Origin of the sequence: Shimia sp., assembly GCF_022448905.1 — a bacterium.
In the GTDB taxonomy this organism is placed as follows: Bacteria; Pseudomonadota; Alphaproteobacteria; order Rhodobacterales; family Rhodobacteraceae; genus Shimia.
In genome coordinates, this window is record NZ_JAKVCW010000008.1 from 173,015 (window position 1) to 226,683 (window position 53,669).

The following is a 53,669-nucleotide window of genomic DNA, read 5'->3' on the forward strand; positions in this document are numbered from 1 at the left end:
AGTGGCGTAGCAATCCTCACGCAAAGCTCCAACATCGCCATCAATCTCACCAACCAACAGCGCGGCGTGCCCATTGCCTATGTCGCCACCTGCGGAAACATGGCGCAACTCAACCAGGCAGACATCGCCTCTGCCGTCTTGGATGATCCACGCGTCACGGCGCTTGGCCTGCACATAGAGGGCTTCACCAACCTGCGCGCCTGGGAAGCTCTGGCTGCCAAAGCCCACGCCAAAGGCATCCCGGTTGTGGTTTTGAAAGTTGGCGCCAGCGCCGAGGCCCAAGCCGCCACCGTCAGCCACACCGCTTCCCTTGCCGGTAGCGATGCCGGTGCAGCCGCCCTGATCACACGTCTGGGCTTTGCCCGCGTGCACGACCTGCCGGTGTTTTTGGAAACCCTGAAGCTGCTGCACCTGTCTGGCCCGTTGTCCGCGCCCACCATCGCTTCAATCAGCTGCTCTGGCGGCGAGGCCAGCCTGATGGCCGACACGGCGCTTAACTCCGGCCTCACCTTCCCGCCCCTGAGAGACGAGCAGCGCACACAATTGGCCGACGCCCTCGGCCCCATGGTCGCCCTGGCCAACCCGCTGGACTACCACACCTACATTTGGCGGGATGCCGAGGCGATGGCCAAAGCTTGGTCTGCGATGATGACCAAGGATATCGGCCTCACCTTATCGGTGGTCGATTATCCCCCAGAAAACCGCGCCGATTGGGATTGCGCCACCGACGCCGCGATCAAAGCCCACAAGACCACAGGCCGCCCGATTACCGTGGTGGCTTCTTTGCCGGAACTGCTACCGCCCGATGTGACGCAAACCCTGATCGATGGCGGCGTGGTCCCAATGCACGGATTGCGCGAGGCCATCATTGCTGCTGCCGCAACCACGGAGATCACAAGCCCCGAGACCACGCCCTTGGCGCTGGCGCCTGCGGAACCGTCCAAAAGGCCTCAATTGTTGACAGAGCACGAAGCCAAAACCGCGCTCGCCGCCCACGGCCTAGACACCCCGCGCAGCGTTTCAGTGACCGACACGGGTACTCTCACCGAAGCCGCCAAAAGCCTCACGCCCCCTTTGGTGCTCAAAGGCCAAGGCATTGCCCACAAAACCGAAGCCGGCGCAGTTAAGCTCCATCTCTCAGCCGCTGACTTGCCAGCCGCTGCTGCCGACATGCCCACCGACCGATTCTTGATCGAGGAAATGATCAACGATGGCCTCGCCGAACTTCTCGTTGGAATAACCCGTGATCCAGCCCACGGCTTTGTGCTCACCATCGCCGCCGGCGGCACCCTGACCGAAGTGCTCTCAGACAGCGTCTCACTCCTGATCCCGGCCAGCCACGAGACAATCCGAGATGCCTTGTCATCACTCAAAATCGCCCCGCTGCTCACCGGCTATCGCGGCGCACCGCCCGCCAACATCACCGCCATCCTACAAGCCATCGACGCGCTGCAGGCCTACGTGCTTGCCAACCTCGACAGCTTGCAAGAGGCTGAAATCAACCCGCTGATCTGCACGCCCACCCGCGCGGTGGCCGCAGACGCGCTGATACGAAAGGACATGTCATGACTGACGGCCCGGTCAAAACCCGCTGCGACGGCGCAATTCTTGAGGTCACGCTGGACCGCCCTAAAGCCAACGCCATTGATCTTGTGACAAGCCGCGTCATGGGCGAGGTCTTTCGCGATTTTCGCGATGATCCAGACCTCCGCGTCGCCATCCTCACCGGTGGTGGCGAGAAATTCTTCTGCCCCGGTTGGGACCTGAAAGCGGCCGCAGATGGGGATGAAGTCGATGGCGATTACGGTGTTGGTGGCTTTGGCGGCCTGCAAGAACTGCGCGACATGAACAAACCGGTGATTGCGGCTGTGAACGGCATCGCCTGCGGCGGTGGCTTGGAGCTGGCACTGTCCGCCGACATGATCCTCGCCGCCGACCACGCCTCCTTTGCCCTGCCCGAAATCCGCTCCGGCACGGTGGCCGATGCAGCCTCGGTGAAACTGCCTAAACGCATTCCCTATCACATCGCCATGGAGCTCCTGCTCACCGGGCGCTGGTTTGACGCTGAAGAAGCGCTGCGCTGGGGGCTGGTGAATGAAATCCTGCCTGCTGACAAACTGATGGACCGCGCCTGGGAACAAGCCCGCTTGCTCGCCTCCGGCCCGCCTTTGGTCTACGCCGCCATCAAAGAAATTGTGCGCGACGCCGAGGATGCCAAATTCCAGGACGCCATGAACCGCATCACCAAACGCCAGCTGCGCAGCGTGGATGTGCTTTATGCCAGCGAGGATCAACTCGAAGGCGCCCGCGCCTTTGCTGAAAAGCGTGATCCGGTCTGGAAAGGCAAATAACTCCGTTTGCCTATTTCTACGGCAACCACACCGTTGTGAGCCAAATTTATAGCAGCCCCTCTTGTCCCCAAGCGCCTCGGGGGGCAAGGTGCGCCCATGACCAAGACCCTGCTTTCGCTAGGCCACGGCTACACCGCCCAGGCCCTCGCCACCCGTCTTCTTCCGCAAGGCTGGACCATACTCGGCACTTACCGCGATCCGGCACAAGAGGCCGACCTACGCGAACAAGGCATCACGCCGCTGCAGTGGCCGATCGACTTTGACACCGCCCTCAAAGACGTCAACCATGTGCTGAGTTCCATCCGTCCGGACAAAGAAGGCGACCCGGTGCTGCGACTGGGTAAAGACGCGCTCCTAAGAGCTGCGCCTAACCTCGATTGGGTCGGTTACCTTTCCACCACTGGGGTCTACGGCGACATGGACGGCGGATGGGTCGACGAAGACACCCCACTTGATCCCGACGGTCATCGCGGCAAGATGCGCGTACTGGCTGAGGCGGAATGGCAAGCATTGCCAGACTTGCCACTGCACATCTTCCGCCTCGCTGGAATCTACGGCCCTGGCCGCGGCCCCTTTGCCAAACTGCGCAAAGGCACCGCCCGCCGCATTATCAAGAAAAACCAGGTGTTCTCCCGCGCCCATGTGGATGACATCGCGCAGGTTCTGGAGGCATCCATGAAGACTCCCAATGTGGGCCAAATCTACAACGTCTGTGATGACAGCCCGGCCCCGCCGCAAGACATCCTCGCCTATGCCGCCGAATTGCTCGGCATGGACCCACCGCCGGAAATCCCCTTTGAAGAGGCGGAGATGACCCCGATGGCGCGCAGCTTCTATTCTGACAGCAAACGCGTGCGCAACACCCGCATAAAAGAGGAACTGGGGGTGGTCTTGAAATACCCCAACTACCGCGACGCTTTAAAAGCCATGCTGGACGAAGAGACCGCCACCTAGGCGCTTTCTCATTCCCCAAGTATCTCGGGGGTGCGGGGGGCTGGCCCCCGCTCCAGTCCTGTCTTAGGCAAGCGTGTTGTCTGGCGTTGTGATGCCGAGCGCGTCCAGCACCTTCGCCTCAATGTGCTCCGCATTCATTGCCGCCACATCGTACATCGCCTTCGGGCTGGCCTGATCAATGAAGGTATCCGGCAGCACCATTGAGCGGTATTTCAGCCCGCCATCAAACACGCCTTCGTCTGCCAATAACTGCGCCACATGGCTGCCAAAGCCGCCCACTGCGCCCTCTTCAATGGTGATCAGCGCTTCATGATTAGCTGCCAAATCTAGGATCATCCCCCGGTCCAAAGGCTTGGCAAACCGCGCATCCGCAATCGTCGGGGTGATGTCCTGCGCCGCCAGCCTCTCGGCCGCCTTCTTGGTTTCTTCCAACCGCGTGCCAAAGGACAGCAACGCAACCCGCTTGCCCGCCTGCACCACACGCCCCTTGCCGATCTCCAGCACCTCGCCCCGCTCCGGCAACTCCACGCCCACCGCTTCGCCACGAGGGTAGCGGAATGCGATAGGGCCATCATCATAGGCCGCCGCTGTGGCCACCATATGCTTCAACTCAGCTTCATCCGCCGCCGCCATCACCACCATGCCCGGCAGGTTCGCCAAATAGGCGATGTCAAAACTGCCCGCATGGGTGGCGCCATCCGCGCCAACCAGCCCTGCGCGGTCAATTGCAAACCGCACCGGCAGACGTTGAATGGCAACATCATGCACCACCTGATCATAGGCGCGCTGCAAAAACGTCGAATAGATCGCACAGAAGGGTTTCATCCCGCCCGCAGCCAAAGCGGCGGAGAAAGTCACTCCGTGCTGCTCGGCAATCGCCACATCAAAACACCGGCTTGGGTAGCGCTCAGCAAACAATTTCAGCCCTGTGCCATCCGGCATTGCCGCTGTTACCGCGCAAATCCGGTCATCCTCTGCGGCAGCCTCCAGGAGCGCTTGGGAAAACACAGACGTGTAGCTTGGGGCGTTGGATTTCGCCTTCTGCTGCTTGCCGGTGGAGACATCAAACTTGGCGGTGGCATGCCCCTTGTCATACGCCGCTTCTGCCGGGGCATAACCTTTGCCCTTTTTGGTGTTCACATGCAGCAATACCGGCCCAGTGGCCCGCTCTCGCAAACTGCGCAACAGCGGCAAGAGCTGGTCCATATCGTGCCCGTCAATCGGCCCGACATATGAGAACCCAAGCTGCTCAAACAGCGTGCCACCCATCGTCAGGCCTTTAAGCGCGTCGCGGGTCCGTTTGGCTCCGGTCCGCAATGGCTGAGGCAACAGGCTGGTCGCGGCTTTGGCAGCGGACTTCAGCTCCTGAAACGGCGCCCCTGCATAAAGCCGGGACAGATACACACTCAACGCCCCAACAGGCGGCGCAATCGACATGTCGTTGTCATTGAGGATCACAAACATACGCTTGCCCAGGTGACCGGCGTTGTTCATCGCCTCATAGGCCATGCCCGCCGTGATCGCCCCATCGCCAATCACCGCAATCACATCACCAAGACCACCGTCACACTCCCCGCCAAGATCGCGCGCCACCGCAAATCCCAACGCAGCGGAAATCGACGTCGAACTATGCGCTGCGCCAAAGGGATCAAACACGCTCTCACTGCGTTTGGTGAACCCGGACAGCCCGCCTTCCTGACGCAGGGTGCGAATCCGATCACGCCGGCCGGTCAAAATCTTATGAGGGTAACATTGGTGGCCCACGTCCCAGATCAGCTTGTCACGCGGCATGTCAAACACCGCATGCAGCGCGACCGTCAGCTCCACAACACCCAGGCCCGCGCCAAGATGCCCTCCGGTTTCACTCACCGTGGATATGGTCTCCGCCCGCAACTCATCGGCAATCTGTGACAGCTCGCTGTCTGAAAACCGTTTCAGGTCTTCAGGCAGGTTCACCTGATCCAGCAAAGGGGTGTGGGGTCTGGCAGCCATTGATGCGCCTTCCGTCAGTTATCTCGCGAGATAACGAACCGCGCCGCCTCCCGCAAGCAATCCGCCGCGTCGCCATAGACGTCCAATGCGTCACAAGCATCCGAGACCAGAGACTGCGCCCGCTGTTTGGCGCCATCCAAGCCCAGCAACGACACAAAGGTGGCTTTGCCAGCGTCGGCATCCTTACCCACCGCCTTGCCAACTTTCTCAGCATCGCCTTCCACATCCAGAATGTCGTCCGCAATCTGAAACGCCAACCCAAGGTCCAGCGAATAGCGCATCAACGGCTCGATATCGGCCTTGCCCATCACAGCGCCCGCAGTCGCAGACCAGGCAATCAACGCGCCGGTCTTACCAGCCTGAAGTCGCGTGATTTCTTCCAGCGTCAAAGGCACCGGCGCGGTTTCCGCCGCGATGTCCAACGCTTGCCCCAGTACCATGCCCTGCGCGCCAGCAGCCCGTGCCAATGACACCGTCAACTCGGCCCGCACAGCGGAATCCTCGTGACACTCATCGCGCGACACACATTCAAACGCCAAGGTCTGCAATGCATCTCCCGCCAGCACAGCGGTGCATTCGTCCCACTTGATGTGCGTGGTCGGCAGCCCGCGCCGTATGTTATCATCATCCATGCAAGGCAGGTCATCATGCACCAGCGAATAGGCGTGCATCGCCTCAATCGCCGTCGCCGGCCAAATCGCCTGTTTTGGGTCAACCCCATGCAACCGCGCGCTTTCCAACACCAGAAACGCCCGCAGCCGTTTACCGCCTGCACTGGCATAGCGCATAGCGTCCACCACTGGCAAATCGCCAAACGGTGCCATCACTTCAAGCAAATGGGCCTCCACTTGCGTGGCGGCCTCTTTCAAACGTGTTTCAAACATCGCGGCCCCGCGGCTGAACAGTTGGCTTACATACCCTCAACCGGTGTCAAACCGGCCGGATTGCCATTGCCATCCAAAGTGATCGCTGCGACCTTTTCTTCGGCCTCTTTGAGCTTTGCTTCACAGCGGGCCTTCAACGCCGCGCCACGCTCATAAAGCGCAATGGATTTCTCCAGTTCAACGTCGCCGCGCTCCAACTGGCCCACAACCTGCTCCAGCTCGCGCATTGCCGCTTCAAAGCTCATCTCTTCCACAGGTGTGTCGCTCATCCGGCTCTCTCCATCAAAACCTCAACATGCGCCGCTACGGACGCTGCCAAAGCGTTCAGATCATATCCACCTTCCAAAGTCGAGACCACGCGCCCGTGACAGTGTTTCTCGGCCACATCACACAAGCGCTCCGTCAGCCAGACAAAGTCTTCCTCATTCCATTCCAACTGCGCCAAGGGATCATCCTTATGCGCATCAAAGCCTGCTGACAGGATCAGCAATTCCGGTTCAAACGCCTCCAAGGCCGGAAACACCTCCGCCTCATAGGTCGCCCGCATCAGCCGCCCGTCACTGTGTGGCGGCAATGGCAGGTTCATCACATTACCCTGCGCGCCAGTTTCCTCCGGCATACCGGTGCCTGGCCACAGCGGGTTCTGATGACTGCCAATGAACAGGCTGCGCGGTTCGTCCCACAAGAGCGCCTGCGTGCCATTGCCATGGTGCACATCAAAATCCACCACCGCCACCCGGCTCAGCCCATGACGTTCCAGCGCATGTTTCGCCGCAATCGCGGCCGTACCAAACAAACAAAACCCCATGGGTTTGCTCTGCTCCGCATGATGCCCCGGCGGACGGCAGGCCACAAAGGCATTGCCCACCTCCCCCGCCAGCACCGCATCCACCGCCGCCAGACAGCCGCCAACCCCGTGCCGCGCCGCCAGTGTCGAGCCTGGCGACATATAGGTGTCTTCGTCCAACGCTATAATGCCGCTTGCCGGCTCCGCTGCTGTGATGGCCTCCAGATGGCTCCGGGGATGGCACAGCAGAATATCGGCGTCCGAACACTCCGGCGCCTCGCGCCGATCCAACCCGTCGAACTGGGCCGCCTTCAACGCCGCCTGAATATGCTCGATCCGCGCAACCTGCTCCGCATGGCCCGCAGGCGTCTGGTGCTGCAACGAACTCTGGTGACTGAACAACGCTGTGGCCATGCCACTCCCCCCCAAATTCTATGTGTTGTGCGTGCTACGCGGCCAGATCAGTCCGGCGCCAGCATGTACCCCGCCCCGCGCACGGTTTGCAGGTAACGTGGCTGTTTCGGGTCTTCCTCAATCTTGCGGCGCAAACGGGTGATCTGCACATCCACCGCCCGCTCCTGCGCCTGACCTTTGTCCCGGCCCAACTCCTCCACCAGTTTGCCGCGGCTGACGGCCTCGCCCGGTGTTTTCGAGAAGATTTTCATCAGCTGGCTCTCAGTGGCGGTCAGACGCACAGGCTCTTCGCCTTGCCACATCTCGCCCCGATCAATGTCATAGCGAATGCCACCCAGATGTAGCACCTTGGGCACCGTGGCGGCCTCATCCACCTCCGGCATCCGCCGCAGAATGGCATTGATCCGCAACAACAGCTCTTTTGGCTCAAACGGCTTTGCCAGATAGTCATCCGCCCCGGCCTCAAGTCCCGTAATCCGATCTTCGGTCTCACCCTTGGCGGTCAACAACATAATTGGCGTCTGCGAGGTCTCGCGAATGCCACGGGTCAGGCTCATGCCATCCTCACCCGGCATCATCACGTCGAGCACAATCAGGTCAAAATCCAGCCCTGACAGAATCCGCCGCGCATGCGCCGCATCGCGGGCGGCGGACACCAGAAACCCGTTGCGCATCAGAAACTTCCGCAGAAGTTCGCGAATACGCTCGTCATCATCCACAATCAGCAGGTGGGGATCGATGTCTTTCATTTGCCTGACTCACGCAAGGACAGATATTGCCGTTTCATTTCACCTTCCATCATCGCCTCAAGCACCCGCCGGAACCCGGCCACATCCTCCGGTCCCGCCTCCCGAAACGCCGTGCGCATTCGCACCCGCTGCGCGTCCGACAAACGATGCTCCAACGCCGTACCTTCTTCAGTCAGAAACAGGTTCCGCTCCCGCCGATCAGACGTGCCCACGCGACTTTCCACAAGCCCATCTTCGATCAAAGTGCGCAACACACGATTGAGTGACTGTTTGGTCACCCCCAGTATGTCGAGCAGATTGGTCACCGTGGTGCCCGGCGCGCGGTTGATGAAGTGAATCGCGCGATGATGCGCCCGCCCATAGGCCATGCTCTCAAGGATTCGGTCCGGATCCGCGGTGAAGCCGCGATAGGCAAAATACATCGCCTCAATCCCCTGCCGCAGCTGCTCATCGGTGAGATAAAGCAGGTTCTCACTCCGAATTGGATCGCTCATTTGGCCCTCCAGCATCACAATTGACAGGTTTGCCCGTCACAATACGTCAGCTTTGTTGACACTCCAAGCGCTAACTGGTAGCGAATCGCAGGATTTGCGCAATTTTATGACCGTTTCGGCCATATGGCGCGCAACAAATGAAAAACTGAAAGCCCTTTGGTAAGCGAAAGGAACGACCATGGCTGGTGCATATGACGATCGTGACGGCGTCATCTGGATGGATGGCGAGTTTGTTGACTGGCGCGAGGCCAAGGTCCACGTCCTGAGCCACGCGCTGCATTACGCAAGCTCCGTCTTTGAAGGCGAACGTGCCTACAACGGCAAGATTTTCAAGAGCCGCGAGCACAACGAACGCCTGTTCAAATCTGCCGAAGCTCTCGACATGCCGATGCCGATCTCTCTGGAAGAGTTGGAAGCGGCCAAGCAGGAAACCCTGAAGAAGTCCGGCCTTGAAGATGCCTATGTGCGTGTTGTTGTGTGGCGCGGCTCCGGGGAAGACATGGGTGTCGCGTCTGCGGCCAACCCTGTCCGCGTTGCCATCGCGATCTGGCCTTGGGGTGCCTACTATGGCGACGCCAAAATGCAGGGCGCCAAGCTCGACATCGCGGAATGGAAACGCCCAAGCCCGGAAACCATCCCGGTGCACGCCAAGGCGGCGGGTCTCTACATGATCTGCACCATCTCCAAGCACAAGGCAGAGGCCAAAGGCTGCTCGGACGCCCTGTTCATGGACTACCGTGGCTATGTGGCCGAGGCGACCGGCGCCAACATCTTCTTCGTGAAAGACGGCGAAGTGCACACGCCAACCCCGGATTGCTTCCTGAACGGCATCACCCGTCAGACCGTGATTGGCATGCTGAAAGACAAAGGCATCAACGTGATCGAGCGCCACATCATGCCAGAGGAACTTGCCGACTTTGAGCAGTGCTGGCTGACCGGCACCGCCGCCGAGGTGACCCCGGTAGGTCAGATTGGCGACTACACCTTTGAAGTGGGCGACATCACCCGCGACATCGCCGAGTCCTACGAGAAGCTTGTGCGCGCGTAAGCTGCACAAAAGATCAAATCGAAGCGGGGGCCAATCGGCCCCCGTTTTGCTTTAGGAGAAAAGCCCCGCGTAGCTTTCACGCAGCGCCTTCTTCTGCACCTTGCCCATTGTGTTGCGCGGCAGTTCCGGCAGGAAAATCACCTGTTTGGGCTGCTTGAATTTCGCCAGGCTCTCCGACAACGGACCACTCACCTGCGCCTCCGTCAGCGTGGGATCAGAGCGCACCACGACAGCCACCACCGCCTCGCCAAAATCCGAATGTGGCACGCCGATGACCGCGCTTTCCAACACGCCATCCAGATCATCGATCAGCGACTCGATTTCCTTGGGGTAGACATTGAACCCGCCGGTGATCACCAGATCCTTGGAGCGCCCCACGATGGTCACATAGCCGTCCGCGTCCACCTTGGCCAAATCGCCCGTGATGAACCAGCCGTCCGGCAACAGCTCTTCCGCTGTCTTCTCCGGCATTTGCCAATAGCCTTTGAAGACATTGCGCCCGCGCACTTCCAACACGCCAATCTCACCCTGCGCCACCTCTGCGCCATCTGCGCGAATCCGCGCCTCGACACCCGGCAACGGGAAGCCCACGGTGCCCGCCCGTCGCTCGCGGTCGTAGGGATTGGAGGTGCTCATATTGGTTTCGGTCATGCCGTAGCGCTCCAGAATCCGGTGCCCGGTGCGCGCCTCCCATTGTTCATGCGTATCCACCAACAAAGGCGCAGAGCCGGAAATGAACAGCCGCATATTGGCCGCCAGTTCTTTGGTCAGCCGCGCGTCTTTCAACAGCCTTGTGTAGAAGGTTGGCACACCCATCAGGCTGGTTGCCTTGGGCATGGCGTCCCAAATCGCATCCGCATCAAACTTCGCCAGAAACACCACTGACGCCCCAGACAGCAGCGCCACATTGGTCGCCACAAACAGCCCGTGCGTGTGGAAGATTGGCAAGGCGTGGATCAGCACATCCTTTTTGGTGAACCGCCAGTAACCCCGCAATGTCTCTGAGTTGGACAGCAGGTTGTCATGGCTCAACATGGCCCCTTTGGAGCGCCCCGTGGTGCCCGAAGTATACAGGATGGCCGCCAGATCATCCGCGCCGCGCGCCACAGGCGCAAACCCCGTTTGACCATCCGCCAGATCGGTCAGGCTGCCCTGCCCAGCGCCATCCAGAGTGAGCACCGCTGCGCCCTTGGCAATTGGTGCAATCTCTTCCGCTTTGGCAGGATCGCAGACCACCACACGCGGGGTGGCATCTCCCAGGAAATAGGCCACCTCAGAGGTCGTGTAGGCCGTATTGAGCGGCAGAAACACGCCCCCCGCCATGACCGTGCCGAGATAGAGCTGGATCGCCTCGATGGTCTTCTCGACCTGCACCGCCACGCGGTCTCCGGGTTGCACCCCCTGCGTGACCAAAGCCGCCGCCATGCGCTCCGCCCCGGCAAACAGCCCGCCAAAAGTCACTTGGTCCTGCCCCGGCACCTCGGCAAACACCTCGCGCCCGCGCCCCTCGGCGGATGCGCTTAGCGCGGCAATCAAATAGTTGTCCTGATACATGGCGGCCCCTCCGTAGTTGGCACGGACCTTTCCCGCTCCCCCGCCAAAGATCAAGCCCGCCTTGTCATTCCAACGCCCCTGCGCCACAGTCCGGCCAACCCCAAGCACCGGACATCCTCATGCAGCCGCTCAAAGGCATTGCCTTCAAGATCACCGCCATTGCGCTCTTTTCCATCATGGCGGCCTTGATCAAAGCCACCGCCGACGAGGTGCCCGCCGGCCAAGCCGTTTTCTTTCGATCTTTCTTTGCGCTGTTTGTGATCTTCATCTGGCTCCTGCAGCGCGGGGAGATGCCGCAAGGCCTGCGTGTCACCAACGCCATGGGTCACGTCTGGCGCGGGGTGATTGGCACCACTTCGATGGCAATGAATTTTGCCGCGCTAGGGCTCCTGCCGCTGCCCGAAGTCACTGCCATTGGCTTTGCCGCGCCCCTGATGACCGTGATCTTTGCTGCCATGTTCCTGGGCGAAGAGGTCCGCGCCTTCCGCCTGACGGCTGTTGGCATTGGTCTTATTGGTGTTACGGTGGTGCTCTGGCCGCGCCTGACCATATTTGACGCGGATCAGGCCTCCGCCATGGCCACCGTTGGCGTCATGCTGGTGCTGGGTTCTGCCCTCTTCCGCGCGCTGGCGCAGATCCACATCCGCAAGCTGGTGCAAACCGATCAAACCTCAGCCATTGTGTTCTACTTCTCGCTCACGGCCTCGTGCTTGTCGCTGCTCACCCTGCCGTTTGGCTGGGTCATCCCGACATGGGAACAGGCAGCACTGCTTGTCACCGCAGGCCTCATCGGCGGCGTCGCCCAGATCATGTTGACCTCGTGCTACCGCTTTGCACCAGCTTCTGTGGTAGCCCCATTTGACTATGTCGCGATGCTGTTTGCCATCCTGATCGGCTACGTCTGGTTTTCCGAAATCCCGACACCTCAAATGCTGATCGGCGCGTCCATCGTGATCGCCGCGGGCATCCTGATCATCTGGCGAGAACGGCAATTGGGATTGAAGCGCGGCAAAGCCCGCCCCGGTGTAACCCCGCAGGGTTAAGCCAGCTACGCCCAGCTTTCCGGCAATGTGCGCCCCAACTCGCTTGCCAAAACCTGTGCAAAGGCCCGCATTTCGGCCACCCGCTCCTCAGCCGTCAGCTTGCCTGCCACGGTCTGCAAGTCCTCCGGCAACCGGAACAGCTTCACTGGCCAATGATCCAGCGCCCAAGCGCTGTCATCAAGCGCGCGGTGCTCGGCAAAGGGGTCATTCTCGTCATACAACGCCCGGCCCAAAGCCCCGCCGACCGCAAAGGTGCGTGCAATGCCAATCGCGCCCAGCGCGTCCAACCGGTCCGCATCCCGCAGAATCCGTGCCTCCAACGACTTTGGCTTCAAGCCAGCAGAGAAACTATGGGTTGCAATCGCATGCTGCGCCGCTGCCACCTCGTGATTGCTAAAGCCATGGCTGCGCAAAATTGGCGCCGCTGCGCTTGCTGCCATGGTACTGGCCCGCGCCCGATGGGGTGAATCTTTGGGCAAGTTCACAAGATCATGCAGATAGCTCGCCCCCAGCAGCACACGCAAATCGGCCCCGCCTTCCGCCTCGGATAATGCCTGCGCTGTCGTCCAAACCCGATCCAGATGCGCCAAATCATGCGCGCTGTCCTGCGCCATGCGCTCTGCCGCTTCCGCGCGCAGAGCCTCTCTCAGGTCGCTCAGATCAACGCTGTCCAGCATCAGCCAATCTTGCCCTGATTCTCCCCCACCTGACCGCGATGCAGCAGCAAATGGTCCAGGATCACACAGGCCATCATCGCCTCGCCCACCGGCACCGCGCGAATGCCCACACAGGGGTCATGCCGACCTTTGGTGATCACCTCTGTTGGGCTGCCATCAATCCGGATCGACTGGCGTGGCGTGAGGATCGAGCTGGTTGGTTTCACTGCAAAACGCACCACCACATCCTGACCCGTCGAAATACCGCCCAAAATGCCGCCCGCATGGTTGGAGGAGAACACCGGCTGGCCGTCATTGCCCATGAAAATCTCATCCGCGTTCTCGGAACCCTTGAGCCCCGCCGCCGCCATGCCTTCGCCAATCTCCACGCCTTTCACGGCGTTGATCGACATCATCGCCGCCGCCAGATCGGTATCAAGCTTGCCATAGATCGGCGCGCCAATCCCGGCAGGCACATTGCGCGCCACAACCTCGATTACGCCGCCCACACTGTCATGCTCTTTGCGCAGCGCCTGAAGATAGTCTTCCCACTCCTGCGCCACGTCGGCGGCCTGCGGAATCCAGAAATCATTGCGATCAATCGCGTCCCAATGAAAGTTCTCGCGATCAATCTCCATCGCGCCCATCTTGGTCATATAGCCTTTGATCTCAAGATTGGGCGCAATCGCTTTGATTGCCTCGCGCGCAATGCCACCCGCCGCAACCCGCGCAGCTGTCTCACGCGCCGAGCTGCGCCCGCCGCCACGATAGTCGCGGTTGCCATATTTCATGTGATAGGTGATATCCGCATGTCCCGGACGGAAGGTCTGGCTGATCTCACCATAATCGCGACTGCGTTGATCGGTGTTTTCGATCATCAACTGGATCGACGTGCCGGTGGTTTTACCCTCAAACACGCCGGACAGGATCTTCACCGCATCCGGCTCATTGCGCTGTGTGGTGTTCTTGTTCTGACCGGGGCGTCGCTTGTCCAGCCAATGCTGCAGCATCGCCTCCTCCACCGACACCCCCGGAGGGCACCCATCCACCGTCGCGCCCAGCGCTGGCCCGTGGCTCTCACCCCAAGTGGTGACGCGAAAAAGATGTCCAAAGCTATTCATCGACATGCGGCAACTCCCGTTTCACCGCACCTGTAGCGCCTTTGCCGCCAAGGGGGAAGTCAGCAGCGCGCGAATGCGGCGCGACGCCTCGCCAAAGCCACACTCGCTTAACAAGGGAAGCGCTTTTGGCCGCGCATGCTTACTGCGGTGCCTCATCCAAAAAGCACTGCACCTCAATCTGGTAGCCATTCGGGTCTTCGCAAAAGAAACTGTAGATCCCGAACCGCTCCAAAACCTCCGGCGCGCCACGCACAGTTGCCCCAGCCGCCGTCACCCGCGCATACCAGTCATCCACCGCCGCGCGATCCGCGACCAAGAGCGTGATCATGCTGCCTTTCGGTTCCACAACCCGCCCGTCAAAGGCCTCACACAGCCCCAACCGCGCTCCGGGCGCCGTCTCAAAAATCAGCGCAGTGCCCGCATCACGCACCAGTGGCAAGCGCAACACATCGCGATAAAAGCTCGCCGCCGTCGCCAGCTTTTCCGTGTAAACCCAAGTGATCTGCCCTGTGACGTCCGTCATTTCAATCGCCCCACAATGCGGCCTATGAAGATCGCCACAAACATCGTACCGACAATGGCCTGCATGCCAGTCAATATCCGCGTCAGGCTCGCCGCAGGGGTGATCTCGCCATAGCCCACCGTGGTCATGGTAATCATCGAGAAATACACAAACCCGGCTTTCTGCCCCGCGATATCTTCGGGCATATTGAATGACCCAGGATAGGCCGCCTCAATGCGCCAATAGGCCAGCCCCCAAAGCATCGCGATCAACAGGTAGCCAAACACCCCGCTCGACAGCCGCTCATATTCCGAATGCACCGGAGCAAACAGCTGGCGAAAGCTGATGATCATTGAGCCAAACAGCATGAGTGCCGCCAGGGCATACAACCCGCCATTTACGGTCATGCCGAAAAACTCCGCCATGATCAGCAGCACAAACCAGGCCATCACCGGCACGGCCATGGTGATGCGCAAAAACGTGTTGCGCTCGGTGGCTCCAACAACCCCAAGAAACAAGAAGCTCAGCCCCCACAACCCGGCCGTGCTGGCCCAGCCGTAGCGGTCATCCAACCCATCCAGCAGCATCAGCAACACCAGCAAGCCCAACAAAATCGCCCAGCGATGTTTCTGGAAAAACCCTTCGGGCGCTAAAATTTCACTGTTGCCATTCACTTTTTTATTCCTCAAATCACCTCTGGCCGTGCAAAGATGCCGCCATAACAACCGCATAAGCCACAATTTCAGGCCAGCCTACGCGGAATTTGAACAATTTGGGAAGTACTCGATATGGATGAAAGACGTTTGATTGATCTGGGCATTCGCCTTCTGTTCCTCGGTGTGTTTGCCTTCGCTGCCTTCACCATTATCCTGCCACTTTCTGGCATTGTGGTCTGGGCCATCATTCTGGCGGTCGCGGTCTACCCCCTGTTTGACTGGCTCTCGAGCAAACTTGGCGGCCGTCGCGGCCTCGCCTCCACCCTGATCACCCTGCTGGGTCTGGCACTCACCATTGGTCCACTCTGGGCCTCAGTGAACAGCTTTTCGCCCACTTCAACGAACTCAGCGACAAACTGAAAACCGGCAAGCTTGACCTACCTCCCGCCCCCGAAGGACTAAGCGAGATCGCCCTGGTCGGCCCCAAAGCCACCGAAATCTGGAACCTGTTCAACAACAACCTCGCCGTCGCTTTGGATCGTTACGGCGATGTGGTGCTGGGCTTTGCTACCACCATCGGCGGCGCGGTAGCGGGTCTGAGCTTCCAGTTGCTGGCCATGGCGCTGTCGGTGATTGTCATGGGCATGATGCTCTCCCCCGGGCCAAAACTCGGCGAGATGGTGCAGAAATTTGGCAACCGTGTCTTTGCCCCCAAAGGCGGTGAGTTTGTCGAAATGGCCGCCGCCACCGTGCGCAACGTGTCTCGCGGCGTACTCGGGATGGCCGCGCTGCAGGCTGGCCTCATGGGCATTGTCATGATGCTCTTTGGCATCGATGCCGCTGGTCCCCTAGCAGTTGTCGTGCTGATCCTCGGCATTATCCAGGTTGGCCCCACCATCGTTGTGATCCCGCTGGTGATCTGGGCTTGGGGCTCCATGGGCACCGGCGCCGCGCTCTTGTTCACCGCCATCATGATTCCGCTCATGTTGATGGACAACTTCCTGCGCCCGATCTTCATCGCCAAAGGTCTCAACACCCCGATTCTGGTGATCCTCGTAGGCGTCATCGGCGGCGTGCTCTCCGGCGGCCTGATCGGCATCTTTGTTGGCCCCGTGATCCTGTCGGTCTTCTATGAACTTGTGGTTGCTTGGATGGAGGCCGACGTGGCTGAAGAGATCGAGGCTGACGCCGAAGCGCTGGAGGAAGCTCGGAAATGAAACGCACCTTCTGGAGCATCCTAGGCCTGCTGTTCATTGTTGTGGCCTGGTACCTCGCCGCAGACCGCATCACGCCCTTCACCTCCAACGCACGTGTGAAAGCGATCATCACCCCGGTCACCCCGCAGGTGTCTGGCACGGTCATCGAGATCAATGCCGAAAACGGCGAGATTGTCGAAGCGGGCACCGTAATCGCCCGCATCGACCCGCGCCAGTTTGAAATCCAGAAACAAAGCGCCGAAGCGGAACTGGAACGCGCCACACAAGACGTGGGCGCCGACAGCGCCGACGTCAGCAGCGCCCAAACCCGCGTGACCCGTGCACAGACCGACCTGGAAACCGAACGCCTGCAATCCGCCCGTGTGTTTGAACTGGAGGAAAAAGGCCTCATTGCTGTGGCCAAAGCCGACGAAGCCCGCCGCCGTCTGGCGGACGCGGAATCTGAGCTGGAACAGGCACAGGCCGATCTGGAAAGCGAACAGAAAGCGCTCGGCAGCACCGGGCAAGACAACCCGCGCATTCAGGCCGCCTTGGCCAAACTCGCAGATGCCGAGCTGAAACTCAGCTGGACCGAACTCGAGGCCCCCGCCCGGGGTGTGCTCTCCGATCTGGACATCGCCGAGGGCAACTACGCCAAATCCGGCCAAAGCCTGATGACCTTCATCGACGCCAGCAACGTCTGGGTCGAGGCTTATATGACCGAAAACAATCTCGGCAACATCAAGAAGGGCGACCCGGTGAATGTGGTGCTCGACATGCATCCCGGCAAAATCTTCAAAGGGGAGGTGGTCAGCCTCAGCGCCGCCAGCTCCGATGGCACCAAGAGCAAGCCGGGTGAACCCACGGACATCCCCCGCGCCAACGGCTGGCTCCGCGCCCCGCAACGCTTTGCCCTGCGCATCATTCTGCCAGGCTACACCGAAGGCGACGAAACCGACGACGTGCGGTTTAACGTGAATGGACAGGCGGATGTGATTGTCTACACCAACGACAATGCCTTTTTGAATTTCATTGGCGGCGTCTACATCAAACTGGTGTCCTGGCTGTCGTATGCCTATTGAGGTCGACCCAGCCCTCGAACGGCGTGGCCTGCGCTTGGCAACCGGCGTGTCCGGCAGCTTTGCGCTCGCCATCCTGATCGGCTGGCCCCTGGCAACCATTTTCACCGTCTTCGCCGTGCTGTTCTTGCAGGCGCCCGGCCCGATGCCGCCCATCGCCATCCGCACGTTGTTCCGGCAGGCGGTGGTGTTTCTGGTCGCGTCTTGGGTCTTCTCCACCGCGCTTGCGCCCTATCCTGTGGCCTTCCTCATGGCCCTCGCGCTCGCCGTGGCAACCTGCTTTTACTGGTCCACCAAAGGTGCCGGGATGCTCAGCGTTGTGCTGGCCCTCATGGCCGCGCTGATGTTGCCAACTCTGGTACTCACGTCTCAGGACCTCGCGCTGGTTCTGGTGATCTGGATCCCAATCAACCTTGTGCTGGCGTGGCTCTGGACCGTGGCGATGTTCCACTTCTTCCCGCCCACGCCCCAAGGCGTCGCCGCCGCAGCCAAACCCGACGCGCCGCATTATGACCCAAACCGGCTGGTGCTGCGCATGTCGCTGGTCACCATCCCCTTTGCGATCTACTTTTACCTTGTGGGCAGTGGCGCGCTGGTGACGCTCTTATTTGTCGCCATCCTGTCGCAACAACTCTCCGCCGCCACCGCTGCTGGTCCAATCGTTGCGAAAAACATGATGAAGGCCAACTTCATCGGCGGACTGGTCGCGATCGCCTGCTACGAACTCACTGTCATTGCACCCCTGATGCTGACCGCATTGCTTGCCTTCGCCGTGGCTGCTTTCCTGCTGTCCTACTGGTTCATCTCGGACCGCCCAGATGCTTCCATGGGCGGCACCGCCCTGACCACCACAGTGATCTTGTTTGGCGGCTCCATCGCCCCCTTTGGCAAAGATGCCGACGTGAAAATGATCGACCGCCTTGTACAGATCGGCAACGCACTGATCTTTGTGCTGATCGCCTACATCGTGGTGGACGCTTTCTTCCCGCTCGATCCGGAAAAGCGGCAACGCCGCCGCCGGGGCCTACGCGGCCTTTTGCGTCGCGCGAAGACCTGACATGCGCTGAGGCCGGTTGCAGCCAGACTCAAGTTGCGTTTACATCGCGCCAGCGAACATCTTCACAAAGCAACGGCTTGAGGCAGGCACCATGGACATCCGCGCAATTGGCATGGGGCTGCTCTTTGCCCTGATCTGGTCCTCTGCCTTCACCTCCGCCCGCATCATTGTGGCCGACGCTTCGCCTCTGATGATTTCCTCCCTGCGCTTTGCCATCGCGGGCACCATCGGCGTGATCATCGCCCGTGCCTTGGGCCAATCCTGGCACCTCACACCAGCGCAATGGCGCGCCACCATCATCTTTGGCCTCTGCCAAAACGCGCTCTATTTGGGCCTGAACTTCACCGCGATGACCACCATCGAGGCTTCGCTCGCGTCCATTATCGCCTCCACTATGCCCCTGATCGTCGCTCTGCTCGGCTGGGCTGTCAAAGGCGAGAAACTCAGCCCCATGGGCACCATCGGCCTCATCGTCGGGTTTGGTGGGGTGCTGTTGATCATGGCGGGCCGCTTAAGCAACGGCGTCGACCTCTTCGGCGTCCTGCTCTGTGTCATCGGCGCACTGGCTTTGGCCATTGCCACCCTCGCCGTGCGCAACGCGTCCTCCGGCGGCAACGTGATCATGATCGTTGGCCTGCAAATGTATGTCGGCGCAATCACGCTCTTCTTTGCTTCACTTGTGTTTGAAACATGGACGGTCAACTGGAACCCCAAGATGCTGATCGCCTTCATCTACACCATCCTCGCGCCGGGCCTCTTCGCCACCTGGATCTGGTTCGCGTTGGTTGCCCGCATCGGCGCGGTCAAAGCCGCCACCTTCCACTTCCTCAACCCTTTCTTCGGCGTTGCCATCGCCGCCATGATCCTTGGCGAAAAGCTGGGTTTCTGGGACATCGTCGGCGTCGCGGTGATCTGCGCCGGCATCCTCGCCGTGCAGCTTTCGAAACAATCGCACACGGCCAAGTGATCCCGCGGCACCACTCTTTGACATGACACTCTCGACTGCGCTTGGCACAAGAGAGGCATGGAATACCTCTTTGCATATGGCGCGGGTCTGCTGACCCTGATCAACCCCTGCGTGGTGCCGGTTCTGCCCATCGTGCTGACCAGCGCCCTGCAGGCCTCCCGCCATGGCCCCGCCGTTTTGGCCCTCGGCATGAGCCTCAGCTTTGTGGTGTTTGGCATGGCCGTGACCGTCTTTGGCCACGCCATCGGCCTGACGCCGGAAACGCTTTCCAAGGCTGGCGCCGTCCTGATGATGGGCTTCGGCGCGGTGCTGCTGGTGCCACAATTCTCCAGCGCCTTCTCCACCGCCACAGCCGGTGTTGCCGCCTCCGCGGACAGCACGCTCAACGCAGTAGACCACACCAGCCTGCAAGGCCAATTCCTCGGCGGCCTGCTGCTCGGTCTCGTCTGGTCCCCCTGTATCGGCCCCACGTTGGGTGGCGCGATTGCATTGGCCTCCCAAGGCGAAAGCCTCACCCACGCCACGGTCATCATGATTGCCTTTGCTGCTGGCGTCTCCACACTGATCTTTGGCCTTGGCTATGGCGCTCGCTCGGCCCTTGGCAAACACCAAGCCACCTTGCGCGCCATTGCTGCCAAATCCCGCCCCATCCTTGGGGGCGTGTTCTTCCTCACTGGCCTCGCGCTGTTTTTCAATGTCCACCACATGATCGAAATCTGGCTCTTGGGTGTCCTGCCCCCCTGGCTGCTCGATCTCTCTGTCGCCCTTTAAAAGGAGTTCCCCACATGCACCGTCGCACTTTCCTTGCCTCTGCTCCCGCCACGCTGGTCCTGCCAATGGCCGCCCGCGCCGCCACAGACTACACCCCGGGCCTCGTGAAAAAGCACCTCGCTGCAGGTGACACCGTGTTTCTGGATTTCAAAACCGAGTGGTGCACCACTTGCGCCGCACAGGAACGCGCCATTGACGCCCTCTTGCGCGAAAATCCCGCCTACAAAGACGCCATCACCTTAATCAACGTGGACTGGGACCAGCACAGCAACTCCGACCTGGCCCGCGAGCTGAAAATCCCACGCCGCTCAACACTGGTGGTGCTCAAAGGCGACCAAGAACTTGGCCGTATCGTCGCCGGCACCAACAAATCCAAGATCAAAGACCTCCTGGACACCGCCCTAACCGCCGCCACAGCCTAACCCATCTGGATCACGCCAAATGTTGCACCGCGACACGTCGGCGTGATCCCCTCTTTTCAAACCCCCGTATCCTCCCATATGCCTGAACACAGGACACTTGGCCCCGTAACTCAAGCGGCCAAGGGAAGGAGACGCGCATGACCAAATACACCCGCGACACAGACGTGATCGCCACCCTCACCGACGAACAATTCTGGGTCACTCAGGAAAACGGCACCGAACGCCCCGGCTCCGGTAAACTTTTGCACAACAAAGAACCCGGCATTTATGTCGATGTGGTCTCCGGCGAACCGCTCTTTGCCAGCTCTGACAAATACGAAAGCGGCTGCGGCTGGCCCAGCTTCACCAAGCCGATTGAGGCCGCCCACGTGACCGAGCATCACGACAGCACCCACGGCATGATCCGCACCGAAGTGCGCTCCAAACACGGCGACAGCCACCTTGGCCACGTCTTCCCCGATGGTCCCCAGGATCGTGGCGGGCTACGCTACTGCATCAACTCCGCTTCGTTGCGGTTTGTGCACCGCGCCGATATGGAGGCCGAGGGCTATGGCGCCTATCTCGATCAAGTAGAGGAGATCGACCAATGAGCGAACGCGCAGTACTGGCAGGCGGCTGTTTCTGGGGCATGGAAGACCTGATCCGTAAAATGGACGGCGTTCTGAGCACACGCGTCGGCTACACCGGCGGCGATGTCCCAAACGCGACCTACGAAAACCACGGCACCCACGCCGAGGCCATCGAGATCATCTTTGACCCGGCCAAAACCTCGTTCCGTAAACTCTTGGAATTCTTCTTTCAGATCCACGACCCGACCACACCAAACCGTCAGGGCAACGATCTGGGCATGTCCTACCGCTCGGCGATCTTCTACACCGACGCGGACCAAAAAGCGGTCGCGGTAGACACCATCAAAGACGTTGACGCCTCCGGCCTCTGGCCAGGCAAAGTGGTGACCGAAGTGGAACCGGTCAGCGATTTCTGGGAAGCCGAAGAGTACCACCAGGACTATCTGGTGAAAAACGTCGGCGGCTACACCTGCCACTTCGCCCGCCCCGATTGGGTCCTGCCCAAACGCAACGGCTAAGTCAAACAATTGGGGCGCAGCCGCGCTGCGCGCCTACGTCCCCACTGCCTGCCGAAAGGCGCGGCTGTGGGTGACCCACTCCAGCCAACAGGACAGCGCCGAAAACTGCGCAATCATCTTGCGCCCCTTGGGCAGCTGCGCAAAGGCCGCGACCATCGGCGCCACATGGCAATCCGCCAGCGAAATCCGCAACCCGTTGAGCACCCAGCCCTCGCTGGCCATCTCGTCCAGCACCTTCAGCACTGGTTCCGCCGCGCGTAGCCCGTCCTGCACCAGTGCCTTGTCCCAATCGATCCCGGCCTGTTTGCGCACCACCCCATGGGCATAGGCCTGCCGCACCATCGGCCAATAGGCATAATTGTCGGCAATCGCGATCACCTGATCCATCCGCGCCAGCGATTCCGCGTCCTCCGCAGCCAGCCCGATCCCGTCAAACGCCCGATCCACATAACGCGTGATCGCCGCCGTCTCATAGATCGCAAATTCCCCATGCAGCAGCACCGGCACCCGCGCAAACGGATGTGGCCCGGATGGCCCCGCCTCAAACGGATTGTCGCGTTTCATCTCAAACGCCACGCCTTTTGCCGCCAGCGCCATCTTCACCACTTGGGTGTAGATGCTCTCCTTGAAGCCAAAGAGCGTGACCTGATCCACTGCCCCGTCCCGCATCACGACAACCTCTGCACCGCCCAGCGCGCCGCATCCGCCACCGTGGGGTCCGCGTCCTCGCACAGCCCCTGCGCCACCTCCTGCAAAGCCGCATCCCCGGAGTTGCCAATCGCATAGAGCACATTGCGCACAAAGCGATTGCGCCCAATCCGTTTGATCGGCGAGCCAGAGAAAAACGTGCGAAACTCCGCGTCTTCCAGCACAGCCAGCTCCGCCAGCTTTGGCGCAATCAACTCGTCGCGCGCGTGATACTTCATCTCCCGCGCATCTTGGGCAAACTTGTTCCAGGGACAGGCCGAAAGACAATCGTCACAGCCATAAATCCGGTTGCCCATGAGCCCGCGCAAGTCCTCATCTACCGGCCCATGATGCTCAATGGTCAGGTAGGAAATACACCGCCGCGCATCAATCTGATGCGGTGCCGGAAAGGCCTTGGTTGGACAGGCATCCAGACAGGCGCGACAGGACCCGCAATGATCAATTTCCGCCTTGTCCGTCTCTAGCTCCAGCGTGGTGAACACCGAGCCAATAAAGAACCAGGAGCCCAAATCGCGGCTCACCAGATTGGTGTGCTTGCCCTGCCAGCCCAGCCCCGCCGCTTGCCCCAACGGCTTCTCCGGCACCGGCGCAGTGTCGACAAACACCTTCACCTCGGTCTCCGGGCTGGTCTCGGCAATCAACCACCGCGCAAGGCGTTTGAGGCGCTTTTTTACCGTGTCATGGTAATCGCGATTCTGCGCGTACACCGAGATCGCCGCCCGATCCGGCGCGCCATGCACCGCCGTGGGGTCATGCTCCGGCGTGTAGCTTTCCCCAAGCATAATCACAGAGCGCGCCTCCGGCCACAGCACCGACGGGTCCGAGCGCCAATGTTTGCGCGCTTCTAACCATTGCATCTGCCCGTGGTAGTCTTTGGCGAGAAATCCATCCAAACCCGCCGCCACATGGCCCACCGAATCCGGCCGGCACACTTTGGCCAGATCAAAGCCCAAGGACACAGCTTCCGCCTTCATGCGGGTGGTCAGATCATCCGCCATGACACCCCCGCCTTCTCAGTCCGAAAATATCCTCGGGGGTGAGGCCGTCAGGCCGAGGGGGCAGACAGCCCCCTTGCCAGCGCCCGCGATCAGAAATCCAGATCAGCATAATGCGCAGGCGGCGGGAAGCCGGGCACCTGATCCGCCAACACAGCCCGGAACGCCGGACGCGATTTGATGGTGGCATACCAGTCTTTGACCACCGCAGAGCGGTTCCAATCCACGTCACTGATGTAGTCCAGCGCACTCAAATGCGCCGCCGCCGTGAAATCCGCCAAGGTCATCACATCCCCCGCCAGCCAACGGCGGTGGTCCAGCAGCCAATGCGTATAATCGAGGTGATATTTGATAGCTTTGGCCCCGGCTTTCACATTGGAACTGTCCGGATAGCCCGTGCCCATCAGCTTGCGATTGACCCGCTCATACAAAAGCTTCGCGGTGACCTCATGGTGGAACTTGTCGTCAAACCACGCCACCAGCCGCCGCACCTCATAGCGCCCATCCGGGTCACGCGGCATCAACGCCGGGTCGGGATACTTCTCTTCCAGATACTCACAGATGGCGTTGCTGTCCGCCATCATCTTGCCGTCCATCTTCAGGACCGGCACTTTGGCGGCTGGATTGCGGCGCAGGAAATCGGGATCTTGCTCCCAATAGCGCTCCTCTACAAGTTCCACCTCAAGCCGCTTTTCCCCCATCACGAGGCGCACCTTGCGGCAAAACGGAGACAAGGGCACATGGAACAGACGGTTCATCAGCAGGGTCGCAATGTTGTTGGGCTTTGTCCTTCAATGCCTTGCCCCTGCGCATATTTCAATCCGCAAAACACGCCGCGCGCGCTTCTCCGCGTATGGTTTCCGCCCCATCCAGGATCGCCGCGGCCCGTCGCCGCACCGCCGCTGTGGGCTTGCTGGCAGAGCGCTGCTTGGGGTTGGGCAACACCGCCGCCAACCGCGCGGCCTGCACCGGCGTCAAATCCTCTGGCCCGACACCAAAGTAATGCCGCGCCGCCGCTTCCACACCAAACACACCTTCATCAAACTCAGCCACATTCAGATAAACTTCCAGAATCCGCCGCTTGGTCCAGGTCATCTCCACCAGCGGCGTCATCAGTGTTTCCATCGCCTTGCGCGGCCAACTGCGCCCTTGCCAGAAATAGACGTTTTTCACGGTTTGCTGACTGATCGTGCTTGCGCCTCGCCCCGCGCCTTCGGCAATTGCATCCCGGATCGCCTCCACGTCAAACCCCCAATGCAGACAGAAATTCGCATCTTCCGCCGCCACCACGGACCGGCGCATCACCGGCGCCACCTGTTCAATCGGCACCCATTGATAATCCACCTGCCCCAATCGCCGCTTCTCGCCAATCATCGTCCAGGTCGTGGGCGGATTGATCACAATGAAAATCAGGATCGAGAAGATGAACAACGACACCGCCCACATCAGCACCCGTCGCCACCAATAGCGCAGCCGCGCCCACTGGCGCTTAATCACGCCAGCTTTCGGAGTCGCCGTGCTCTTATTGGTGCCCTTTGTCTTGGGCTTTGATTTGGCTGCTTTCTTGGCCATGTCCCTGCCGCCGTCTTTGGCAAAGGGAGTAGAGCCTCACCGCCCATAGCGCAAGCCTACGGCGAACAAGCCCAGACCCGAACGCTGCAGCCACCGCCGTTCTGATAACAATACCCCAAGGCATTGTCTTCCGCCTGAGACCGCGTCCCAGCCCAGCCATAGCCCCAATTTCCAGAGGTGCCCTCCGCAATGGCCCCACAGGTGTTGTAGAAGGTGTGCACGTTGTCACAATCCCAGCCACATTCCCCCTGCAAGGCGTTCACCGCGTCGGCTTCTGAATACTTGCCGTAGGAATAGCCCCAGGCCCCGCCAGGACCAATGCCAACTGCGCCCCAACACTGGGCAAACCCGCACTCTCCTGCGGACACAGAACTCCCGGCTGTCAGTGCAGCCACTGTCACAATCGCTTTGAAAAATCGCATCAAACATCCTCCATGGCTGACAGCAGTATGGACCGATCCTTGATAAATCCCAAAAAGCCACATTTATTTATACGGCGCAAAGGCTTGATCTGCTTGTAAATGCACAGCCCGTCCAGTAACGACCGCAACACCAAAACCAAAAGAGGCCCTTCTCGTGACCCGCTCGACCATGCTCCTACGCGCCCTTCTGGCCCTCATTGGGCTCTGCATTCTATTTCTTGGTCTGGACGTGGTTTTCGGCGGCATTCGCACCTCAGGCTGGATGGGGCCCACTGATTTTGTCGACGTGCTCAACCCCACGGATTTCAACGCCCAAGACAACCATGTGCGCTTCTTGGGTGGGGTGTTCACCAGCTTCGGTCTGGTGTTTCTGGCTGGCGCTTTTCTGTTTCACTCCCTGCGCATCACCTTGATTGTGCTGTGCGGCATCGTCTTTCTCGGCGGTCTGGCCCGCTTCACCACGCCGGACTTGGCCACACTCCTGAACATGGCCGTACTGCCATCCGTTTTGCTCGAGTTCTTCTTGTTCCCAGCCTTGGCAGTCTGGATCTTCAAAGCAGGCAGGCACCACGGCCCATAGGCAATCGCAGCCTCCGCCAAAAGAAAACCCCCGCCAGTTTGCACCAGCGGGGGTCTTTTGTGTCTCTGATCCAGCGTTATTCCGCTGGAACAGCTGTGCCTTCTTGAGTCAACGGCTGCGGGATATGCACCAGCATCTCTTTAGGGCAGACCTGCAGGAAGTTGGCTTTTTCAACATCCCAATGCTGCAGGATATCGCGCGCCTTCGCAGAGCCAGTCTCCGCGACATGGCGCTCGATCAGGCCTTTCAGTTGATCTTCCCAATGCTGCACTGCCACGGGTGTCGTCACCAAAGTCTCGAGGTTCATAACCCCTTCGGCCTTGCCTTCCGGATCATAAAGATAGGCCATACCACCGGTCATGCCCGCGCCAAAGTTGGCGCCAATATCGCCAAGGATCACCGCGATACCGCCGGTCATGTATTCACAGCCACAGGCGCCACAGCCTTCGATCACAACCTTCGCACCGGAGTTCCGCACCGCAAAACGCTCACCGGCACGCCCTGCGGCAAACAGGTAACCGTCGGTGGCACCGTAGAGAACCGTGTTGCCGATGATGGTGTTGTCGGCCGCCGTCAGCGGGCTCGCCATGGGCGGACGCACCACAACGGTACCCCCAGACAGGCCTTTGCCCACGTAGTCGTTGGCATCGCCAGACACTTCGATCTTCAGACCAGGTGCCGCAAAGGCCCCCAGCGACTGGCCCGCAGAGCCGGTGAGCTTGACGGTCAGGTGATCTTCCTGAAGCGCGTTGCGCATACCAAAGTTGCGCACGATGTGGCTTGAGGTACGGGTGCCCACAGTCCGGTGCGTGTTCTGCACCGCGTAAGACAGCTGCATCTTCTCACCATCCTCAAGGAAGCGCGCCGCATCCCGGACAATTTCCGCGTCCAGCGTGTCAGGCACGTAGTTGCGGTCTTTGTCGCGGTTGTAGACGATGTCATGCGCTCCATCGACGGTGATCAGCAGCGGGTTCAGGTCCAGATCGTCAAGGTGAGCAGAGCCACGAGATACCTGCGCCAGCAGGTCCGCACGGCCAATCACCTCATCCAAGGACTTCGCACCGATGGAGGCGAGGATTTCCCGCACTTCCTGCGCATAGAAGGTGATCAGGTTCACCACTTTATCCGCCGTACCGGTGTATTTCGCACGCAGGTCTTCGTCCTGAGTACACACACCAACCGGGCAGGTGTTGGACTGACACTGACGCACCATGATACAGCCCATCGCGATCAGCGCGGCGGTACCAATGCCGTACTCTTCCGCCCCCATCATCGCGGCCATCACGATGTCACGACCGGTCCGCAGACCGCCATCGGTCCGCAGGGTCACCCGCTCGCGCAGGTTGTTCATTGCGAGCACTTGGTGTGCCTCGGTCAGACCCATCTCCCATGGCAGACCACAGTATTTGATCGAGGTCGCAGGCGAGGCACCGGTGCCACCGTTGTGGCCGGAGATCAGGATGATGTCGGCTTTCGCCTTCGCCACACCGGCCGCAATTGTGCCAACGCCCGAGGACGCCACCAGCTTCACCGTCACCTTACAGCGTGGGTTGATCTGCTTCAGGTCATAGATCAGCTGCGCAAGGTCTTCGATCGAATAGATGTCGTGGTGCGGCGGCGGTGAAATCAGGGTCACACCTTTGGTGGAGTGCCGCAGTCGCGCAATCAAGTCGGTGACCTTCATGCCCGGCAGTTGGCCGCCTTCACCGGGCTTCGCACCCTGGGCCACTTTGATTTCCAGCTCTTCACACTGGTTCAGGTATTCGGCGGTCACACCAAAACGACCCGACGCCACCTGCTTGATCTTCGCAGACGGGTTGTCGCCGTTTGGCTCCGGTACAAAGTGTGCCGGATCTTCGCCGCCCTCACCGGAGTCAGATTTTGCACCAATCCGGTTCATCGCAACGTTCAGGGTTTTGTGCGCCTCAGGAGACAGCGCGCCCAAAGACATGCCCGGCGTCACGAAACGCTTCCGGATCGCGGTGATGCTTTCCACTTCCTCAATCGGAATGGCCTCACCCAACGGCTTGATGTTCAGCAGATCACGCAGATGGATCGGCGGGTTCGCCTGCATCTTCGCAGAATATTGCTTCCACATCTCATAAGACGCACGGTCACAGGCCGCCTGCATCATATGCATTGTCTGTGCACCCCACGCGTGGGTCTCACCAGACTTACGTGCCTTGTAGAAGCCGCCAATCGGCAACACATCGGTGCCCGACTTGAAGCCTTTGGCGTGTACTTCTTCGACCTTGTGCTGAATGCCGCTGACACCAATGCCGGAAATCCGGCTGGTCATGCCCGGGAAGTATTCCGCACACATCGCACGGGACAGGCCCACGGCCTCAAAGTTCAGACCGCCGCGATAAGAGGAGATCACCGAAATCCCCATCTTCGCCATGATCTTCAGCAGACCTTGGTCAATCGCCTCACGGTAGCGCGCCATATTCTCGGTCAGCGAGCCATCCGCCAGACCGCGCTGAATGCGATCCGCCAGCGTGTCTTCGGCCAGATACGGGTTCACAACCGTCGCACCGGCGCCAATCAGCACGGCAAAATAATGCGGATCGATACACTCGGCAGAGCGCACGTTCAGCGAGCAGAAGGTCCGCAAACCTTTGCGGGTCAAGAAGCTGTGCACCGCGCTGGTTGCTAGGATCATCGGCATCGCAACCTTGTCCGCACCCTGCGCCTGATCGGTCAGCACAATGTGCCCCGCACCGGAGCGCACCGCGTCCTCGGCTTCCGCCCGGATACGCTCCAAACCGGTCTGCAACGCGCCATCATGGCTGCCCGCGTCAAAGGTACAGTCGATGGTCACAACCGTGTCGTCAAACGCCTCAAGCATGCGCTCAAACTGGCCGCTGGCCACAAACGGGCTCTCCAGAACCGCAATCTCGGTTTGGCTGCCATCTTCGCTCAACACGTTCTTCAGATTGCCAAACCGCGTCTTCAGCGACATCACGCGGTATTCACGCAAGCTGTCAATCGGCGGGTTGGTCACCTGAGAGAAGTTCTGACGGAAGAAGTGGCTCAGCGGGCGGTACATCTTCGACAGAACGGCAGATGGCGTGTCATCGCCCATCGAGGCCAGCGCCTCTTTCGCGTCCTCCGCCATCGGCGCAAGGATCTGCTCAACCTCTTCCATGGAGTAACCCGCCGCGATCTGACGCTGACGCAGCTCTTCACCGGTAAAGGTGGCTGTCTCTTCCACAGTGGCCAGTTCGTCGCCCAGATCACGGATCTTGCCAACCCACTCTCCAAACGGACGTGCGCTGGCGAGTTTGTTCTTGATCTCTGTGTCGTGATAAAGCTTGCCCTCTTTCATATCCACGGCCAGCAACTGACCCGGACCCAACGCGCCTTTTTCCACCACAGTGGCTTCATCAATCGGCACCATGCCCGCTTCCGAGCCGGAAATTAGCAGTCCATCGCCGGTCACAACATAACGCATCGGGCGCAGACCGTTACGGTCCAGACCGGCACAGACCCAGCGGCCATCGGTCATCGCCAGCGCCGCCGGGCCATCCCATGGCTCCATCACGGAGTTGCAGTAGGAATACATGTCACGCCACGCCTGCGGCAGCTCCACCGCCTGCTTGGACCAGCTTTCAGGCACCAACATGGTCTTCGCCATCGGCGCCGAGCGGCCCGCGCGCACCAGTACCTCAAACACGCCGTCTAGCGCCGCAGAGTCAGACGCCCCACCCGGCACAATCGGCTTAATATCTTCGGCGTAATCACCAAAGGAAGCAGACGCCATGCGGATCTCATGGCTCTTCATCCAGTTCAGGTTGCCTTTCAGAGTGTTGATCTCACCGTTGTGCGCCAACATGCGGAACGGCTGCGCCAGCCACCACTGTGGGAAGGTGTTGGTCGAGTAGCGCTGGTGATACAGCGCAAAGGCGCTCTCAAACCGCTCATCCATCAGGTCTGGATAGAAAACCGCCACCTGCTCCGCGAGCATCATGCCTTTGTAGATGATCGACCGGCAGGACAGCGACGCGATATAAAGCTCGGTAATGTTCGCCGCCAAAGCCGCTTTCTCAATCCGACGACGGATCACATAGAGCTCACGCTCAAACGTGTCCTCGTCCACACCTTTGGAGTTGGAGATCAGGATCTGCTCAATCTCCGGCCGGGTCGCGTTGGCTTTATCACCCAGACAGGTCACATCCACTGGCACATGGCGCCAGCCATAGATGCGATAGCCCATCTTCAAAACTTCGGTTTCCACGATGGTCCGGCAGGCTTCCTGCGCGCCATGGTCGGTGCGTGGCAGGAACACCTGACCAACCGCGATGAATTCGTCTTTATTGGGCTCGTGGCCAGTGCGCTCAATCTGATCATAGAAGAAAGACACTGGAATCTGCACGTGAATGCCCGCGCCGTCGCCGGTCTTTCCATCCGCATCCACAGCACCCCGGTGCCAAATCGCCTTCAGCGCGGTGATACCCGCTTCCACAACCTTGCGGCTTGGTTTGCCGTCCACAGACACCACAAGACCAACGCCACAAGAGGAATGCTCCTCGGCTTCAGAATAGAGACCGTTCTCCGCCATCCATTCGCGTTTGGTTTCTTCGGCTTTGACCCAGTTTTCATCATACTTTGTCATTGGCTGTCTCCTGTCCCAGAGTTGCGGGGTAGCTTGGGGCCGTTTGCTCCGCTTGTGGCAGGTCTTCCCTGCGCACCACGGTGAAATGGCTTTCCAACAGTTTGCGCACCTGGCGCGTTTTTACGTCCATGGCCCGCTCAAGCAGCGGACGCATGATGTCGAGTTTCTTCAACGCTTTCACCAGATCGTGGGACTCGCCCCGCAGGATGAAATGGTTGAAGGTTTTGGGCGCTTGCGGGAAGCGGGCCCAGTGAATGCGTTCTTCGGGCGTGTCGCCGTGCAGCACGACATAGCGCGTGCCGTCTTGTGGCGCAGGCACCTGACGGTGCCGATAGGTCGGGAAACGGCGGCGCCACTTCTGCCAACGGGTCTCTTCCGGCACCACTTTGGGATGCATGGAGAATTGCGGAGACAGAGCCACAACGGTGTCGACACGGGTCAGCGTCGGCAACACAAGCGCCATAAAGCCGCCCATGCTGTTGCCCAGGGCAACCACCTCGTCAATGGCTTCGCGTGCCACCACCGTCTCTATCTCCTTCACAATCGCCTCGGGCAAATCCGGGCTGTTCATCCAAGTTCTGGCCCGCTCTGTGACCAGGATCACGTGGTTCTCACCGCCCTGCGACGCGGTCCCCACAAATTCAAACGGCGGCATCTCATTGGGCTTTGTGCCCACTCCGCCAAGCGAGACCACCAACCGATTGCCGGTGCCACGCATGTAAGCCACCTCATGGTCCTCGGTCGCGATCCGCATCTGAATGTCGACTCTTTGATCCATCAAGCGGCCAGTCCCTCAGGTCGTCCCAAGATCGCTGAACAAAGCGATGCACTGTGCCCGGGTCATTTCCTTGCGACCCTCTCCGATGAAGCCAAAGCTGTCAGGCTTCTGGTCAATGAAGATCTCGTTCTTCAGCGCGAACCCATTTGGATCATCAAACAGCCCCACCGGAATCTCCGTACCACCGGCCCACTCGTTGTCCGCAGTCACGCGGTAAAACAGGTTGGTGCCGCATTTGCCGCACCAGGCCCGCTCAGCCCACTCCGAACTCTGGATGCGCGCGATGTGTTCGGCGCCGCTCCAGCGGATTGACTCGGTTGGCACCGTGACCCCCATCAACGCGACACCGGTCCAGCGACGGCACTGCTCACAATGACAGATGCCTGCCTCCGCTGGCACCTTTTCGGACTCAAACCGCACCGCCCCACACAGGCATGCGCCGGTCTTGGTCGATGTGGGGTTCGTTGTCATTGGGTCAACACCTCTGTCATGTTAACAAACGCTGGTCGAAAGTTGCACAGTCGCAAAACAGTCGTGATACCGACGCAATACCGACGTCCCTTTTGGGCCTCGGCACCGCGCCAATTAACACTTATTCCGCAGCCATCGCCGGGGTTGCGCCCAGCTTTTCAAGGATTGCGTCGGCACAGTCGCGGCCGTCTTTGATCGCCCACACCACAAGGCTTGCACCGCGCACGATGTCGCCCACGGCATAGACGCCTTCGAGGTCGGTTTCGCCGGTTGTGAATTGCGCTTTCACTGTGCCCCAACGGGTCACTTCCAGCTCCGGCTGGTCCCACAGGGCAGGCAGATCTTCTGGCTCAAAGCCCAGCGCCTTGATCACAAGGTCCGCGTCCTCAACATAGTCCGCACCTTCAATCACTTCGGGGCTCTGACGGCCGGATGCATCCGGCTGACCCAGACGCATTTTCTGTACCATTACGCCTTCGACATTGTCGCCACCGGTGAAGCCTTTCGGAGCGGAAAGCCACACAAATTCAACGCCTTCCTCTTCGGCATTCTGCGTCTCACGCTGCGAACCCGGCATGTTGGCTTTGTCACGACGATAAAGACATTTTACGCTTTCGGCCCCCTGACGGATCGCCGTGCGCACACAGTCCATCGCGGTGTCACCACCACCGATCACAACAACTTTTTTGCCTTCCGCATAAAGCTCGCCGCTTTTGATCTCAGGCACAACGTCGCCAAAGTTCTCGCGGTTGGACGCGGTCAAATAATCAATCGCTTTCACGATGCCATTGGCTCCGGCACCCGGCCCACCAAGGTCACGACTCTTATAGACGCCAGTCGCAATGATCACCGCATCATGCGCGTCACGGATCTCTTGGAAGGAGATGTCCTCGCCCACGTTGCAGTTCAGCTTGAAGGTCACACCGCCGTCTTCCAGCAACTGGTTGCGGCGCATAACCACATCTTTTTCCAGCTTAAATCCGGGAATCCCGTAGGTCAGCAACCCACCCGCACGATCATAACGGTCATAGATGGTCACCTGAAGACCCGCACGGCGCAGCCGGTCCGCCGCGGCCAGGCCACCAGGGCCTGCGCCAATGATGCCAACGCTCTCGGAACGCTCCTGCATTGGAGTGATCGCACTCACCCAACCCTGCTCCCAGGCCGTGTCGGTGATGTATTTCTCAACAGAGCCGATGGTCACAGTGCCGTGGCCAGACTGCTCAATCACACAGTTGCCTTCGCAAAGTCTGTCCTGCGGACAGATACGGCCACAGATTTCCGGGAAGGTGTTTGTGGCTTGGCTGACAGCATAGGCTTCTTCTAGACGGCCAGTCGCGGTCAGGCGCAGCCAATCCGGAATGTTGTTGTGCAGCGGGCAGTGGCTCTGACAATACGGCACGCCACATTGGCTGCAGCGACTTGCCTGCTCTTCTGCCTTCGCCTTAGCGAACTCTGCGTAGATTTCGTTGAAATCTTCCTTACGTACAGTGGCGCCACGCTTTTCAGGCATGTCACGATCCACAGTCACGAATTTCAGCATAGGTTGCTTTGCCACGTCAGCTGCCTCCTGATTAATTCCGGTTCGGTGTGTTTAAAAAATATTCACCCGACATAAAAGTCAACTATACTGACATATAATTCAGTTTTTTGGCAAATGACGTGGTGAAAATACAAAAAATTGCCGAATTCTAGGTCCGATACGGACTTATATTCTGTGTTTCCCTTGAATCATTGACCAATTATACGTGAGTCGCTCAATCAAGGATCCTGCCAAAAATGGCTCTTTTTCACATTTTTCTGGTGGCGATCATCCAGGGCCTCACCGAATTCCTTCCGGTGAGCTCCTCTGGGCACCTGATTCTGGTGTCCAAAGTGACCCCGCTGCCCGATCAGGGACTCGCCATAGATGTCGCCGCCCACGTCGGCACATTGGGCGCCGTTGTCCTCTATTTCTGGCGCGACACCAAAGTGGCCCTCTGCGGAGTGCCCCGCATGCTCACCGGCCGCTTCGACACCCCCGGTGCCCGGCTCGCCTTTCTTTTGACCGTGGCCACCATCCCGGTCTCCATCGCCGGTTTTCTACTTAAAATCACCGGCCTGAACGACGCCATGCGCTCCATCGCTGTGATCGGCTGGGCCATGATCCTGTTTGGAATTTTGCTCTGGTGGATGGATCAACGCGGCCCGCACACCAAAACCGAGGGAGATTGGTCCCTCAAGGACGCCGTGAAAATGGGCCTCTGGCAGGCCCTTGCCCTGATCCCCGGCACCTCCCGCTCCGGCATCACTATCACCGGCGCGCGCCAGCTCGGCTACGCCCGTGCCGACGCCGCCAAACTTGCGATGCTGATGTCGATCCCAACCATCATCGCCAGCGGCGCACTGCTGTCACTGGATGTCATCGCCGAGGCCAATATGGCTTTGGCCAAGGACGCTGCCATTGCCGCCGTCTTTTCCTTCTTTGCCGCCCTCTTGGCATTGGCGCTGATGATGCGACTGTTGCGCTCGATCAGCTTCACACCCTATGTGATCTACCGCATTCTGCTTGGGGTCGCCCTGCTCTTCATCGCCTACAGCTGAGCACAAAAAAACGCCGCTGAAACAGCGGCGTCTTTCCGAATACGTTGTGAAGTGCGGCTTACGCCAGCGCTTTCACCCGCGCTGCCAGGCGGGACATTTTCCGCGCTGCGGTGTTCTTGTGGTAAACACCTTTGGACACACCGCGCATCAGTTCTGGCTGAGCTGCTTTCAGCGCTGCGGAAGCTGATGCTTTGTCGCCGGACTCGATGGCTTCTTCCACTTTGCGGATGAAGGTACGGATGCGGGAACGACGGGCTTTGTTGACTTCAAGACGACGCTCGTTCTGACGGGCGCGTTTCTTTGCCTGGGGCGAATTTGCCATGATCTGAGACCTTTTGTTTCGGTACGATTAAATGCGTGCTACGTTCCGAACGGGCTCTCTTGTTCAGAGAATCAGATCAAGCCTGAGCGGGCTGCACGCGCATGTATGGCGGCAGTGTATAGAGATTTTGCAGAGAAACGCAATCCCCAACCGCCAAACACCACATCCATCGCTCAATCCCTCTGATCCATCAGCAGCCGGAACTCTTCCAGACGCACTTCAAGCGCATCAAACCGCGCGCCAATGGCCTCGCCAACCGTGGCCCGCTCTTTAAGCGCCAGCACAAACTTCACCGTCTTCAACACATCACGCCACCGCGGATTGTCCGGTAAGGTCTCAATCAGCAGGTACTTGTCCAACGTACGGGTCTGCAAAGATGTCTTGTCCAGGTTCACCCGCCAGATGCCGCTGGTTTCGGCAAAATCAATCTTGCTCTTGCCTGTGGCCGCCCCCCAAATCTCCAGAGACTCCGACATCAGTGTGACAATGGCCTCCCGATACGCATCTCCCGGCCCCTGCGCCTCATCCCCACTTTCATCCCGCGTCATCAGAGACGGCAAGGAGGTGTCCACTACATCGCGCAACGAGTTCACAAACTGCGCCCGAGGCACTTGCCCCGGTGTGAACAACACGGCGCGTCCGCCACCCGCTTCCGGCAACATGACAAACAGGCTCACCTGATGCGGCTGCCCCCGCAATGTCACCTCAATATGGATGGGCTCATCTTCAACCTCTGTCTGCTCCAATGGCGTCAACACGTCTTCTGGCAGGACATCTTTCAACCGGCTCTTGTTCACCGCAACCGGTGTGTCCAACACCTTCTGCCCCGCCTCGTTTGCGTAAGTGATGAGCCCCCGCGCATTCACACAGATCAAACCATCTTCCAGGGTATCAAGCAGCTGCGCCATGCGCCGCTGAGACAGCCGCAAGGCATCTTCGATCTGAATACGGCGTTCGATTTCTTCTTTGAGTTCCCGGTTTTCCTCCGCCTGACTGCGCGCCCGGCTCGCCTCTAGAAGCGTGCGAATACGACTGAGCAACTCATCCTTGGCAAAAGGCTTCACCACGTAATCATTCGCCCCGGCATCAAATCCAGCCAGCATATCACTCGTGCGTCCCCGCGCGGTCAGCAGGATGATCGGCAACTCATGCAGACGGTGCCGACGCCGCAAATCCCGTGCCACATCCAGCCCGCTCAACCCGGTCATCATCACATCCAGAACAATCAAGTCCGGACGTTCTTTGGCGACACTGCGCAACGCCTCGGACCCGTTGTGCGCGGTCATCACCCGATAGCCCTGTGGCACTAGCAGGTTCTGCAGAACCTGCAAATTGATCGGCTCGTCATCCACCGCAAGAATCAAAGGCGATCCCTCCGGCGCAGCCGTCTCCACCTTTTCCACAGCGGGCTGTGGCGCCGCTGCCGTGACAAACTCGGCTGGCAGCAAATCCTCCGGCATCGCAACCGGCGCCTGATCCGTCACCGGCAGAATCACGCGAAACTCCGCGCCTTCTCCGGGGGGGCTGGACACTTCGATGCTGCCCGACATCATGTCGGCAAGGTGGCGCGCAATGGTCAGCCCCAAGCCCGTGCCAGTCGCCTGCCCCGAGCCATCCGGCGTCAGTTGCTCCAGCGGATGGAAGATGCGCTCCATACTGTCTGCCGCAATGCCAGGCCCATGATCGCGAATACACACCACCAACTTATCCACAGTCGAGACCGCCGCCGTGATTTCCACATCACTTCCACCGCCGTATTTCACAGCATTGGACAACAAGTTGAACAGGATCTGTTCAAATCGCACCGGATCGGCATACACAGCCGGCAGGCCCTCCGGCAGATCAATTTGAAACTTGGCCGGATCCACTTGAAACGTCGGCTGCAACAACTGCACCACACTGTGCGCCGCATGGGACACATCAACAGGCTGCAAATCCAGTCGCATCCGCCCTTCGCGAATGCGGTAGATGTCCAACAAATCATCCACCAGTCGAGACAACCGCCGCGCGCTAAATGTGATCAACCGCAGCTGGCTGGCCTGCGCGGGCAGCATCTCGCCCATCGCTCCGCCTTCCAGCGTTTCCAGAATACCAATGATCCCGTTGAGCGGCGTACGCAGCTCATGGGAGGTATTGGCCAAAAACCGGTCCTTCATCCGGTCGGCCTCCTCGAGCTCGGCGTTTTTCTCACCAATCTCGCGCAGCTTCTCCTGCAACTCGTCATTCTTATCGCGAATAAGGTCCAACTGATCGCGCAATGCACGCCGCATTTGGTTCACCGCACGCGACAGCCGAGCGTACTCCACCGGGCGCTCATATTCCGGCAGCGCATCATTCAAACTGCCCGTCGCCACGGCGCTCGCGGCCTCGGACATGCGGCGTACCGGTCGCGTGATGGCATTAGAGAACACAAAGGACAAAATTGATAAAATGACCGTTGCGATAGCGCCAATCGCCAACAAAGTTTCCCGCAAGCGTTCACTGTTCTTGAAGGCCGCGTCTCTGCTGGTCTCGGCCACCACTGTCCATTGTGGAAACGGGTCTTCCAGCACCCGCCAGGCAGACAGCGTCGCCCCGCCCGACAATCCAGCCTCCAACACCGCCACACCATCTAAACCCGTCATTTGCTTCGGCATCTTGACCGGCCCGCCTGCCGCAGGGCCGCCGTTGGAGGCAATCACAATGCCGCCCGAGGACAACACAGACACATCGGCATCACTTTCCGTCACCAGCGCCTCAAGGCTGTTGGGCGGTATCCGCAAGATCATTGCGCCACGGTGACTGCCATGCAGCCGCACCGGCACGGCCAGATAGGCGGCCAGCTCGCCGGTGATGGCGTCCACCGCAAAATCCTGAAACACAGGATCAAAGCCCGCGCCGGTGGTCACTTTGTAATAGGCCTGCCCCAACCCAATCACACGCTGATTGAGCGGCCGCCCCAAATAGGCATCTTTGTAAACCGAATAGACCACCTGCCCATGCCGGTCGGCGAGGTACAAATTGTCAAATTCCGCCTCCCGCAGGAACTCTTCAAAGTCCCGGTGAAACCGACGATGCGTGTTGGAATACTCCAGCGCCTCGCGCAGCAGTTGGTCTTCGATCTCCTCTTCGGCCGGGTTGCCTGCGGCACTGTCGACGCCAAAGATGCTGCGTAGCTGCGCCCCCGCCTCCTCTGGCGTTCCCTCCATCTGTCGCAGCGCATGACTGAAACCATAGAATTCCCCGACCGAGTAGCGCACGTTCGCCGACTGCGCGAGGTTTTCCGCCTGCCGGCTGGCATAGGTCACATATTGCGCAACTTCGCTGGCCTTGGCGTCGCGCGCAAAGGCGACCTTCTCAAAGGTTTCGGTTGTGATGGTCTGATTGACAAGTCGGTAAAAAACCAAGCCGCCGAGCGCCAATGGCAGCACAGACGCAAGGAGAAAGGTGACAAGCAGGCGCGCGCGAATTCCCTGTAGTGGCACTGTAACTCCGAAATTTCTGGTTTTGTTGCAGCTGATCCTGCGGTTTGGCCAAGGTCGAAACAAGGGTTCAAACTGAAATTCACAAAGAATTTTTCCGCAGGTAGGAATTCTAACAACCTGAAAGAGATGGATTTTTAATGGCCGCAAGCGGAGATCAAACTGTGTTTTGACGAAATTGCCGATTTTTCTGGTGCCATTCCTCCGAGCGGGAGGATTTCAATGCGCAACATCCGTGGCGTTTGGTGAGGAGACCAAATGCAACCATGATTTGCATCATGGCCCCTCGATACGAGGCATGACGCGGACAGACATAAGGCGGGACAACCCGCCTGCACAGGGAGACACAAAAATGAAATTTAAGGCTACTGCCGGGCTGCTGGCTTCGGTTGCGCTCTGGACAACCACCGCTCAGGCCGAAGAGACCGTCCTGACGGCGCTGCCGGATCAGGTCACTGCATGGGTGGAAAACTTCAACCCATTCAACCAGACCACCGCCGCACCTTCCGTCATGCATTTCATGTATGAACCGCTGATCATCTTCAACGCGCTGGACGGCGGCAAGCCGATCTTCCGTCTAGCAACCGCGTTTGACTACGCAGACGACCTTGGCTCCATCACCGTCACCCTGCGCGATGGCGTGAAGTGGTCTGACGGCGAAGCCTTCACTGCCGATGACGTGATCAAATCCTTCGACCTGGCTCTGAGCAACCCGGCTCTGGACAGCGTGGGCATGGCGCAAATGCTGTCTGGCGTGGAAAAGCTTGACGACAAGACCGTGCGCTTCAACCTCGCCACCCCTTCCAGCCAGGCGATGTATCAAATCGTGCGCGTACCAATTGTGCCTGAGCACGTCTGGAGCGGGGTAGATGATCCTGTGACCTTCACCAACCCGAACCCGGTTGGCTCCGGTCCGCTGACCGAAATCCGCCGCTTCACCCCGCAGGAATACACCCAGTGTCGCAACGCCAACTACTGGGATGCTGACAGTCTGAAAGTGGACTGCATGCGCTTCCCACAGATCGCCAACAACGATCAGGCGCTGGCCGCAGCCGCCAATGGTGAGCTAGACTGGATGGGCTCCTTCCTGCCAGACATCGACAACACCTACGTCGCGAAAGACCCTGAAAACCACCGTTACTGGCTGCCTGGTGGCTCGCTTGTGGCCTTCTACATGAACTTTGAAGCACCTGAAGCGGGCGACAAAGCGGCGTTCAACGACGTGAACTTCCGCCGCGCTGTGTCTATGGCATTTGACCGCGAAGCCATGGTGGAAATCGCCGGTTACGGCTATCCAACCATCAACCAGTACCCCTCGGGTCTGGGCCGTGCGTTCCACGCTTGGAACAACGCGGAAGTCGACGAGAAATTTGGGGGCTTCACCCGATATGACATCGACGGCGCCAAATCACTGCTGGCCGAAGCAGGCTTCAAAGACATCGACGGTGACGGCTTTGTCGAAACACCAGACGGCGAACAGATCGACCTCGAAGTCATCGTGCCAAACGGTTGGACCGACTGGGTCAACAGCTGTCAGATCGCTGTGGAAGGCCTGAACGCCGCCGGCATCAAAGCCAGCGTTGCCACACCTGAAGCCGCAGTATGGACAGAGAAACTCATCACCGGTGAGTACGACATGGCCATCAACTCGGTACGTGTCGGTGCAACCCCGTTCAACCAGTATCTGGACTCGCTGCACAAGAACAACCAGGCCAAATCCCGCTTCGCAGCGTCGCGTTACTACAACGACGAGCTGAGCGATCTTCTGGATAAGTTCACCCAGACCAGCGACACCGAAAAGCAGATGGAAATCATGGCTGAAGTGCAGACCATCGTAGGGGAAGATGTGCCACTGGCGTATGTCTTCAACAATCCCCGCTGGTATCAGTACAACACCAAGCGTTTCACCGGCTTCTTCAATGCGGACAATCCGGTGGCCAACCCGGTGGTTCACAAGACCAACCCGGCCCGCCTGGTCCACCTGCTGAACCTGCGGCCAGCTGAGTAAAGCTTCCCTACCTTAGGGGCCGCTCACACCGTGAGTGGCCCCGCTTTTGGCAGACACTTCCCTCTCGACAGATGGTTTGACCTGATGCGTTTTCTATTGAAGCGGCTCGGCTTCTACGGCGTGGCCTTTCTGGTGGCTGCGACCTTCAACTTCATGATCCCGCGCATGTTGCCTGGCAACCCCGCCGACATCATGCTGGCCAACTCCGGCGGCATGATTGCGCCTGAGGCCCGCGACGCGCTGATGGCAACATTTGGCTTCATCGACGCCCCCCTGCATGAACAGTATTTTGCCTACCTTGGCTCAATCTTCACCTGGGACTTCGGCCTGTCGATCAAGTTCTACCCCATGCCCGTGGCAGATGTGCTGATGCAGGCCCTGCCCTGGACCCTCTTCCTCACCGGCTCTGCCCTGTTGATTTCCTTTTCCATCGGCACGCTTCTCGGCATCCTGGCCGCATGGCGCCGCGGACGGCTCACCGACGTAATCGCCTCCCCAACCGCACTGGCCCTCCAATCCGTGCCTGCGGTGGTTGTGGCGCTCTGCGGTCTTTACTTTCTCGCGGTGCAAAACCGCGTCTTCCCGACCTCTTACGCCTTCAACCCAAGTCTTGACCCGGCCTGGAGCTGGGAGTTCATTTCCTCGGTTCTCTACCATGGCTTCCTGCCGGTCGTGACCCTAAGCGTTGTATTGATCGGAGGCTACCTGATCACCATGCGCAACAACATGATTGGCCAACTCGGCGAAGACTATCTTGCCATGGCCGAAGCCAAAGGTCTGAGCGACGCCCGCGTGCGCTATGCCTATGCCGCCCGAAACGCCCTTCTGCCCTCGGTCACTGCTCTGGCACTCAGCTTTGGCGCCCTGTTTGGCGGTTCGCTTATCACCGAAGTGGTGTTCAACTACCCCGGCGTCGGCAACCTCTTGTACCTCGGAATCGTCGGGCGTGATTTCCCGCTGATCCAGGGCCAGTTGCTCATCATGACACTTGCCATGCTGCTCGCGAACCTCGCGGTAGACCTGGCCTATGTCTTCCTTGATCCCCGATTGAAGAGGGCCTGATGTCTGATCTTCTCCGCACCTTCCTGCGCAACCGCAAAGCCGCCATCGGCCTGACCATTGTCTTGATCTATGTTGCCATTGCGATTTTTGCGCCTCTCATCGCCCCGTTTGACCCTGTGGCCCGCGTTGGCCGCCCGCACCAGGCACCGTCCGCAGAACATTGGCTCGGCACCACGCGCATGGGCCGCGACGTGTTTAGCCAGCTGATCTGGGGCACCCGTACCTCGCTTATGGTGGGCATCGTTGCCGGACTGATCGTCACCGCCATTGGCACCGCCATCGGCATCACCGCCGCCTATTTTGGCAGTTGGGTCGACGATGTCCTGAACTTCCTAACCAACGTTGTATTGGTTCTGCCGCAACTGCCCTTGCTGCTGGTTCTTGCCGCGTTCCTTGGTCAGGTTGGCCCTTGGGCCATCGCCCTGATCATCGGTCTGACCTCCTGGGCCTGGGGCGCACGCGTCACTCGCGCGCAGGCCATGTCCCTCAAAACCCGTGACTTCATCCAAGCCTCCGCGATGATTGGCGAGCCCACCTGGCGCATGATCCTTGTGGAGATGCTGCCCAACCTACTGTCGATCATCGGCTTCAACTTCATTGGCTCCGTGATCTTCACCATCATCACCGAGGCCACGCTGGAATTCCTAGGTCTCGGCAGCCCGCTCGCCACCTCTTGGGGCACCATGCTCTATAACGCACAAACCGCCTCCGCCATTATGGTGGGCGCCTGGTGGGAAGTGTTGGCCCCCTGTGCCGCGATTGTCCTGATCGGCATCGGCCTGTCGCTGATGAACTTTGGTGTGGATGAGATCGCCAATCCGCGCATGCGCACCCTTGGCAACGTCGCCAAAGCCCTGCGCATTGAGAAACGTCTGACCCGTCAGCGCATGCAGGAGGCCAACCAATGAGCGCCCTTCTTTCTGTCAAAGACCTGCGCATTGACTATCTGACCAGCGGGGAGCCGTTCACCGCGGTGCGCGACATCTCTTTTGAGATCCAGCCCAACGAAATCCTTGGCCTCGCCGGGGAGTCAGGCTGTGGCAAAAGCACGGTGGCTTACGCCCTCATGCGTCTGCACAAACCGCCTGCGCTGGTGCGCAACGGCCACATCCTGTTTGAAGGCCGCGATGTGCTCTCCTTTGGCGACAAAGAGCTGCGCGCCTGGCGTTGGTCCGAAGTCTCCATGGTGTTCCAAAGCGCGATGAACTCGCTCAGCCCGGTGATGACCATCTTCCGGCAGTTCTACGACATGCTGCGCGCGCATGGCATGGTGACCAAAGCACAGGCACAAGAACGCACCGCGCAGATGCTCGAGATGGTCGGCATCCCCGCCGACCGTATGCACGCCCACCCGCACCAACTCTCTGGTGGTATGCGCCAGCGTGTGGCGCTGGCCTTGGCCCTCACGCTCAAACCCAAACTGATCATCATGGACGAACCCACCACCGCGCTTGATGTGGTGGTGCAACGTGAAATCCTGCAAGAGGTGCTGCGCCTAAAAGATGAACTCGGTTTCTCCGTGCTGTTCATCACCCACGACATTGCCCTGATGGCCCAGATTTCGGACCGCATCGGCATCATGCGGGAAGGCAAGATTGTCGAAATAGGCACCGCCTCGCAAATCGTGACGGCACCGGAACACGACTACACCAGCAGCCTATGGAACGCGATGCCGCTCCTCGCCCAGCGCCCGGAAGGAATGGCCCATGCCGTCTGACACCCCAATCCTCAGCCTCGACAATCTGAGCAAAACTTTCACCGTGCGTCCGGTCTTTGGCCGCGCCTCGGTGGTGTACGCACTGCGCAATGTGTCACTCGACCTCCTGCCGGGTCGCGCCCTCGCCCTAGTCGGCGAAAGTGGCTCCGGCAAAAGCACCGTTGGCAAAATGATCGTCGGGGTGCACAGCCCCACTTCGGGCCGCATCCTGTTTGAAGGTCAGGACATCGCCGCTATGACATCCAAGGCGGATCAAATGCGCTATCGCCAGGCGGTGCAAATGGTCTTCCAGGACCCTTTCTCCGCTCTGAACCCGGCCCACACCATCCGTCACCATCTGCTGCGTGCCTTGGCTTTGCATCAGCCAGAAGTCAACCCGGACGCCGCGCTGCGATCTATTCTGGAAGACGTGGAACTGGACCCGGTCTCCACCCCGGACAAGTTCCCACATGAACTTTCCGGTGGTCAACGCCAGCGCGTGAACTTCGCCCGCGCTTTGGCGGTGAAAGCCCGCCTGATCGTGGCGGACGAGCCGACCTCGATGCTGGATGTATCGATCCGTAAATCCGTCCTGGGTCTGATGCAGCGTCTCAAATCTGAATACGGCCTGTCGATCCTGTACATCACCCACGACATCGCCACGGCCGAGTATTTGGCGGAGGACACCGCCGTAATGTTCCGCGGGCAGGTGGTCGAGAAAGGCCCAACGGCTTCAGTTGTTGGCAACCCACAGCATGGCTACACCAAGCTCCTGCGCGCGGCTGTGCCGGACCCCGCCTTGCGCCTGACAGGAGGCGATGCGGGCTTTGCTGCCCAAGCCAAAGTGGTGCGCGAAACCAGCGCCCATCCTGTCAGCGCCTTGCGCGAGATCAGCCCCGGCCATGTCATTGCCGAACATGCGGTCCCGGCCCATGCCTGATCTGCTGGTGCCACTCTACAGTCTACCGCCGGAGCCTCCTCTACCCGAAGGAATCACCCTGCGCGCGGCGCTGCCCTTTGAATCCCATGTGTTGCTGGCCTTTGTCTCCAAACATTTTGGTGTCAAATGGGTGGACGAATGTACCGTGGCTTTGGCCGCTCGACCTGCCCGTGTTCTAGTCGCTACCGAAGGGTCCACCCTACTTGGCTTTGCCTGCTACGACGTCACCTGCCGCGGCTTTTTCGGCCCCACCGGCGTGGCGCCAGAAGCTCGCGGCAAGGGCATTGGAAAAGCGCTCCTTCTGGCCGCATTGCACCGTCTGCGCGCCGATGGCTTTGCCTACGGCGTGATCGGGCAGGCCGGGCCAGTTGAGTTCTACCAACAAACCTGCGGCGCCGTTGTGATCCCCGGCTCCGAACAAGGCGTCTTTGCCAACGCACTTGCGTGACCTCTTTTGACACTGTCTTAGTCATCCAACCAACAGGACGATAGAAATGCACTTCCACCTCGACAGCCTCTGGCACGCAGAAGACGGCGCCATGGAGTTTGCACTGACCAATTGCGGCGACACCCCGGTCACCAACCCGCGCCTGATTTACACCACCCTGGTGCGCACCCTGCGCCCATCACGCTGCTCCGGCGCAACACTGGTTCGCCGTCAGGCCAACTTCCACGAATACGAATCTGAGGCGGGTTTTGTACTGAACCCGGGCGACACCTGGCGCTTCACCGAACACAGCCTCACCCGTCCTGCCCAGCACTCCAACGAAGGCCCCAAGTCCGCCGGCGTCATTCTGGAAGACGGCACTCTGGTGCCTGCTTTTGCCAGCGAACTGCAGGCACCCAAAGCCATCGGCGAACCCGCGCCAATCGAAAATGCGACCCTTTCCTGTGGCGTGCTGCCACAACCCAACCACGTTAAGGTGAGCCAATGGTGCGCCAACGCCCCGGTGCACTACGCCGTGGCCCAGCGCGATCTGCCCACCATCCAAGCCGTGTCACACGTCGCCGACCTCTCCCGTCGGCTCTATCCTCTGGCACCGGTGCCATTTGTCCTGACCGCAGAAGACGACGTGCCGCAGCTACAGATCGCAACAGACGCGTCACTTGGGAATGAGGCCTACCGCATCAGTTGGCAAAACGGTCAGCCCACGCTGTTCCACGCCACCAATCAAGGGCTGCTCTATGGCCTCATCACGCTGGCCCAGACCCTGACCAACGCCTATCAGGACGCCGGCAACTACGGCGTGCCGTTCACCGGCGAAATCGCCGATGCCCCGCGTCACGAATGGCGCGGCGCGCATCTCGATGTCTCTCGCCAGATCTATCCGATGGAGCAAGTTCTGCGCTACGTGGACATCATGGCCTGGCACAAGATGAACCGCTTCCATTGGCACCTGACCGATGACGAGGGCTGGCGCTTGGAAATCAAAGCCTACCCGCAACTCACCGAGGTCGCCGCACATACCGGTCTGGACCTGCCCGTTCTGCCGCAACTCGGCGCCGACCCTGCTGGTCAAGGTGGCTACTACACTCAGGATGACGCTCGCCAAGTGGTGGCCCATGCCGCAACGTTGGGCGTTGAGGTGATGCCGGAAATTGACGTACCGGGCCACTGCGCCTGTGTGCTTGGCGCACTGCCTGACCTCGTCGATTCTGAGGAGCCGGAAAGCTATTGGTCGGTGCAGGGCTATGCCAACAACGCGCTCAACCCGGCGATCGAAGGCTCCTACACTTTTGCCACCAAAGTGCTCGAAGAGGTTCTCGAGATCTTCCCGTTTGAGGTTGTGCACATTGGCGGTGACGAAGTTGCCGAAAACGCCTGGATGCAGTCCCCCAAGGCCCAAGCGATGATGCGCGAGACCGGCCTCAAGGGCACCTTCGAACTGCAGGCCTATTTCTTGCGTCAAATTCAGGATTTTCTCGCAGATCGCGGCCGCAAGCTGGGCGGGTGGGAAGAGGTTGCCCATGGCGGCGGTCTGGACCCGGAGAAGAGCCTATTGTTCGCTTGGACAACCGTAGAAAAAACCGCAGAACTTGCGAATGATGGCTACGATGTGGTCAGCACGCCGGGTCAGGCCTACTACCTCGACATGGCACTCTCGGATGCCTGGTACGCGCCAGGCGCAAGTTGGGCCGGGTTCACCCCGCTGGACAAAACCTATGCCTTTGAAGCGGACAACGGTGACGCCGCACTTCAGGGTCGCCTCAAAGGGGTTCAAGGCTGCATGTGGAGCGAGCACCTCACCACATTGGAGCGTCGTAATCACATGATTTACCCGCGCCTGAACGCCATTGCCGAGGCAGGGTGGAGCGCAGCGGAAAACAAATCCTTTGAGCGTTTCGCCGCATTGGCAGAGCTGATGCCACGCCTGTAACAACACGCCTATAACAAAAAGCCCCCAGCCATCGGTTGGGGGCTTTTCAATTTACGGCTTAGTCCCCCAAAGGCTGCGGTCCGGTTCGGCCGTGATAGGCTGTCAGAGACGCCCGTATGCGGCGCAGGTTTTCCGTCGTCTCCGATGCCATGCCCTGCGCAACCGCCATTGCCAGCGCGTCCACCAGAATCATATGCACATACCGCGACGCTGTTGGTTTGTGGATGTCCCGATCCTCCGGCAAATCCACCACAATCGGGATCGAACAGGCATTGGCCAGCCGCGTGTTCGGCTTGGTGATACAAATGGTTGTCGCGCCATAGCCGCCCGCAATTTCCGCAGCGCCAACAATGGCATCCGCCTCGCCACTGGCAGAAATCAAAAACAGCACATCGCCCGCTTTCAACGTCGCCGCCCGCATCTGCAGAATATAGCTGTCGCTGGTGGACACCGAAGGGATTCCAAGACGGAAAAACCTGTTGGCTGCTTCTTGAGAGACGTTGGATGATCCGCCGCCAATTCCCGCAAACAACAGATGCTGCGTGTTCAACAACGCCTCTTTGGCGCGGTCCAACACCTCAGGCTCAATCTGGTGGCGCATCGTGTTGGTCGCGGCAAACAGCGCTCCCAATATCTGATCAACAACAGTATCCCCCCGTGCCGCATCCGGCAGAGGATCCGGCGAAAGATACTGCCGACTGACCGCCAGGTTTTGCGCCAACCGCAGTTTGAATTCACGAAAACCGTCACAGCCCAACGTCCGGCAAAACCGTATCACTGTCGGTGTGCTCACCTCACAATGTGCTGCAAGGTCCGCAATATTCATCGAGCTCACATCTTCCAGATGTGCCTTTACATAGTCCGCAACCTTCTGCTCCTGTGTCGCCAACTTTCCGTCATGGTGGTGCAATGCGGAAATCACATCTCCGGCGCCTGTACGTCCCTTCTTCGGGGGCAGATCTTCCAGGCTTGATTCGGGGGGGTTCTCGGTCACGGTTGCCTCACATTTCACTCCATCGACGTGTAATTCAGATACATTTTCACGTCAAACATCCCAAATTTCTCGCTTTAGTTACGGCAATACCCGCCAAATTGTGTACTTAAGTAACAAAAATCGCTTGATTGCACGCGTGATTCAAAAATATACGTACCTAAAGTACACAAATCGATCCATGGGAGGGGGCCGATGCGTCACTGGGCAGAATCTGCCAGCGCGAAAATCAACACCATCGTTGAGGCCATTGTTGCGGCGCTTATGCTCGCCTTGGTGCTCGATGTGTGGCTGGGGGTGGTCGACCGCTACTTCTTTCATTGGCAACTGCCCTGGCCCGAAACTCTGGCCCGCTACCTGATGATCTGGGCCGCGATGCTGGCCGTGTCACCCGGTATCGCCCGCCGCGACCACATTGGCCTGACCGCTTTCATCATGGTCCTGCCCTATCCGCTGCGCCGCGCGATGCTAATCGCCATGGACGTGCTGGCGCTGGCGCTGTTTCTCTATGTGGCGTGGTACGGCATCGCCTTCACACAATCCGGCGCCCCGCGTCAGGCCATGATCTTCGGCGTCAGCCTTGCGCCCTTTTATGCCGCCATTCCCGTCGCTGCATTTCTGTCCTCGTTGCAGCTCACCCTCGTACTGATCCGCGACCTTGGCACTCACATCGACAACCCGCCCTTCTCTGACCACCTCGAGGAGGAAACTTCATGATTGTCGCCATTGCTTTCGTGACCTTGATCCTCTTTGGCATGCCCATCGGCTTTGCCATCGGGTTGGCAGGTGTTGTTGGCCTCATCGACATGGCCGGAACCCAGTTTCTTGCCGTCGGCCCAAGTAAAGTCTTCAACGGTCTGAATATTTTTCCCTTCCTCGCCATGCCGTTTTTCATCCTCGCCGGTGAAATCATGAACGACATCGGCATCACCAACCGCTTGGTGAAGTTGGCGCAGGTGCTGGTTGGACGCTTCCGCGGCGGCCTCGCCCACACCAATATGCTGGCCTCAGTCTTCTTTGCTGGACTCACCGGCTCTGCCACTGCTGACGCCGCCGCCTTTGGCCGCACGCTTGTCCCCGCGATGGTCAAAGAAGGCTACAAGCGCGACTACGCCTGTGCCGTCACCGCCGCTGGTTCCATCATTGGCCCCACCATTCCGCCTTCGGGTCTGATGGTGGTCTATGGCTCCTTGATGGGCGTCTCGATCGCAGGCCTGTTTGCAGCTGGCGTCCTGCCCGGGCTCGTAATCTGCCTTGTTTGCATGAGCGTCATTGCCATTGGCGGCAAACGCGAAAACCTGCCCAAAGCGGTGCGCGGTGCCACGCCCCGTGAAGTCTGGGACACCTTTGTCTCGTCACTCACAGCTCTCGCCATGCCCGTCATCATCCTCGGCGGCATTCTGGGCGGCGTTGTAACCCCCACCGAAGCGGCCTCCATCGCCGTGGCCTATGCCGTCTTCATCGGTGTCTTTGTCTACCGCACCCTGACCATCAAAGGCTTCTACGGCATGCTGGTGCGCACCGCTCGCATCACCGGCGTGATCTTTGTGATCATTGCATTCGCAGGCATCCTGGGCTGGTGGATGAGCTTTGAGCGCATCCCACAACTGCTGGCCGAAACCGTGCTTGGCCTCTCGGACAACCGTTACGCCGTTATCGCCATTATCATCGGCCTGCTTTTGCTGGTCGGCATGGTGATGGACATAACCGCCATCTTGATCATCCTTGCCCCGGTGCTGGTTCCCCTCACGGAACAGGTTGGCCTCGAACCCATCCACGCCGGCATCATCTTTGTCCTGGCGCTCAACATCTCTCTGATGACGCCCCCGGTCGGCGCCTGCCTCTTTGTCTTATCTTCGGTCACCGGCGAAAAACTGGAACGCATCTCCATCAAGCTGTTCCCGTTCCTGCTCGCCGAAGTCGCCATCCTATTTGCCTTTGCCTTCTGGGAAGACGCCGCACTCTGGCTGCCTCGAATGCTCGGCTTTGCTCAATAACCACCAAAAACTAAACCCAACGGGAGGAACCCATGAAAACTCTTATCAAAGGTCTGGCAATCGCCGCGACAATGACTGCGACCAGCGCATCCGCTGGCGGTGTGATCAAATTTGGCCACGACAACAAGACCGATCCTTTTGAAAACCCGGCACACGCATGTACCGCCGTGTTCTCCAACATCGTGACCGCCGACACCAACGGATCTGTGTCTGTCGAAGTCTTCGGCTCCAACCAGCTTGGCTCCGCCGCAGAGCACGTGCAGCAGGTTCGCGATGGCATTATCCAGGCCACCCTGACCTCCACCGGCGCGCTGGCCAGCTACTACCCACGCATCGACGTGTTGAACCTGCCATTTGCCTTCAACGGCAACGCCTCCACCTACGAAGTATTCGACGGTGACTTCGGCAAAGAGCTGGCCGCGGACATCGAAGCGGAACTTGGCGACGTTGTGGTTCTGGGCTTCCCGGACACCGGTGGCTTCTTTGCGGTCACCAATTCCAAGCGTCCTATTGCCGATCTGAAGGACTTCGAAGGCATCCGCATCCGCACCATGACCCTGCCATCGCACCAGAAGATCATGCAGTCCCTCGGTGCAGAGGCCTACCCACTGTCTTGGGGTGAAGTCTACTCCGGCCTGCAAACCGGTGTGATCGACGGCCAGATGAACCCGGTGCCAATCATTTCTTTTGCCAACTTCGCCGAAGTGCAAAAACACATGACCCTGACCAACCACCTGTTCTCGCCATACACCTTCATGATCAACCGTGCGTTTTATGAAGGTCTGAGCGACAGTGAACGTGCCACCATTCACACCGCAGCGGAAAACTGTGTCGCTGCAAGCCGTGGCCTGTCCCGCATCATCGAAGCCTCTGATCGTGGTCTCGCTGGCCTGATGGACAAAATCGAAGTGACCGCCCTGTCCGCAGAGCAGCGTGAAGCCATGGCATCCGCCGCCCAGCCTGCGTTTGAAGCCCATGTGGCAGAGAACATGGACGCCCGCGCCGGTGAGCTTCTGGCCAAGTTCAAGTCCGAGGTTGCGGCCGCAAACGCTGCCAGCTACCTCGACTAAAATCATCCCCTCCCTATCCTCCAAAAGCGGGTGGGGACTTGGGCAAGCATCCAGCGGGATGCTTGCCCGCCTTGTTAAACAAAGGACCAAACCATGCGGGTTTTCTGTGCTTCGGTTGCCACCGAAACCAACACTTTTTCGCCGTTGCGCACCGATTTTGCTGATTTTGCACAGAGCTTTTATGCCCCGCCCGGAGAGCATCCGGAGACACCCACCCTCTGCAGCGCGGTCTTTCCCGCCCTGCGCAAGCGCGCCAAGGCAGGTGAGGTGGAGCTGATCGAAGGCACCGCCACCTGGGCGGAACCCGGCGGCCTGGTGAACGCCCGCACCTGGGATCGCCTGCGCGAAGAGGTGCTGGACCAGTTGAAAGCCGCTCTGCCGGTGGACGCTGTTGTCCTGGGCTTACACGGCGCAATGATTGCCGACGGCTGCGTGGATTGCGAAGGCACCCTGATCGAAGCCGTGCGCGAGATTGTTGGCCCTGCGGTCACCATTGGCGTGACCTTTGACCCCCATAGTCACCTCAGCGACAAACGCGTGAAAAACGCCGACATCATCACGGTGTTCAAAGAATTTCCCCACACAGATTTTGTCGAAACCGGCGAAGCCTGTGTTGACTTGACCCTGCGCGCCGCCCGTGGCGAGATCATCCCGCAAATCTCGGTGTTTGACGTGCGCATGATGGACGTGCTGCCCACCAGCCGTCACCCAATGCGCGGCTTTGTCGACAAGATGATGGCGCTAGAAGCCGACGGCAGTGCCCTGTCCATCTCCACTATTCACGGCTTTATGGCGGGCGACTCCCCGGATCTCGGCGCCAAAATCATTGTAATCAGCAATGGCAACAAACCTGCCGGAACCGCTCTCGCCCGCGAGTTGGGCCTAGAGCTGTTTTCCTTTCGCGGCACCACCAAACCCAAGTTCCTCACCGTCGAAGACTCCCTCGCCAAAGCCACTGCGGCAAGCGCAGGCCCGGTGATCATCGCCGATGTCTGGGACAATCCCGGCGGCGGTGTGGCGGGTGATTCCACCATTCTGTTACAGGCCGCACTGGACATGAACGTCGCCAATATGGCGCTCGGCACTATCTGGGATCCCATGGCGGTCCGCCTTTGCCACGCCGCTGGCGAAGGCGCAGAGCTTCAGCTGCGCTTTGGCGGCAAAACCTCCGCCCACGCTGGTGCTCCGATTGATGCCACCGTGACCGTGCGGAAAGTCGCCACCGACGCGGTCCAGAGCTTTGGCGACTCCATTGTGCCTTTGGGCGATTGCGCCGTGATCAACGTAAACGGGATCGACGTCGTGCTCAATTCCAACCGTGCGCAGACCTTCTCGCCGGACCTCTTCACCAACCTGGGCATCGACGTCTCCGCAAAACAGGTTGTGGCGGTGAAATCCACCAACCACTTCCACGGCGCCTTTGCTCCCATAGCCGCAGACATTCTCTACGCAGCAGTCAACGGCCCCTACCCGAACGACCCAACCACGACTCCTTACACCCGCCTGACGCGCCCGCTGTGGCCCATCGTTGAGGCCCCGCACGAAGAGGAACTGGCATGAGTTTTCCCTCCATCGACACCCCCGCGGTGCTGATTGACCTCGACATCGCTGAGGCCAACATCGACCGCTATCAAGCCTACTGCACCGATCAAAAGCTACACCTGCGCCCGCACATCAAAACCCACAAGCTGCCCCTGCTGGCCAAACGCCAACTCGAAGCCGGCGCCGTCGGGATCTGCTGCCAGAAAGTTAGCGAGGCGGAGGCCATGATCTCGGAGGGCGGCGTCGAGAATGTGCTGATCACCTACAACATATTGGGTGCAGAAAAGCTGGCCTGCCTGCGCGCACTCTCGGACACAGTCCGCCTAAGTGTTGTGGCCGACAGCACAACAACCGTGGATGGGCTTTCAGACACCTTTGCCAACGCCCCGACGCCCCTGACCGTGCTGGTCGAGTGCGACACCGGCGGCGCACGCTGTGGCGTGATGACTCCGGAACAAGCCGCCGATCTTGCAGCTTACATTGACGCAAAACCCGGCCTGACTTTTGGCGGTCTGATGACCCACCCCCCGGTCGGTCAGGAAGCCGCGGTGCAAAGCTGGCTGTCCACAGCCATTGATCTCATCTCTGCCTCTGGCCTGATGGTCCCGGTGGTCTCCATCGGCAGCTCCCCTGGCATGTGGCTGGCCCATGATGTCCCCATTGCCACCGAATACCGGATTGGCACCTACATCTACAACGACCGCTCCTTGGTGGCCCATGGCGTCTGCACCGAAGACGACTGCGCCCTCACGGTCCTGGCCACAGTGGTATCGGTTCCCAACGGCTCCCGCGCCATCATCGACGCGGGCTCCAAAGTACTGACCTCCGATCTACTTGGCCTGCAAGGACACGGCAAAGTCATTGGCCGCCCGGACATCACAATCTCCGGCCTCGCCGAAGAGCATGGCATCCTGACCGCTGACACCATTAACCTTTCCGTCGGCGACCGCCTGCGCATCATCCCCAACCACGCCTGCGTGGTGACCAACATGATGGACGAGGTGCAGCTGATCCGTGGCGACACCCCACAGGGCGCGCACCCCGTTGCCGCGCGCGGTAAGGTCTGGTGACCGTCGCCCCCAACCCTTTACTCAGTTAACCAAACACAAGGACTCTCAGATATGAGCAGCAAAAATATCGAACGTCTCGGCGATGACCGCACCGGTGCAGGCGGACAACCCCTGCCATTTGCCCCGGCCGTGCGCGCTGGCGACTTTGTCTTCATCTCCGGCCAGGTGGCCATGAAAGAAAACGGCGAGATCGAAGACGGCGGCATCGAAAGCCAGACCCGCCGCACCATGGAAAACCTGATCAAAGCGCTGGAACTGGCCGATTGCACCCTGGAAGACATCGCCAAAGTGGGCGTCTGGCTCGACGATCCGCGCGACTTCTGGACCTTTAACCGGGTGTACGCCAGCTACTTCCCTAACGGCGGCCCGGCACGCTCCACCGTACGTTCCCAGATCATGGTCGACGCAAAAGTCGAAATCGACGCCGTGGTCTACAAGCCGCTCGACAAAGACTAAGTTCTAAACGACTAGACCATCCGCATGGCCCGCCAATCGGTGGGCCATGTGTCGCTTTAATGACCGCGATGAGGGAGCCAACCAACACGCAAAAAGCCGCGCAAAAGCATCTCGCCGTTGCGACAAACAAGTGACCGAGTTTGGAAGAAAATTGGTGCCCAGAAGAGG

General features: G+C 59.6%; 52 protein-coding genes (1 of these 52 cut by a window edge). 29 read left to right on the forward strand and 23 right to left on the reverse strand.

The features are described from left to right. The 3 genes from MK208_RS11685 to MK208_RS11695 all read left to right on the forward strand — a co-directional run. A protein-coding gene (locus MK208_RS11685) for an acetate--CoA ligase family protein (protein WP_294116700.1) crosses the window boundary here: on the forward strand, positions 1 to 1,569 show its 3' portion. Its footprint begins 459 nt before the window's first position; only the last 1,569 of its 2,028 coding nucleotides appear in the window; the start codon falls outside the window, past its left edge; the stop codon is at positions 1,567 to 1,569. Further along, positions 1,566 to 2,351, forward strand: a complete 786-nt coding sequence (locus MK208_RS11690) for a carnitinyl-CoA dehydratase (RefSeq protein WP_294116701.1) — start codon at positions 1,566 to 1,568, stop codon at positions 2,349 to 2,351. Before MK208_RS11685 ends, MK208_RS11690 begins: the two co-directional genes overlap by 4 nt. 96 nt (positions 2,352 to 2,447) lie before the next feature. After that, positions 2,448 to 3,305: an SDR family oxidoreductase gene (locus MK208_RS11695; RefSeq protein WP_294116702.1), complete on the forward strand. Its 858-nt coding sequence runs from the start codon at positions 2,448 to 2,450 to the stop codon at positions 3,303 to 3,305. Between the two features lie 63 nt (positions 3,306 to 3,368). Here MK208_RS11695 and dxs read toward each other — a convergent pair whose 3' ends face one another. Genes dxs through MK208_RS11725 form a run of 6 tightly spaced genes read right to left on the reverse strand, consistent with a single transcriptional unit; the run spans position 3,369 to position 8,625 of the window. Then, entirely contained in the window at positions 3,369 to 5,297 is a 1,929-nt protein-coding gene (gene dxs / locus MK208_RS11700; protein WP_294116703.1) for a 1-deoxy-D-xylulose-5-phosphate synthase, read from the reverse strand. Positions 5,298 to 5,311: 14 nt separating this feature from the next. Then, positions 5,312 to 6,181 carry a polyprenyl synthetase family protein gene (locus MK208_RS11705; protein WP_294116704.1) on the reverse strand — a complete coding sequence of 290 codons (870 nt, stop codon included), beginning with the start codon at positions 6,179 to 6,181 and terminating at the stop codon, positions 5,312 to 5,314. A 26-nt stretch (positions 6,182 to 6,207) separates the two neighbouring features. Further along, a complete protein-coding gene (locus MK208_RS11710) occupies positions 6,208 to 6,450 on the reverse strand; it encodes an exodeoxyribonuclease VII small subunit (protein WP_168590799.1) in 243 nt (80 codons plus the stop codon). Continuing rightward, positions 6,447 to 7,382, reverse strand: a complete 936-nt coding sequence (locus MK208_RS11715) for a histone deacetylase family protein (protein WP_294116705.1) — start codon at positions 7,380 to 7,382, stop codon at positions 6,447 to 6,449. The genes MK208_RS11710 and MK208_RS11715 overlap by 4 nt, the downstream gene beginning before the upstream one ends. 47 nt (positions 7,383 to 7,429) lie before the next feature. Then, positions 7,430 to 8,131, reverse strand: coding sequence for a response regulator (locus MK208_RS11720; protein WP_294116706.1), 702 nt, complete (start codon positions 8,129 to 8,131; stop codon positions 7,430 to 7,432). Next, positions 8,128 to 8,625, reverse strand: a complete 498-nt coding sequence (locus MK208_RS11725) for a MarR family transcriptional regulator (protein WP_294116707.1) — start codon at positions 8,623 to 8,625, stop codon at positions 8,128 to 8,130. Before MK208_RS11725 ends, MK208_RS11720 begins: the two co-directional genes overlap by 4 nt. A 178-nt stretch (positions 8,626 to 8,803) precedes the next feature. Here MK208_RS11725 and MK208_RS11730 point away from each other — a divergent pair, with 178 nt between their 5' ends. Further along, positions 8,804 to 9,673 (forward strand): branched-chain amino acid aminotransferase, encoded by an 870-nt coding sequence (locus MK208_RS11730; protein WP_294116708.1) that lies wholly within the window; start codon positions 8,804 to 8,806, stop codon positions 9,671 to 9,673. Positions 9,674 to 9,724: 51 nt separating this feature from the next. On the opposite strand, the gene MK208_RS11735 is transcribed toward MK208_RS11730, so the two are convergent. Then, the gene (locus tag MK208_RS11735) at positions 9,725 to 11,227 is read right to left on the reverse strand and encodes a malonyl-CoA synthase (RefSeq protein ID WP_294116709.1); all 1,503 of its coding nucleotides are present in this window, start codon (positions 11,225 to 11,227) and stop codon (positions 9,725 to 9,727) included. A 119-nt stretch (positions 11,228 to 11,346) separates the two neighbouring features. Between MK208_RS11735 and MK208_RS11740 the strand changes: the two genes are divergently transcribed. Further along, entirely contained in the window at positions 11,347 to 12,270 is a 924-nt protein-coding gene (locus MK208_RS11740) for a DMT family transporter (RefSeq protein WP_294116710.1), read from the forward strand. 5 nt (positions 12,271 to 12,275) lie between these two features. Here MK208_RS11740 and MK208_RS11745 read toward each other — a convergent pair whose 3' ends face one another. The 4 genes from MK208_RS11745 to MK208_RS11760 form a co-directional block, all read right to left on the reverse strand. Then, on the reverse strand, positions 12,276 to 12,947 hold the full coding sequence (locus tag MK208_RS11745) for an HD domain-containing protein (protein WP_294116711.1): 672 nt from the start codon (positions 12,945 to 12,947) through the stop codon (positions 12,276 to 12,278). After that, positions 12,947 to 14,053 (reverse strand): chorismate synthase, encoded by a 1,107-nt coding sequence (aroC, locus tag MK208_RS11750; protein ID WP_294116712.1) that lies wholly within the window; start codon positions 14,051 to 14,053, stop codon positions 12,947 to 12,949. Before aroC ends, MK208_RS11745 begins: the two co-directional genes overlap by 1 nt. A 133-nt stretch (positions 14,054 to 14,186) precedes the next feature. Next, positions 14,187 to 14,570: a VOC family protein gene (locus MK208_RS11755; protein WP_294116713.1), complete on the reverse strand. Its 384-nt coding sequence runs from the start codon at positions 14,568 to 14,570 to the stop codon at positions 14,187 to 14,189. After that, positions 14,567 to 15,223, reverse strand: a complete 657-nt coding sequence (locus MK208_RS11760) for a potassium channel family protein (RefSeq protein ID WP_294116714.1) — start codon at positions 15,221 to 15,223, stop codon at positions 14,567 to 14,569. The genes MK208_RS11755 and MK208_RS11760 overlap by 4 nt, the downstream gene beginning before the upstream one ends. Before the next feature lie 114 nt (positions 15,224 to 15,337). On the opposite strand from MK208_RS11760, the gene MK208_RS11765 reads away from it, so the two are divergent. The 9 genes from MK208_RS11765 (at position 15,338) to msrA (ending at position 21,784) form a co-directional block, all read left to right on the forward strand. Next, the gene (locus MK208_RS11765) at positions 15,338 to 15,625 is read left to right on the forward strand and encodes a hypothetical protein (protein WP_294116715.1); all 288 of its coding nucleotides are present in this window, start codon (positions 15,338 to 15,340) and stop codon (positions 15,623 to 15,625) included. A 113-nt stretch (positions 15,626 to 15,738) separates the two neighbouring features. Continuing rightward, a complete protein-coding gene (locus MK208_RS11770; RefSeq protein ID WP_294116716.1) occupies positions 15,739 to 16,422 on the forward strand; it encodes an AI-2E family transporter in 684 nt (227 codons plus the stop codon). After that, positions 16,419 to 17,483 (forward strand): HlyD family secretion protein, encoded by a 1,065-nt coding sequence (locus MK208_RS11775; RefSeq protein ID WP_294116717.1) that lies wholly within the window; start codon positions 16,419 to 16,421, stop codon positions 17,481 to 17,483. Before MK208_RS11770 ends, MK208_RS11775 begins: the two co-directional genes overlap by 4 nt. Further along, positions 17,473 to 18,537 (forward strand): DUF2955 domain-containing protein, encoded by a 1,065-nt coding sequence (locus tag MK208_RS11780; protein WP_294116718.1) that lies wholly within the window; start codon positions 17,473 to 17,475, stop codon positions 18,535 to 18,537. Before MK208_RS11775 ends, MK208_RS11780 begins: the two co-directional genes overlap by 11 nt. A gap of 91 nt (positions 18,538 to 18,628) precedes the next feature. After that, entirely contained in the window at positions 18,629 to 19,504 is an 876-nt protein-coding gene (locus MK208_RS11785) for a DMT family transporter (RefSeq protein ID WP_294116719.1), read from the forward strand. Between the two features lie 57 nt (positions 19,505 to 19,561). Beyond that, positions 19,562 to 20,275, forward strand: a complete 714-nt coding sequence (locus tag MK208_RS11790; RefSeq protein ID WP_294116720.1) for a cytochrome c biogenesis protein CcdA — start codon at positions 19,562 to 19,564, stop codon at positions 20,273 to 20,275. 14 nt (positions 20,276 to 20,289) lie between these two features. Next, entirely contained in the window at positions 20,290 to 20,697 is a 408-nt protein-coding gene (locus MK208_RS11795; RefSeq protein ID WP_294116721.1) for a thioredoxin family protein, read from the forward strand. Between the two features lie 137 nt (positions 20,698 to 20,834). Further along, a complete protein-coding gene (msrB, locus tag MK208_RS11800; protein WP_294116722.1) occupies positions 20,835 to 21,287 on the forward strand; it encodes a peptide-methionine (R)-S-oxide reductase MsrB in 453 nt (150 codons plus the stop codon). Further along, the gene (gene msrA, locus MK208_RS11805) at positions 21,284 to 21,784 is read left to right on the forward strand and encodes a peptide-methionine (S)-S-oxide reductase MsrA (RefSeq protein WP_294116723.1); all 501 of its coding nucleotides are present in this window, start codon (positions 21,284 to 21,286) and stop codon (positions 21,782 to 21,784) included. Before msrB ends, msrA begins: the two co-directional genes overlap by 4 nt. A gap of 33 nt (positions 21,785 to 21,817) precedes the next feature. Here the strand turns inward: msrA and MK208_RS11810 are convergent, their stop codons facing one another. The 5 genes from MK208_RS11810 to MK208_RS11830 form a co-directional block, all read right to left on the reverse strand. Further along, on the reverse strand, positions 21,818 to 22,453 hold the full coding sequence (locus MK208_RS11810) for a glutathione S-transferase family protein (RefSeq protein WP_294116724.1): 636 nt from the start codon (positions 22,451 to 22,453) through the stop codon (positions 21,818 to 21,820). After that, positions 22,453 to 23,490, reverse strand: coding sequence for a tRNA epoxyqueuosine(34) reductase QueG (gene queG / locus MK208_RS11815; protein WP_294116725.1), 1,038 nt, complete (start codon positions 23,488 to 23,490; stop codon positions 22,453 to 22,455). The genes MK208_RS11810 and queG overlap by 1 nt, the downstream gene beginning before the upstream one ends. 89 nt (positions 23,491 to 23,579) lie before the next feature. Beyond that, entirely contained in the window at positions 23,580 to 24,245 is a 666-nt protein-coding gene (locus MK208_RS11820; RefSeq protein ID WP_294116726.1) for a glutathione S-transferase family protein, read from the reverse strand. Positions 24,246 to 24,303: 58 nt separating this feature from the next. Further along, positions 24,304 to 25,059, reverse strand: coding sequence for a monofunctional biosynthetic peptidoglycan transglycosylase (gene mtgA, locus MK208_RS11825; protein ID WP_294116727.1), 756 nt, complete (start codon positions 25,057 to 25,059; stop codon positions 24,304 to 24,306). Between the two features lie 56 nt (positions 25,060 to 25,115). Then, positions 25,116 to 25,481 (reverse strand): DUF4189 domain-containing protein, encoded by a 366-nt coding sequence (locus MK208_RS11830; protein WP_294116728.1) that lies wholly within the window; start codon positions 25,479 to 25,481, stop codon positions 25,116 to 25,118. A gap of 154 nt (positions 25,482 to 25,635) precedes the next feature. On the opposite strand from MK208_RS11830, the gene MK208_RS11835 reads away from it, so the two are divergent. After that, positions 25,636 to 26,061: a DUF4345 domain-containing protein gene (locus MK208_RS11835; RefSeq protein ID WP_294116729.1), complete on the forward strand. Its 426-nt coding sequence runs from the start codon at positions 25,636 to 25,638 to the stop codon at positions 26,059 to 26,061. Between the two features lie 76 nt (positions 26,062 to 26,137). Here the strand turns inward: MK208_RS11835 and gltB are convergent, their stop codons facing one another. The 4 genes from gltB to MK208_RS11855 form a co-directional block, all read right to left on the reverse strand. Further along, positions 26,138 to 30,676: a glutamate synthase large subunit gene (gene gltB, locus MK208_RS11840; protein WP_294116730.1), complete on the reverse strand. Its 4,539-nt coding sequence runs from the start codon at positions 30,674 to 30,676 to the stop codon at positions 26,138 to 26,140. Next, positions 30,663 to 31,454 carry a hypothetical protein gene (locus MK208_RS11845; protein ID WP_294116731.1) on the reverse strand — a complete coding sequence of 264 codons (792 nt, stop codon included), beginning with the start codon at positions 31,452 to 31,454 and terminating at the stop codon, positions 30,663 to 30,665. The genes gltB and MK208_RS11845 overlap by 14 nt, the downstream gene beginning before the upstream one ends. A 15-nt stretch (positions 31,455 to 31,469) precedes the next feature. After that, on the reverse strand, positions 31,470 to 31,925 hold the full coding sequence (locus MK208_RS11850; protein WP_294116732.1) for a GFA family protein: 456 nt from the start codon (positions 31,923 to 31,925) through the stop codon (positions 31,470 to 31,472). Between the two features lie 121 nt (positions 31,926 to 32,046). Beyond that, positions 32,047 to 33,483 (reverse strand): NAD(P)-dependent oxidoreductase, encoded by a 1,437-nt coding sequence (locus tag MK208_RS11855; protein WP_294116733.1) that lies wholly within the window; start codon positions 33,481 to 33,483, stop codon positions 32,047 to 32,049. A gap of 221 nt (positions 33,484 to 33,704) precedes the next feature. Here MK208_RS11855 and MK208_RS11860 point away from each other — a divergent pair, with 221 nt between their 5' ends. Next, positions 33,705 to 34,508: an undecaprenyl-diphosphate phosphatase gene (locus tag MK208_RS11860; RefSeq protein WP_294116734.1), complete on the forward strand. Its 804-nt coding sequence runs from the start codon at positions 33,705 to 33,707 to the stop codon at positions 34,506 to 34,508. A gap of 58 nt (positions 34,509 to 34,566) precedes the next feature. On the opposite strand, the gene rpsT is transcribed toward MK208_RS11860, so the two are convergent. Both rpsT and MK208_RS11870 read right to left on the reverse strand, forming a co-directional pair. Next, complete coding sequence (gene rpsT, locus MK208_RS11865) at positions 34,567 to 34,830, reverse strand: 30S ribosomal protein S20 (protein WP_294116735.1); 264 nt, start codon at positions 34,828 to 34,830, stop codon at positions 34,567 to 34,569. A gap of 173 nt (positions 34,831 to 35,003) precedes the next feature. Next, positions 35,004 to 38,294 carry a response regulator gene (locus MK208_RS11870; RefSeq protein WP_294116736.1) on the reverse strand — a complete coding sequence of 1,097 codons (3,291 nt, stop codon included), beginning with the start codon at positions 38,292 to 38,294 and terminating at the stop codon, positions 35,004 to 35,006. 349 nt (positions 38,295 to 38,643) lie between these two features. On the opposite strand from MK208_RS11870, the gene MK208_RS11875 reads away from it, so the two are divergent. The 7 genes from MK208_RS11875 to MK208_RS11905 all read left to right on the forward strand — a co-directional run bounded on the left by MK208_RS11875 (position 38,644) and on the right by MK208_RS11905 (position 46,375). Beyond that, the gene (locus MK208_RS11875) at positions 38,644 to 40,299 is read left to right on the forward strand and encodes an ABC transporter substrate-binding protein (protein ID WP_294116737.1); all 1,656 of its coding nucleotides are present in this window, start codon (positions 38,644 to 38,646) and stop codon (positions 40,297 to 40,299) included. 84 nt (positions 40,300 to 40,383) lie between these two features. Then, positions 40,384 to 41,361: an ABC transporter permease gene (locus MK208_RS11880; RefSeq protein WP_294116738.1), complete on the forward strand. Its 978-nt coding sequence runs from the start codon at positions 40,384 to 40,386 to the stop codon at positions 41,359 to 41,361. Then, positions 41,361 to 42,269 carry an ABC transporter permease gene (locus MK208_RS11885; protein WP_294116739.1) on the forward strand — a complete coding sequence of 303 codons (909 nt, stop codon included), beginning with the start codon at positions 41,361 to 41,363 and terminating at the stop codon, positions 42,267 to 42,269. The genes MK208_RS11880 and MK208_RS11885 overlap by 1 nt, the downstream gene beginning before the upstream one ends. Beyond that, the gene (locus MK208_RS11890) at positions 42,266 to 43,078 is read left to right on the forward strand and encodes an ABC transporter ATP-binding protein (RefSeq protein ID WP_294116740.1); all 813 of its coding nucleotides are present in this window, start codon (positions 42,266 to 42,268) and stop codon (positions 43,076 to 43,078) included. Before MK208_RS11885 ends, MK208_RS11890 begins: the two co-directional genes overlap by 4 nt. After that, positions 43,068 to 43,997 (forward strand): ATP-binding cassette domain-containing protein, encoded by a 930-nt coding sequence (locus MK208_RS11895; RefSeq protein WP_294116741.1) that lies wholly within the window; start codon positions 43,068 to 43,070, stop codon positions 43,995 to 43,997. Before MK208_RS11890 ends, MK208_RS11895 begins: the two co-directional genes overlap by 11 nt. Further along, on the forward strand, positions 43,990 to 44,445 hold the full coding sequence (locus tag MK208_RS11900) for a GNAT family N-acetyltransferase (protein ID WP_294116742.1): 456 nt from the start codon (positions 43,990 to 43,992) through the stop codon (positions 44,443 to 44,445). Before MK208_RS11895 ends, MK208_RS11900 begins: the two co-directional genes overlap by 8 nt. A 46-nt stretch (positions 44,446 to 44,491) precedes the next feature. Then, positions 44,492 to 46,375 (forward strand): beta-N-acetylhexosaminidase, encoded by a 1,884-nt coding sequence (locus tag MK208_RS11905; protein ID WP_294116743.1) that lies wholly within the window; start codon positions 44,492 to 44,494, stop codon positions 46,373 to 46,375. Positions 46,376 to 46,433: 58 nt separating this feature from the next. Here MK208_RS11905 and MK208_RS11910 read toward each other — a convergent pair whose 3' ends face one another. Further along, positions 46,434 to 47,369 (reverse strand): MurR/RpiR family transcriptional regulator, encoded by a 936-nt coding sequence (locus tag MK208_RS11910; protein ID WP_294116744.1) that lies wholly within the window; start codon positions 47,367 to 47,369, stop codon positions 46,434 to 46,436. Positions 47,370 to 47,561: 192 nt separating this feature from the next. Here MK208_RS11910 and MK208_RS11915 point away from each other — a divergent pair, with 192 nt between their 5' ends. From MK208_RS11915 to MK208_RS11940, 6 genes are all read left to right on the forward strand, one after another. Continuing rightward, positions 47,562 to 48,083, forward strand: coding sequence for a TRAP transporter small permease (locus MK208_RS11915; RefSeq protein WP_294116745.1), 522 nt, complete (start codon positions 47,562 to 47,564; stop codon positions 48,081 to 48,083). After that, positions 48,080 to 49,363 (forward strand): TRAP transporter large permease, encoded by a 1,284-nt coding sequence (locus tag MK208_RS11920; RefSeq protein ID WP_294116746.1) that lies wholly within the window; start codon positions 48,080 to 48,082, stop codon positions 49,361 to 49,363. The genes MK208_RS11915 and MK208_RS11920 overlap by 4 nt, the downstream gene beginning before the upstream one ends. A gap of 32 nt (positions 49,364 to 49,395) precedes the next feature. Further along, a complete protein-coding gene (locus tag MK208_RS11925; protein ID WP_294116747.1) occupies positions 49,396 to 50,433 on the forward strand; it encodes a DctP family TRAP transporter solute-binding subunit in 1,038 nt (345 codons plus the stop codon). 93 nt (positions 50,434 to 50,526) lie between these two features. Beyond that, positions 50,527 to 51,993, forward strand: coding sequence for a M81 family metallopeptidase (locus MK208_RS11930; RefSeq protein ID WP_294116748.1), 1,467 nt, complete (start codon positions 50,527 to 50,529; stop codon positions 51,991 to 51,993). Continuing rightward, positions 51,990 to 53,045 carry a D-TA family PLP-dependent enzyme gene (locus MK208_RS11935; RefSeq protein ID WP_294116749.1) on the forward strand — a complete coding sequence of 352 codons (1,056 nt, stop codon included), beginning with the start codon at positions 51,990 to 51,992 and terminating at the stop codon, positions 53,043 to 53,045. The genes MK208_RS11930 and MK208_RS11935 overlap by 4 nt, the downstream gene beginning before the upstream one ends. 51 nt (positions 53,046 to 53,096) lie before the next feature. Further along, on the forward strand, positions 53,097 to 53,501 hold the full coding sequence (locus MK208_RS11940; RefSeq protein ID WP_294116750.1) for a RidA family protein: 405 nt from the start codon (positions 53,097 to 53,099) through the stop codon (positions 53,499 to 53,501). The last annotated feature ends 168 nt before the right edge of the window (positions 53,502 to 53,669 follow it).

Bases quoted from the DNA above. Each gene is read 5' to 3' on its own strand.
- MK208_RS11690 (WP_294116701.1), top strand. From the start codon at position 1,566: ATGACTGACGGCCCGGTCAAAACCCGCTGCGACGGCGCAATTCTTGAG.
- MK208_RS11695 (WP_294116702.1), top strand. From the start codon at position 2,448: ATGACCAAGACCCTGCTTTCGCTAGGCCACGGCTACACCGCCCAGGCC.
- dxs (WP_294116703.1), bottom strand. From the start codon at position 5,297: ATGGCTGCCAGACCCCACACCCCTTTGCTGGATCAGGTGAACCTGCCT.
- MK208_RS11705 (WP_294116704.1), bottom strand. From the start codon at position 6,181: ATGTTTGAAACACGTTTGAAAGAGGCCGCCACGCAAGTGGAGGCCCAT.
- MK208_RS11710 (WP_168590799.1), bottom strand. From the start codon at position 6,450: ATGAGCGACACACCTGTGGAAGAGATGAGCTTTGAAGCGGCAATGCGC.
- MK208_RS11715 (WP_294116705.1), bottom strand. From the start codon at position 7,382: ATGGCCACAGCGTTGTTCAGTCACCAGAGTTCGTTGCAGCACCAGACG.
- MK208_RS11720 (WP_294116706.1), bottom strand. From the start codon at position 8,131: ATGAAAGACATCGATCCCCACCTGCTGATTGTGGATGATGACGAGCGT.
- MK208_RS11725 (WP_294116707.1), bottom strand. From the start codon at position 8,625: ATGAGCGATCCAATTCGGAGTGAGAACCTGCTTTATCTCACCGATGAG.
- MK208_RS11730 (WP_294116708.1), top strand. From the start codon at position 8,804: ATGGCTGGTGCATATGACGATCGTGACGGCGTCATCTGGATGGATGGC.
- MK208_RS11735 (WP_294116709.1), bottom strand. From the start codon at position 11,227: ATGTATCAGGACAACTATTTGATTGCCGCGCTAAGCGCATCCGCCGAG.
- MK208_RS11740 (WP_294116710.1), top strand. From the start codon at position 11,347: ATGCAGCCGCTCAAAGGCATTGCCTTCAAGATCACCGCCATTGCGCTC.
- MK208_RS11745 (WP_294116711.1), bottom strand. From the start codon at position 12,947: ATGCTGGACAGCGTTGATCTGAGCGACCTGAGAGAGGCTCTGCGCGCG.
- aroC (WP_294116712.1), bottom strand. From the start codon at position 14,053: ATGTCGATGAATAGCTTTGGACATCTTTTTCGCGTCACCACTTGGGGT.
- MK208_RS11755 (WP_294116713.1), bottom strand. From the start codon at position 14,570: ATGACGGACGTCACAGGGCAGATCACTTGGGTTTACACGGAAAAGCTG.
- MK208_RS11765 (WP_294116715.1), top strand. From the start codon at position 15,338: ATGGATGAAAGACGTTTGATTGATCTGGGCATTCGCCTTCTGTTCCTC.
- MK208_RS11775 (WP_294116717.1), top strand. From the start codon at position 16,419: ATGAAACGCACCTTCTGGAGCATCCTAGGCCTGCTGTTCATTGTTGTG.
- MK208_RS11780 (WP_294116718.1), top strand. From the start codon at position 17,473: ATGCCTATTGAGGTCGACCCAGCCCTCGAACGGCGTGGCCTGCGCTTG.
- MK208_RS11785 (WP_294116719.1), top strand. From the start codon at position 18,629: ATGGACATCCGCGCAATTGGCATGGGGCTGCTCTTTGCCCTGATCTGG.
- MK208_RS11790 (WP_294116720.1), top strand. From the start codon at position 19,562: ATGGAATACCTCTTTGCATATGGCGCGGGTCTGCTGACCCTGATCAAC.
- MK208_RS11795 (WP_294116721.1), top strand. From the start codon at position 20,290: ATGCACCGTCGCACTTTCCTTGCCTCTGCTCCCGCCACGCTGGTCCTG.
- msrB (WP_294116722.1), top strand. From the start codon at position 20,835: ATGACCAAATACACCCGCGACACAGACGTGATCGCCACCCTCACCGAC.
- msrA (WP_294116723.1), top strand. From the start codon at position 21,284: ATGAGCGAACGCGCAGTACTGGCAGGCGGCTGTTTCTGGGGCATGGAA.
- MK208_RS11810 (WP_294116724.1), bottom strand. From the start codon at position 22,453: ATGCGGGACGGGGCAGTGGATCAGGTCACGCTCTTTGGCTTCAAGGAG.
- queG (WP_294116725.1), bottom strand. From the start codon at position 23,490: ATGGCGGATGATCTGACCACCCGCATGAAGGCGGAAGCTGTGTCCTTG.
- MK208_RS11820 (WP_294116726.1), bottom strand. From the start codon at position 24,245: ATGAACCGTCTGTTCCATGTGCCCTTGTCTCCGTTTTGCCGCAAGGTG.
- mtgA (WP_294116727.1), bottom strand. From the start codon at position 25,059: ATGGCCAAGAAAGCAGCCAAATCAAAGCCCAAGACAAAGGGCACCAAT.
- MK208_RS11830 (WP_294116728.1), bottom strand. From the start codon at position 25,481: ATGCGATTTTTCAAAGCGATTGTGACAGTGGCTGCACTGACAGCCGGG.
- gltB (WP_294116730.1), bottom strand. From the start codon at position 30,676: ATGACAAAGTATGATGAAAACTGGGTCAAAGCCGAAGAAACCAAACGC.
- MK208_RS11845 (WP_294116731.1), bottom strand. From the start codon at position 31,454: ATGGATCAAAGAGTCGACATTCAGATGCGGATCGCGACCGAGGACCAT.
- MK208_RS11850 (WP_294116732.1), bottom strand. From the start codon at position 31,925: ATGACAACGAACCCCACATCGACCAAGACCGGCGCATGCCTGTGTGGG.
- MK208_RS11860 (WP_294116734.1), top strand. From the start codon at position 33,705: ATGGCTCTTTTTCACATTTTTCTGGTGGCGATCATCCAGGGCCTCACC.
- rpsT (WP_294116735.1), bottom strand. From the start codon at position 34,830: ATGGCAAATTCGCCCCAGGCAAAGAAACGCGCCCGTCAGAACGAGCGT.
- MK208_RS11875 (WP_294116737.1), top strand. From the start codon at position 38,644: ATGAAATTTAAGGCTACTGCCGGGCTGCTGGCTTCGGTTGCGCTCTGG.
- MK208_RS11880 (WP_294116738.1), top strand. From the start codon at position 40,384: ATGCGTTTTCTATTGAAGCGGCTCGGCTTCTACGGCGTGGCCTTTCTG.
- MK208_RS11885 (WP_294116739.1), top strand. From the start codon at position 41,361: ATGTCTGATCTTCTCCGCACCTTCCTGCGCAACCGCAAAGCCGCCATC.
- MK208_RS11890 (WP_294116740.1), top strand. From the start codon at position 42,266: ATGAGCGCCCTTCTTTCTGTCAAAGACCTGCGCATTGACTATCTGACC.
- MK208_RS11895 (WP_294116741.1), top strand. From the start codon at position 43,068: ATGCCGTCTGACACCCCAATCCTCAGCCTCGACAATCTGAGCAAAACT.
- MK208_RS11900 (WP_294116742.1), top strand. From the start codon at position 43,990: ATGCCTGATCTGCTGGTGCCACTCTACAGTCTACCGCCGGAGCCTCCT.
- MK208_RS11905 (WP_294116743.1), top strand. From the start codon at position 44,492: ATGCACTTCCACCTCGACAGCCTCTGGCACGCAGAAGACGGCGCCATG.
- MK208_RS11915 (WP_294116745.1), top strand. From the start codon at position 47,562: ATGCGTCACTGGGCAGAATCTGCCAGCGCGAAAATCAACACCATCGTT.
- MK208_RS11920 (WP_294116746.1), top strand. From the start codon at position 48,080: ATGATTGTCGCCATTGCTTTCGTGACCTTGATCCTCTTTGGCATGCCC.
- MK208_RS11925 (WP_294116747.1), top strand. From the start codon at position 49,396: ATGAAAACTCTTATCAAAGGTCTGGCAATCGCCGCGACAATGACTGCG.
- MK208_RS11930 (WP_294116748.1), top strand. From the start codon at position 50,527: ATGCGGGTTTTCTGTGCTTCGGTTGCCACCGAAACCAACACTTTTTCG.
- MK208_RS11935 (WP_294116749.1), top strand. From the start codon at position 51,990: ATGAGTTTTCCCTCCATCGACACCCCCGCGGTGCTGATTGACCTCGAC.
- MK208_RS11940 (WP_294116750.1), top strand. From the start codon at position 53,097: ATGAGCAGCAAAAATATCGAACGTCTCGGCGATGACCGCACCGGTGCA.